This window comes from Paenibacillus sp. JT31N17 (assembly GCF_056269255.1).
The window spans coordinates 1-56,903 of the sequence record NZ_JBWDNP010000022.1; the positions used below are offsets into that span (position 1 = coordinate 1).

Consider the following 56,903-nt stretch of genomic DNA (forward strand, 5'->3'; position numbering starts at 1 on the left):
ACATGCAATCGAATCGCTTCACGCTTCACCGATTCTGGATAGTATTGATACTTTTGTCCTTTAATCGCCATAAAAATGCACCCCTTAGAATTCATCGGAATAACCAGGGGGGGTTTCCAATGTCTATTCTAAGGGGTGCACTTCAGCCTGCGCTGCGGGGGTTTTCGTTATGTTAGCTGCCTGTTCATTAACCAAGCAGTTCCTCCCATGCATCATAGGCTGCCTGAAGCTTTTCTCTTCTGCTGTCCATGTCGGACTGAATGCTCTGAACCTTCACATAATCATTGAATATGGCGGGATCGACAAGCTGCTGCTCCAGCTCTGTGATTTCCCCCTCCAGCCTTGCGATATCCTGCTCCAGCTGCTCCTGCTTTCTTTGTCGGCTCCGCTCCTCGCGTTTGGCTTGTTTGTCGGTTTCGTACGAGGTAGGCGCCGATATTTCGTGAGCTTCAGACGCTTTTCCGACTTTTCCCTGTGAAAATGATAGCGATTCCATGAGCAGTTCACTGGTTTCCTGCTTTTTCTCAATCATTTCGTCGTAATTTCCCAGGAAATGTTGGGTGCCGTCTGGAGTCAGTTCGACAATGCGCTCCGCCATCTTGTTAAGGAAATACCGGTCATGGGAAATGAACAGCAAGGTGCCGTCATAATCGAGCAGCGCAGACTCCAAAACCTCTTTGCTGTACAGGTCAAGATGGTTCGTGGGCTCGTCCAGAATAAGCATATTGGCTCGTGCCAGCATAAGCTTGGACAGCGATACGCGCGCTCTTTCGCCACCACTGAGAGAACCGACGCGTTTCTTGACATCGTCCCCACTAAAAAGGAAATTGCCCAGCACTGTGCGTATGCGGGCTTCCTCAATGCCCGGATATGCGTTCCAAAGCTCCTCCAGCACCGTGTTGGCAGGATTAAGCTCCTTATGCTCCTGATCGTAATAACCGATTTTGATATTGGTGCCCCAGCGGATTGAGCCTCCGGCAATAGGCTGTTGATCGACAAGCGCCTTCAGCAGTGTCGATTTGCCGATACCGTTCGGACCGATCAGCGCGACATTTTCTCCCCGCTCCAAGCGGAATGTGACATGCTGGAAAAGCGGCTGGTCCCGTTCGGTGAAACGTATTGCAAGATCCGTCACATCAAGCACGTCATTGCCGCTATGGCGGTCGATTTCAAAAGAAAAATGAGCCTTCTTCAGGTCTCCGAGCGGCTTGTCGAGACGTTCCATCTTGTCGAGCGCTTTACGCCGGCTTTGCGCCCGTTTGGTTGTCGAAGCACGCACAATATTGCGCTGGACAAAATCCTCAAGACGCGAAATTTCATCCTGCTGCTTGTCGAACTGCTTCATCTGAGCTTCATACTCTGCAGCCTTGATATCAATATAGCGGCTGTAATTGCCTGTATACCGCTTGGCTGTGTGGCGCTCAATTTCCACGATGGTCTGCACCACTGCGTCCAGGAAGTAGCGGTCATGAGAAACAACGAGAATTCCGCCGTCATAACCGCGCAAGTAATCCTCAAGCCATGTCAATGTTTCAATATCAAGGTAATTGGTTGGCTCGTCCAGCATGAGCAGGTCAGGGGCCTGCAATAAAATGCGGGCCAGTGCCAGCCTTGTTTTCTGCCCGCCGCTTAATGTCGAAATAACCGTATCCGGTGGAAACTGGCTGAAGCCCATGCCGTGCAATATGCTGCGGATTCGGGTCTCCATCACAAACCCGCCCTGTTCCCGGAACCAATCCGACAATTTGGAGTAGCGTTCAAGCGTCTGTTCATACAACTTGGGATTCGATTGAAGCTCCGGATCCGCGATCTGCAGCTCCAAGGAACGGAGCTCCCGCTCCGCATCAGTCAAATGGGCAAAAACGGCGCGCATTTCCGCTTCGATGGTACGTTCGGACTTAAGTCCGCTGGATTGGGCGAGATAGCCGATGGTTGTCTCCTTCGCTTTGTAGACGGAGCCGGAATCGGCTGAGATCTCCCCGGCAATGATACGCAGCAGCGTCGACTTGCCTGCGCCATTGACTCCTACCAGCCCAACCCGCTCGCGCGGAAGGACCTGGAAGGTGATTTGGGAGAGGATGCTGGTTACCCCGTAACTTTTGGAAATATCCGATATTTGAAGAAGCATAAATGAATAAACCTCCAGAATCGTAAACTTGCTGTATCTACATTGTTAGTTTACATGAAAATTGCTGCCGACGCGACATATTCGGGTCATGTTGGCTTGAGTAAAAGCAGCTCTTCTGACCATTGGCGAAAACTGGTCAACAGTGGTAAACTAAGAAACAACTATGACATCAAGAAATGGCCTTCGAGCGAAGAAGCTATCTCTGCCGCCTAAGATTGGTGCAGCCGGTTCTTCTTACATAATCAGCTCTTCAGGAACACGCCGTTTCTTCAGAAAGGCAAGGCGGCTGTAATGGCGAAAGGTGAGGACGCAGCAGGGATTTTTGGACAAAAGAAAGCAGTCCGAACGGCGGCGGCCGCAAGCCGCAGCCTTCTTCCAGAGGAGCTTCGGACACAGTGGTCCAGTCAGGCCTGCAGAAGCGCAATTGACTGGTTGAGTCAATTGTCGGACACAACCGCCAGCTTTATGATTTATGTTCCATTCCGTTCCGAGCTTGATACCCGTGAACTGATCGAATGGGGCTGGCAGACCGGGCTGTCCGTTATTGTACCGCGCTGTGAGCCATCTGACCGTTCTATGGAGCTTTATCTGCTCAACAGCTGGGAGGAACTTGCTCCCGGAGCCTATGGTATTCTCGAGCCTGATGTGAGTCAGGCTGAGCGCTGCGGGCCGGATTTCATTCCGGATGCGATATTTGTTCCGGGACTGGCTTTTGACCTGCAGGGCGGCAGACTCGGATATGGCGGAGGTTATTATGACCGCTACCGGGAACAGTTGACGGAGCAGGCGCTGCGGGTTGGCAAGCCTCTTCCGCCCTGGATCGGACTTGGCTTCGAGTCGCAGCTGCAGGAGGAAGTACCGATGGAGGTGCATGATGCCCGAATTGGGGCCATGATCACCGAGCAGGGCATGCGCATCATCAACCGCTGACAAATTCTTGTCCACAAGCAGCTGGAAAGGAGCAAACGATGGATTTGACCCATTTTAACGAACAAGGCAGGGCCCGCATGGTCGATGTATCAGATAAAGACGTTACGGCCCGTGTCGCGGTTGCGCGAACAAGCGTGGCTATGGCGCCTGAGACTCTCTCACGCATTAAGGCTGGAACAATCGGCAAAGGCGACGTGCTGTCCGTTGCACAGGTTGCAGGTATCATGGCAGCCAAGAAAACATCGGATATCATTCCGATGTGCCATCCCCTTCCGTTAACCGGCGTCAACCTCGCGTTTGCCGATAATGGAGTGGATGAGTTATATATAGAAGGAACTGTGAAAACAACGGGCAAAACCGGCGTCGAAATGGAAGCTTTAACGGCAGTGTCGGCTGCTGCCCTTACGGTCTACGACATGTGCAAGGCCCTGCAGAAGGATATGGTCATCGGGGCGACGTATCTGGTCTCCAAAAGCGGAGGGAAGAACGGCGACTACATTCATGCAAAATGATAAAATACAGGTGTTTTCTAATCGGTAGCATCGGATCGATCGGGGGAGAAGCACATGCGGTGGAAAGTGGCGTTGTTAACGGCAAGCGACAAAGGATCGCGCGGCGAGCGGGAGGATACGAGCGCGCAGGTGATCCGGGAACTGGTTGAGGAAGAATTGGGCGGGGAAATTATCGATTACCGCATCGTTCCCGATGAGCAGGATGAAATTATGGCTGCGCTTATCGAAATGACGGATTATTATCAAGCGGATCTGGTCATCACGACCGGCGGAACAGGTCTTGCTCCGAGGGACCTGACACCGGAAGCAACCTTGAAGGTCATTGAGCGTATCGTTCCGGGCCTTGCCGAGGCCATGAGGCTTGGGGCTATGCAGCGCACGAGAAGTGCCATGCTCTCCAGGGGCGTTTGCGGAATCCGCGGCCGTTCATTAATTATCAATTTGCCTGGAAGTCCTAAGGGTGTTCATGAGAATTTGATGGCGATCATGGACCAGCTTCCTCATGCCCTTAGCATTTTATCAGGGCGAACGGGGGACCATAACGAGTGAATTTTCCAATAAACGGCACACAGCTTAAGGAAGTGCCGGTCGAGCAGGCTGTTGGACTGCGCTTGGCGCATGATCTGACGCAGATCATTCCAGGGCAGTTCAAGGGACGATTGTTTAAAAAAGGGCATGTCATCACGGAAGCGGATATTCCTCAGCTTCTCGATATCGGCAAAGAACATATCTATATTTTGGAGCTGGGCGAAGGCGAGCTTCATGAAGATGATGCCGCCCAGCGCATGGCGCTTGCCCTTCAGGGCGATGGAACGGCTTTGTCAGAGCCTCATGAAGGCAAGGTATCCATCAAGTCAAGCCTTACCTCCCCGGCTCTTGCTGTCATTGATGCGTCGCTTGTTCATGCCATTAATGAACTGGGCGAGATTGCGCTTGCTACTCTGAAAACACATTCGGTCGTTATGCCCGGCGGGCAGTTGGCGGCTACCAGGGTGATCCCGCTCACGGTTCCGAAGGCCAAGATTGAACGTGTCGAGGCTCTCGTCGACAATTACCGTACGCTGCATGAGGGCCGCGGGCCGGTTCGCGTCAGGCCGCTTCGCAGCTTCCGGATCGGTATGCTGACAACCGGTGGCGAGGTCTTCTCAGGCCGGATTGAAGATAAATTCGGCCCGGCTGTCCGGCGCATTGTGGAGCGCTTAGGCTCCGAGATCGCGGAGCAGCGCTTTGCCCCTGATGACCGCCATACAATTGTCAAGGAAATACACTATTTGCTGGCACAGGGGTATGATATGATAGTGGTAACAGGCGGAATGTCCGTGGATCCTGATGATCGCACGCCAGCCGCCATTAAAGAAGCGGGAGCAGAAGTCGTCAGCTACGGAACCCCCATGCTTCCGGGTTCCATGCTGCTTGTCGGTTACATCAACGGGGTGCCGATTATGGGTTTGCCCGGCTGTGTCATGCATGATCCGTATACTTCTTTTGATGTCCTGCTGCCGCGCGTTCTTGCGGGCGACATCATAACCAAAGAAGATATTGTGCAGATGGGTTACGGCGGGTTATACAACTGCTGACACGCCGCCAGCGCGAGGCAAGAGACCGAGGACTTGGAAGAAACGACGTTAACTGTTGAAGCAGATTTTATAACAGGCTGCGTGAGGGTGAAACCTGTCAGCTGTACCTCAATTGTGCAGCTCATGCATGCGGAATAAGCATTACTTTGTAAAGCCCGGCAGTTGCGGAGCATGTTTTGCTTGCAAGGTCTGGCTTATGCTTACGGAGTGAGCTTTACTTCGTAAAGCTTGGTTAATGCTTACGGAGTGAGCTTTACTTCGTAAAGCTTGGTTAATGCTTACGGAGTGAGCTTTACTTCGTAAAGCTTGGTTAATGCTTACGGAGTGAGCTTTACTTCGTAAAGCTTTTAGGAGGTTAAGAAAACATGTTTAGCGGAATTGGTGTTACAGGATTTATTCTTCTTGTGCTCGTTGCCCTGCTGCTGTTTGGACCGAACAAACTGCCGGAGCTTGGCCGCGCTTTTGGCCGCACATTGAAGGAATTCAAGGCCGGCGCCAGAGATTTGATGGATGATGACGATAAGGAACGTAAAGAAGTAAGCCGGAGCGACGTCAACCGTAAAGTCGATGATCAAACGGACAATAAGCGACTCCCGGAGTAGGGGCTCGCTTTTTTTGTGAGAATGAATCCCTCCCATTAAGAACGAAGTGAGAAAGAGAGGTGCAGGCGCGGTGACAGAATCCGATAAGAAGCCTTCCCGCGAAGTGCAGCTGATGACGCTGTTTGAACATATCGGCGAGCTTCGACGCAGGCTGATCTATATTATTCTTGTGCTGGTGCTTGGCATGATTATCGGATTGCTGGTGGCCAATCCCGCTTATGATTATCTGATGAGTCAGGAGCCCGTCAATGGAATGACGCTGCATGCGTTTTCCCTGTGGGATGGAATTGGCATGTATATGAAGTTTGCGCTGGTAATCGCGCTTGTTCTTGTGCTTCCGTTTATCTTTTATCAGGCTTGGGCTTTCGTGAAACCCGCTTTGGGAATCAAGGAACAGAAGTCTGCGCTTATGTTTGTCCCCTTTGCGCTCATTATGTTTCTGATCGGGCTTGCGTTCTCCTATTTCGTTGTATTTCCCATGGCGTTTACATTTACAACGAGTGTGGCGGAGCATTTGAATCTGGAGGAGACTTATGGGGTTACACAATATTTTGCGTTTATGTTCAACATTTTACTCCCAATATCGCTGCTTTTTGAACTGCCCCTTGTCATTATGTTTCTGACCAAGCTGCGTATTCTGAATCCCAAGCGTCTGCGCAAAATGCGGCGTCTTGCTTACTTTATTCTCATCTTGATCGGTATTGTCATCACGCCTCCGGACTTCATTTCGGATTCGCTGGTAGCAATTCCCCTGATTCTTCTTTATGAAGCGAGCGTACTGCTCTCGAGCGTCGTTTACCGGAAACAGCTGGAACGCGACCGTCAGTGGGAAGAGGAGTTCGGAGCAACCTGAGAGGCTCTTTCCGCTCACAAGCGGACATGTTGACTTTATCATCAGGATCCAATAACCAAAAGGCAGGTTCAAGCATTCTTGAGCCTGTCTTTTTTTTTACTTTATAGGCGGTGTAAATTTAATCTCTATCCATGGCTATAAGATCTATAGGGGAGAAACCGGCATCTTTGACAGAGGGCGGTGATGACCGTTTTTTCTTTGCTAGGCGAAATCCCTAACCGTATTCAGTTCTACTTCCAGCCGGATGATGGAAAAACCTGCTCTTTTTTAGAGTAAACGGGCGCTTTTCTGCTTATTCATGAGCTTTTGTGAAGAGGACCTGCATCATGAACTGTAAATTTCCCGCAAATTGTCCTTTAGGCACTTGAAATTCAGAAGCAAAATCGGTATTATTAAAAATGGTTGTTAGCACTTAACAGTTGCGAGTGCTAATATGAAATGAGCAACAAAATCAAAAGGAGGCTATTTTCATGATCAGACCTTTGGGTGAGCGCGTATTGGTTGAGCCAATCGCGAAAGAAGAAACAACAGCTAGCGGAATTGTGCTGCCAGACACGGCGAAAGAAAAGCCGCAAGAAGGCAGAGTTATTGCTGTAGGAAGCGGTACGCTTAAAGACGGCGCCCGCATCGCTCTTGAAGTAAAAGAAGGCGATCGCGTGTTGTTCTCCAAGTATGCCGGCACCGAAGTGAAATACGAAGGTAAAGAATTGTTGATTATGAAAGAAAGCGACATCCACGCAATCCTGGGATAAGCCGCGTGCTTTGACTCAAACATACATGGTTTTTACTTCATATTTTTTGGGGCAAGCCTCCCTTGGCTTGTCACAGCATGGAGGGCGGCGTATTGCCGCTTGAACGAACTGGAACGATCATTAATTAGGAGGTAATTTGACAATGGCTAAGGAAATTAAGTTTGGCGAAGACGCTCGTCGCGCAATGCTGCGCGGAGTCGACGCTCTTGCAAATGCGGTTAAAGTTACACTTGGTCCTAAGGGCCGCAACGTGGTTCTGGAGAAAAAATTCGGCAGCCCGCTGATCACCAATGATGGTGTATCCATTGCCAAGGAAATCGAATTGGAAGATGCTTTCGAAAACATGGGTGCACAGCTTGTTAAAGAAGTAGCGACCAAAACCAATGATGTTGCCGGTGACGGAACAACGACTGCTACGGTTCTTGCGCAAGCAATGATCCGCGAAGGTCTCAAAAACGTAACGGCGGGCGCTAACCCGATGGTTATCCGCAAAGGTATCGAAAAAGCGGTTCGCGCAGCTGTTGAAGAACTGAAATCCATCGCGAAACCAATCGAAGGACAACAGTCGATCGCTCAGGTTGCTTCTATCTCGTCCAGTGACGAAGAAGTCGGCCAGCTGATTGCAGAAGCTATGGAAAAAGTCGGCAACGACGGCGTTATCACGGTTGAAGAATCCAAAGGCTTCGTAACGGAGCTTGAAGTGGTTGAAGGTATGCAGTTCGACCGTGGATATGTTTCCGCGTATATGATTACCGATACGGATAAAATGGAAGCTGTACTCGATAACCCATATATCCTGATTACCGATAAAAAAATCACGAACATCCAAGAAATTTTACCGGTTCTGGAGAAAGTGGTTCAATCCGGCAAACAGCTTCTGATCATTGCTGAAGATATCGAAGGCGAAGCAATGGCAACTCTGGTTCTCAACAAGCTGCGCGGTACATTCACTTGCGTAGGCGTAAAAGCTCCAGGCTTCGGCGACCGCCGCAAATCGATGCTGGGTGACATTGCCGCTCTGACAGGTGGTCAAGTGATCACGGAAGAGCTTGGTCTTGATCTGAAATCCACAACGATTGAGCAGCTCGGTTCCGCTCGCCAGATTCGTGTGACGAAAGAAAACACGATCATTGTTGACGGCAGCGGCGAAAAATCGGATATTGATGTTCGCATCAATCAAATCCGCACTCAATTGGAAGAAACAACTTCCGACTTCGACCGTGAGAAGCTGCAAGAGCGTCTTGCCAAGCTGTCCGGCGGCGTAGCCGTAATCAAAGTCGGCGCAGCAACAGAAACCGAATTGAAAGAGCGCAAACTGCGCATCGAAGATGCTCTTAACTCCACCCGCGCAGCGGTTGAAGAAGGTATCGTATCCGGTGGCGGTACTGCACTCGTGAACGTATATAAAGCAGTTGCAGCCGTTAATGCGGTGGGCGACGAAAAAACAGGCGTTAACATCGTTCTGCGCGCTCTGGAAGAGCCTGTACGCACGATTGCAGCGAACGCAGGCCAAGAAGGCTCCGTTATCGTTGAGCGTCTGAAAGGCGAGAAAGTGGGCGTTGGTTATAACGCTGCTACTGGCGAGTGGGTTGATATGTTCTCAGCCGGTATCGTTGACCCTGCGAAAGTAACGCGTTCCGCTCTGCAAAACGCAGCTTCCGTTGCAGCGATGTTCCTGACAACCGAAGCGGTTGTTGCCGACAAACCGGAAAAAGACAAACCAGGCATGCCTGACATGGGCGGCATGGGTGGTATGGGCGGCATGGGCGGCATGATGTAATCATCCGACCAAAAACCCTTATATATCAAGGAAAACGGGACCCTTCGGGGTCCCGTTTTTGTATACAACCCACGAAAACCTCACATTCCTTGCAAAATAGCTCCCTTGAGAAGTTCCGAGATTTCTGAACAAAGGGGTAACCCTTATCGTTTGCAACAGATGAATTTATTATCATGATACTCGGGGTCAAAATCTTAGGCACCATTCGCAGCTTGGCCTGACGCATTATAAGGGCCTTGATCATTTTCATGATGCTCTCATCGAGTTTCAATTGTCCGGATCGATCCTTTCGTTTATGGAGGAATCAGTTCGTATTTGTGATTTCAAAATTTCTTTCTGTTCGGCCCTGTTTGTTTGAGAAAGTAGATCCAGCGATGTATGAGCGATGCATTTTTTTCTATTCTTCCTCAATAATATTTCCGCAAATACGTCTGTCTCTGGAGATAATGAAAAATCCATAGCGTTCCTCCTGATGGGAATGTACGTTCGGTTATTTGTGAAAAAGAAAAGCCATTTCTGGCTTTACCTCATGTTCACATTCATTCGTCTTAATTCTTCTTCAGCTTCCTGTGAACTTTCCACTCATCTAATCTTCGCTCTTTTTGCACTAATCCTCAGTTTGATTCTTAATGGCAAAAGACCCGTAATCCGGGTCTTTTAAGGAGGAGTTTCACATGTCCGGAATGTATAGGCGGATACGCTCCGAAGCTTATTTAATAACCGAATCTGCCACAACTGCAAGCGATAATGACCAGCAGGATAAAGAGTACAAGGATAAATCCGATTCCTGAGCCAGTACCGACACCACCAACTACGCCACCACAACTCATTAAGATCACCTCCTTGAGTTTGGGTACGCTTTAAATTATGCATGCCTAACTCAACATGATTGGATGTTTGTTACAGAATGGTGTTAGCCTATGGTTCGGGTTATAAGCTGGCTATGAAGCAAACTGTGGAATAGAAAAAAAAACCGGCACATTGGGGAACGGTACCCGGGGATTCAAGCGATATAGATATGGCTAAGTCGTTACTTTCAAGGTATAGACGCTTGAAGGGTATTGTTGATGACTTTGAAAGCACTCCTCCTGAAACAGATAAACAGGTGGCTGCTTATGAAAGTGCCCGACAATGCACCCGAAATGTTGAGAGAGCAGTTAATCAAATTGTTGATTATGATGTGAATAGTGTCATCGAATACCGTTTTCTCAGAGGGAACTCACGAGCTGCTACCATTCTACGATTCTCCGGTTGGGATTATTGCAATAAGACCATTGATTGGAAAATTACAGAAGGTATTGATCTGTAGCAAACTCACTGCTTTATCTTTAAATGAAAATGTCCATTTTATGTAAAAGTAGTGTCCACAAGCTGTCTATACCTAAGAGGTACAGTTGATCATAAAGGAGCGAAGCGCTCCGGGTGATACCTACTGTACCTTTATCATATGTAGGACTCGGTCATGCTGTGGGTTTTAGATCATATGACCTTGGAAGCCAGTCGTCAAGAGTGTGGTGAGGTGGGGTTTGATGCCCCAAAGTTTTTTACAAGAGGGCGTGAGTCATTGCACCCTGTTGTAAATCGCTTTATCAAGAGCCGCTCTTGCGGCTTTCTTTGTTGAAAGGGGGCATGCCGGGTGCGGTATTTTAAGGCAATTAAGAAGATTGATCATATAAAGCTGCAGCCGGTTAAATGCATCACATCACGACTCCAAGACAGTCCGAGAGGATGGCAGATTTGGTAGGTCGCTCACATGAGCGGCTTATTTGTTATTAATTTGATCAAAGGAGAAATGAACAAAGATGGCTCCCGCCCGGGATAACGGCTTTGCAGGTACACAAGTAACGAGGAGCTTGTGGGATATAATCCGATCATACACGATTCGACATGTAAATAAGGATAAGGACTCTTATAGCACATGGTAATCTGTGCCATGATCTGGGTAGGCGGTAAAACCAATTAGGGAGGTCCATTTATGAAAATGAAAAAGCTATTGATATCCAGTTTAATCTGGGTTAGCCTGTTGGCGTCGGCGCAATCAGCATTTGCAGCAACGTATTCGTCAGCTATTGAAACGAAAGACATCAGTAATCGGGAAGCTCAAGCGATGAACATTAAGCCTAATCAATATTTTATGGGGTATCTCAGTGGTCCTGATCCGGTAACGAAAGTATCTGATTGGTTGGATACCTTTAAATGGACGAACAGCACCCATCATGATATTGCCATTGAAGTCTGGCTTTTCTCTCCAATGTTTTCCACTCCAAACGGAATTAAAGACAGTTACAATTTAAACGTTCGACCTGATGATAAACGCGACGGCTATCTTGCACAAAAGAATGGTCCATACAGCTACGCAAAATTTTATGGGTATGAACCAGGCGAGCAAATCATAATCAAACCAGGAAGATCTGCGTTTTTCCAAGTTTGGTCTCCTTGGAAAATGAATTTCAGTAAGACAAAGAACTATGTTATTTGGGTGAATGAAGTCCCTATCAAAAAATAGCGTATCGAAAAGATGAGGAAATAAAAAGTATTTCAAAAAATGGAGGGATCATTTATGAAAATGAAAAAGCTATTGATATCCAGTATAATCGGGGTTAGTCTATTGGCGTCAACGCAGTCAGCATTTGCAGCAACGTATTCGTCAGCTATTGAAACGAATGACATCGTTTATAACCATGACGGAGATGGAGCGAGGAACATTGAGCTTAATGAATATTTTATGGGGTATATCAGTGGTCCTAATCCGATAACGAAAGTATCTGATCGTGGGGATTCCTTTAAATGGACGAACACCACCGATCATGATATTGCAATTGAAGTCTGGCTTTTCTCTCCAATGTATTCTAATCCAAGCGGAAGTGATGACGGTTACGATTTAAGAGTTCGTCCTGATGATAAACCCTACGGCTATCAATCACAAGAGAATGGTCCATACAGCTACGCAAAATTTTATGGGTATGAACATGGCGAGCAACTCATAATCAAACCAGGAAGATCTGCGTTTTTCCAAGTTACTTCTGGTTGGAGTAAGAGTTACAGTAAGACAAAGAACTATGTTATTTGGATGAATGAAGTCCCAATCAAAAAATAACGTATATCTTTTCATGAAAGCCACTCACTTGCCGGGTGGCTTTTTGTTTTGTCCGGATAAGGATTTGATTGTCGATGCGTCGATATACGGAAGATTTGAAGGAACGCGCCTTTCTCAACCGGCTGGACCCCCAGGGGGGACAAGATCTTTAAAATCTTTTTTTCTATGGGACCGCATCGGAGTATATTCGCGTAAATATTCGTTTTATAATTTTTTGGGGGAGGTGACCGGAATGGGGCGGAATGCAAAACCAACTGCCCTGCATGTTGCTGAGGGCAATCCCAACCGCTTGACCAGGGAACAATTACAGGCCAGACAAGCAGGTGAAATCAAGCTGGGGAAAAGTGAGCTTGAAAAAATCAAGCCGCCGCCATATGTGAAAGGTGACGAAAAAGCATTCTTGCACTAGAGACAGTGCATGAAAGAATACAAGGCGGCAGCTGCTCAAAAAATTGAGTTGCTGACTTCCTCCGATGTGGACATGCTAGCGATGTACTGCAAAACGTATTCGGAGTATGAACGGCTGCTGATCTCCTATCAGCGAATCGACAGCATCGCGGAGAACTGCTGAGCCGCTGGAACAATATATGGAAGAGAGCGAAGTGTTTGACACCAGGGTTTGGAATTTATTAATATATATCAAGGAAAACGGGACCCTTCGGGGTCCCTTTTTTGCGTGAATGTCGCGAAAAGGTCACATTCCTTGGCAGTAAAGCCTTTTTTAGCGGATCCGAGCCGCTCCATTATTAGGAGATGAGGCATACCAGCCTCAGCAAGCAAGGATATATGTGTTGGAAAGGTAAAAAAAGACCCGCAAGGCGGGTCTTTTTTGGGGAAGTTTTGCAAGTCCGGAACGTGATCGGAGGTTACGTTCCAAAGCTTAGATTAATAACCGAATTTTCCAACTCCACAGCTGCATGCGATTATGACAAGCAGGATAAAGAGTACGAGAATAATGCCAATACCTGTGCCAAATCCACCATAGCCAACGCCGCCAACTACACCGGACATCCAAAGCACCTCCTTGTTTTTCGGTACTCTTTAACTTATGCACACGTACCCTGGTATGAGTGGGCAGTTGTTACGGAGTGGCATTAGCCCAAGATTGAAACCGCGGGGCATCCATACTGGAGGGGCAAGACATTGGAAGATACTTGCTGATCCATACATGTATTTTCGCGAAGTATAAGTACTTGTTATCTTGGAAACCGATTTTGGTACCGTGGGCATCAGGAAATCATCAGTCGCAATATGAATGGGAGCAGCGGTTTCGCTGCCCCATTTTAAAAAAACGACTATTTGCGCTGCAGCAGTAAATATCCGCTGATATTTGAAGTTTTTTTACGGAATACAATCTTGAATCCAATATCATTGTCTAATAAACAGTTCAGAGCATTGATAAGCAATCCATTTGGTACCAGACTTGCTCTGCACGGTACTGCGCTGCCAATAACGCGAGCAGAAATAATGCGGCGGGCTGAACCGGGAACCAGAGGGTTTCTTGTCCAACTGATCAATACTAAATCGGGCTGAGGAACAGCTCTTGTACAAGCCATACAATCACCTCTCTTCTATTAGTTGCTCTATATTAAATGCAAAGTAGACCGATAGTGTGATAGGCCAAGAATTGAATATTGCGAGAATTTAATGAAACACAAAAAGAGGCTTCTTGCACAAGTTCGTTTGAACCTGTGCAAGAAGCCTCAAATGTTTTATATCTGCCTTGATCCAAAAGACGAGCGTCAGCCTGTTCCTCTTGAGTAATCTTATTTCTTCGAAAAGGCGGAGGAATCGTATGATTTTTGCATGATATCCAGATAGTTCGTCAGGTCCAGACCGTCAAATCCTTTGATGTACGCATCCCAGTCCTTATCGAGGCTCTTGCCGCCTGTGATGAACTGCAGGGCGTTTTGATCGATATAGGTGGTGATATTCGTTTGCAGCATGCCGGCCTGATCGGCGGAAGCCGGATCGATCCATACGCCCCAGTACGGGAATATTTCAGCCGGCTGCTTGCCGTCATAGTTGTTTTTGGTGGCGTCGAACAATCTGCGCTCGTAGCCGTCGTCATTATAGATATCCGTTGACTGCACCTGCGAGTTGCGGAATGCGGCATCCAGATCGTATTGACCCAGCGGGCCCCAAGCGTTGTTGCGGGGCTTCTCGCCGCTCTTCTGCGGGAGCGTTACCCATAGCGGCTGAACGGTGCTGTCGAGCGCTTTCTCTCCATCCTGCGGCTTCCTCCAGTCGATGCCTTCGATGCCGGCATTCGCCTGTATTTGTCCGTCGAAGGTGTAGATGGAATCAAGCATTTTAATAGCGGCGATTTGCGCTTCCTCGCTCGCTTTGTTCGTGAGCACAAATGATGCCCCCTGGTTGCCGGTATACTGGATGGTCGCATAGTTTATACCGTTTGGTCCGGTCAGTGGGGGAATCGAATCATAATCCTTGGAGTTGCGATTGCCGTCGGCGATGTCCAGGAAGATTGCGGGATGCATGCCTGCTCCGGCACCGAGAATCTGACCGTCGGCATTCTCGCCGATTTTCTTGAACGCGTCGGCGTTTTGTGTGAACGCGCCCGGGTCGATCAGCCCTTCATCATACAGCGACTTGATGTAGGCAAGGCCTTCTTTCCATTCCGGTTTATTGGCTGCGAGATCCACTTTTCCGTCCTTCATCATCAGGTAGGTGCGGTCGTCATCGTAGATGAAGGCATTCATCAAATAGGGAATGACATGTACGCCAAAGGTTTCTGTCGAACCGCTAAGAGGCACTTCGTCTTTTTTACCGTTGCCGTTCGGATCGTCGTTCTTGAAGGCCTCCAGCATTATCTTGAAATCTTCAGGCGTCTTCGGTGTCTCGATGCCCAGCTTCTTCATCCATGAGGTGTTAACCCACATTTTGTTCGGGAAGGAACAATGGTAGCAGGCACTCAGTCCGTTGATGCCGTAAATTTTGCCGTCCGGTGCTGTATTCATTGCCATGTAGTCCGGATTTTCATCAAGCGTCTTCTTCAGATTCGGAGCATATTGATCGATCAGATCGTTAAGCGGAAGGATAACTCCCTGTTGGCCGTAGCGCAGCAGATCGTTTTGGCTGAAATGGTCGACATAGGCCACCAGCAGGTATAAATCAGGATAATCGCCGCTTGCCAGCGAGATTTGTCTTTTTTCAGGAGCACCGTCAGAAGGAACTGTTGTCCATTCAAATTTAATATTTTGCTGCTTCTCAACAAGCTTCGTAAATGCATTGGTCTCCAGTTTCTGATTGTTAACCGTATCTTCATTCGCAAATACTCTGATCGTGACCGGATTCTCGGCCGTCGGCGCTTCGGCATTGCCTGTAGACGGCGTATTGGCAGCAGCGCCTCCGTTTGTTCCCGTATTGTTATCCTTGGCGCAACCGGCCAGGATAATGCTGAAAGCCAACACGCATGCTGCGGCTATTGTCCACTTCTTTTTCAAAATGCAACCTCTCCCTTTTTTAAGATGAATGGAAACGGAATGATCCGCAAATCTCCAGCTACAATGAGCATTCCCCCTTTCAAAGACGGTCCGGCGGATTGCCTTGGCATCAGCCCTTGACAGAGCCGATCAGCATTCCCTGGACAAAATAGCGCTGTACAAACGGGTACAAAATCAACACCGGCAAGCTGGATACGACGATGATTGAATACTTCATCAAACTGGCCAGCTGCTGCTTCGCGGCAATTTCCCCCGCTCCCAAGGTGCCGGTATTCGCATTCAGAATTAGAATCGACCGGAGGAACAGCTGCAGTGGAAACAGATTGTTGGATTTCAGATAAATCAGGGCGTCGAAATAGGCGTTCCATTGTCCGACAGCGTACATTAACGTCAATACGGCGAGAATCGGCTTGGAAAGCGGCAGAACAATGCTGAATATGAAGCGCAGGTCGCTGCAGCCGTCAATCTCAGCGGCCTCCGCCAGCTCGTCGGGAATGGAGGTGGCGAAGAATGTCCGGGCGATGATAACCTGCCATACCCAGATTGCATTGGGCAGCAGCAGAGCCCAGCGTGTATCGATTAAGCCGACGGCTTTAACCACTAGATAGGTTGGGATAAGGCCGCCATTGAACAGCATGGTGAATACGATGAACATCATCATTCCACTGCGGCCGAAGAATGTTTTTCGCGACAGCGGGTAGGCGATCATGGTCGTCAGCACGACGCTGATCAGCGTGCCGGCAACGGTATAGAACAATGAGTTTGCATAACCCGTCACGATCTGGCTGTTCTGGAACGCCGCCTTGTAGCCGGCAAAGGTCGCTTCTACCGGCCACAGCCATACACGGCCGCCTGATACGGCGGAGGGGCTGCTGATCGATGAACTGATAATAAATATAAGCGGATAGACCGTTGCCACCAATACTAGAATTAAAAACAGATAGATCAGTCCGAGAAACATCCGGTCTCCCAACGACTCGCGGACGGTATGTCTTATGCTCGCCATAGCAATGGCTCCTTTCTGTACGAAGCCTCTACCAAAGGCTGTTGTTGGAGAGTCGTTTGGCAATTGTATTGACCATTATCAGCAGAACCAGATTGATAACGGAGTTGAACAGTCCGACCGCCGTCGCGAAGCTGTAGTTCGCATTGAGCAGTCCGATCTTGTACACATAGGTGGATATAATTTCGGATGTCGTCGTATTCAGCGGATTTTGCAGCAAATAAATTTTCTCAAATCCAATTGCCATCATATTGCCGACATTCAGAATGAGGATGATGACGGCTGCAGGCAAAATACCCGGAACATCCACATTCCAAATTTTCTGGATGCGCGAAGCGCCGTCAACCTTGGCCGCCTCGTAGAGGGAGGGATCGACACCCGCAAGCGCTGCCAAATAAATGACGGCGGAATAGCCCGCGGTTTGCCAGATGTCCGACCAGACATAGATCGAACGGAACATGCCCGAATTGCCAAGAAAATTGATGGATTCGGAACCGGTCGCTTCGAGAATTTTATTGACAAGCCCCGTGCTTGGAGCAAGAAACAGCATAATGATGGATACCATGACGACAGTGGAAATAAAGTAAGGCGCATAGGTAACCAATTGTACGATTCGTCTGAACCTCGCGCTTTTCACCTCATTGAGCGCCAGCGCCAGTATGATCGGTATCGGAAAGCTGATAACCAGCAAATACAAGGACATCAGCAAGGTGTTTTTCAGCAGCGTCATGAACACCGGATTATGAAAGAACTGCTCAAAATATTTGGTCCCGACCCATGGACTGCCCCAAATGCCTTTGAGAACATTGTAATCCTTAAAGGCCAGCACCGCGTTGAACATCGGGATATACTTGAAAATAACAAAATAAAGCAATGGAGGAATGACCAGCAGGTAGAGCTGCCAGTGCTTTCTTAAGCTTCGACCCGCCATGGTTCCCAGGTTAGAGAGCATCCCCCGCGACTTCCTTTTCTCTTGATTTGCTGCTGTTATCGTGCCCAGATGAATCCCCCCTTGATTCGCAGCGGCAATAGAATATGCTCGTGCCGCAGCTCTGTTGTGAACGCTTTCCTCATTTGCCCACCTCAAATGATACCGATTTCATCCATGGCCCGTAAAGGTACAAATTCGTCTAAATCAGCGTACAATTGCGCAGAATATTCGAGCGTACAGTTCCCCGGAAGCGTACATTTTTGCACCGGAAACAAGGGCAAAAGAAGGAACGGCAGTCGCCGTCCTCTGGCGGCAAGCGCCGGTACTTCCATTAGACCTTCAGAATGGATAATTGTGATTCTGCAAGGACAAAGAAAAGCCTGTCCATAGGTTGGACAGGCTTGGACGATCATGCTATTCCGATGTTTGCCGGTAGGCGCTAGGAGCTACACCCTTGACGCGCTTGAACGCTCTCCGGAAGGAATGCGCGCTGTTGTAGCCTACCTGCGCCGAAATTTCATCGATCGTCAGCTCGTTTTGGATCAATAAATCGGAAGCTTTGTTCATCCTAATCCGTTCGAGATAATCGGAGAGGTTCTCTCCGGTTTGCTCCTTGAACAGATGGGAGATGAACCGCTCCGGACGCTGCACCGATTCGGCGATCCGGTACAACGTTAGATCCGGATCCGTATATTGATTTTGGATATGGATCATGATGGCGCGGATCGTTTCATCGACATCGTCGGATTTTTGCTTGGCGATTGCGCTGCATATATTCCTCATCAGCGTATCGAGCCGGCTTCTGAGCTGTTCAACCGCATCAAGAGGTTGAATTTGTGCAATTTCATTTCTTACCGACTCGTTAAACGCCTCATCCTGAAACGACTTCTGATCCATCAGCTTGAGCATCGTTCCCTTGAGCTCGACGATCAGCTGCTGCCTCATATCATAGGAAAGCTCGCGCTCCTCGAAGTTTTTGAGCAGGATCTGATCCAAAATCCGTTTGGCTTCGTCGTATTCGCCAACCTTCAGCGTGTTCAGCAGCCGCTGCTGGGTATCGATCGGGTAATAGTACATCGATGTTTCTCTGGCTGTATCAAGGTACCATACCACTCTTCTTTCACCGCCATACACAGCATATTCCGATGCCTGCTGCGCCTCGTCGAACGAACGGCTTATATCTCTTAGCGTCTGGTAGGGATTGCCGATGCCGATACTCACAGTAAGCCTGTACTGGTTAAATATCTCTTCGGCCAGCTGTGTCATCCGGCTCTCAACCAAATTGTCGGCTTCATCCTGAGGCTCCGCTTTCCGAGGGTACAGAAGGGCGATTTTATCCGAGCCAAGGTCGGTCATGAGCAGCTCTTCATCCTCATCCTGGAGCAGCTTCTTGAGCAGCAGCCGGGCGAGGCTTAATTCATGAATGATTTCCTCGTTGTCGATTTCTCCATAGCCGTTCAGCTTTATAACGCAAACATGACCTTGTGCGGATCCGACACTGATGCCTGCCTGGGATGAAACCGCCTCGATCTCGTCCAGCGAATAAAATTCGCCTACCAGAAGCCGCTTGATGAAGGCGTCGCGCAGCAGGGGCAGCTGCTTGTTCAGCTCCGACTCGAGCAGCTTGTTGTTGTCGATCAGATTCGAAATATTGCCTGACAGAAAATCGTACTCATTCTTGTAGCGGCCGGACCCGGACTCGGCCTGGTCCTTAAAGACGCTAAGCAGCCGGGCGATCGGAGCCGTATTGCGGTACGCGAGCATCAATATAATCAGCAGACCGATTATCAGAGCGCCTGCCGTGAACATCCAGGTGACATACTTGATCTGGTTGGCCTGCTGCATGACCATCTCTTCAGGAATGCCAGCGGTATACAGCCAGCCGGTTGTGGCCGATTGCACGGTAATAAGAAGCATTCCGTTCTCAACGGTATCAAGGTCGCCCGCTTGTCCCGAAGGGATATGAGAGAGCTTCTTAATCGACGCGTCATCGATGCCTTGGGAAATAAGGGTGTTGCCCTTGTTGTCGGTTATGAAGCCCCAGCCTCCATTCTGCCCGAACATGCCGCTTAGCAGCCGGCCGATCTTCTGTTCGTCTATCGTCACGACAACGGTTGCCCGCGGTTTGTTCAAGCTGTTGATTGGCAGCGACTGGATGAATGTAATGACCGAGCTCTGGAACGTGATGTCCGAGTTCTGAGCGCTGCTCTTGATATAGGGGCGGAGAGGGATAATTTCATTTTCGTGGAATTTATCCAATATCGTCGTCTTCCACTGCTCGAAAGTCATATCTTTATAGTGATTCAGCTCGTAGAAATGCTCCGGTCGATAGTACAGGGAATCCGCTGTCAGGACAACATTATAGTTGTCCAGATAGATATAGAAGTTCTGCAGAAAATCATTGGCCCTTGTATAGTTGGCAATGTCCTTTGACATGCCGAGCAGCCCGAATACATTATTGGCATCGTGCTGATTCTTCTCTGTCATGATAAGATTCAGGTCCTTATTGATGGCCAGCTGCTTGGTAAAGGCCTCCACCTCGTTGAGACGGGTTTCGAGAATTTCCTTGCTCTGGTTAAGCAGCGCACGGCTGTTCTCGACAGAACTGGCCCCCGCTACCTTAACGGAAGCTCTGTAGGACATATAGCCGGCTACGTTGGGAAGCAGGAGCACGATTAAATATGAAATCAGAAATCTGCGAAACATCGGAGAAAATGTTGCTCCTCTCATTGTATGTAGCTCCCCCCGAAACAAAAATTAAGCGCTTGCATGACTGTGGTCCGTAGTTCTCTACCCCTATTATAGACGATCATGCGCAACTTATCACGATTCGTTCGCAAGACACAAGCCATGAGGGGGCTCCACGCCCTGTTTTCGAAGAAAAACGGCAGGGAACGCGAAGCTTCTATTGCATGTGCACTCATTACGGTGCTTCCATGAAGATGATGATTGGCGGATCAAGAATGTCGCAAAATGGCGAAAAACCGGTACTATGGTCAGGCAGCAAGCAATATGAGAAAGAAAATAGAGCGCCGCTGAAGGCGCTCTAACAGGAATATAGAGGGGAGCTTAGCCCCAATTGAATCCGGTGTTCATGCCAACTCCATGACCGGCAATATTCCCGCCAGCCTGGACGCCAACTCCATGAGTACCGAGATGACCGCCGGCCTGCACGCCTAATCCTTTATCGCCGCCAATGTGGCCGCCGGCATTAATGCCCAAGCCATATCCGCCGCCAAAATTGCCGGCTGCCTGCGGATCAAGGCTGCCATCCGGAGAGAGAGGGGCCCCATATCCGCTGCCAAGATGACCGCCAGCATGAATGCCGGCGCCGAATGGCCCAAGATGGCCATCCGCGTTAAAGCCGATCCCGTGTCCCCCTATTTGATTCCAAAAGGGTTCGCGCCCGGTAGGATATACCCAGGGATGATACGGGTATGGATGTACGGGGGGGTGTGCATAATAGGGCTGAAAATAAGGCTGTGGATATCGGAAATATGGATATGCATAAGGATTGATCGCCATTGTTCAACCTCCAATACTTTGATGACTTAGCCTATTCACAATGAACGGATCGTGATACCTGCCTGGTTCAAAATGGGCTGTGGCCTAAGCTGGTATGAGGAGTCGAAAAGAAATTGAAGATATCATTTGCTTATTCAGATGATATGGGTTATACTATGATCTCCCGGTAAAACCGGATGAAGCAATGACGCGGGGTGGAGCAGCCCGGTAGCTCGTCGGGCTCATAACCCGAAGGCCGCAGGTTCAAATCCTGCCCCCGCAACCAATTATTAATTGAATGGTCATAACATAATCCCCGTTCAGCTTCTAAGCTGAACGGGGATTTCTTCGTCATTGGATTAAACAATGGATAATCTGAAGCTCTGGCGGTTAGTCATACTCGACGCGGTCAATATGCGCCCAGTTCAGTGAGTCAATGGCAACGCCATCAACTACCGGCAGAATCCAATAAATATGGCAATCCTTTCCCTCATGGTCGACAGCATGCACAGAAAATTCATGATCGTTAGCCTGAAATCTGCCTTCTGTCAGCAGCCGTCCCGTTATATCAGGATCGGCCAGCAATTTGTACGTGTTGCCGTTGAACTCTACCGTTACAGATTTTATGTCGTCCATGATCATCTTCCTTCCGACCTCAAACCAGCCTGATGGACAGCCGGTTTCTTCGTCATGCTTAATGATGTCACAAATGGATGCGGAAAACAAAGGGTTTTCCGCAGTGCGGCTTCTTTGGATAGCGTTTCATTATTTATTCTTTATTAAAATAGTAGAAAGTATAAAATTTGGTCCATACCTTGCTTATCTTTCTGAGGGAAGAAACTAAATATACGCCGCCGGTGGACGGCGAAGCCGTTTCTTCTTGCTAATTATTATGGTAATGTTAAGGGTAGGAAATTTATAATGGCAGATCGTCAAGCAGAGCTTCGGTATACCGCCCGAGGCCAGCAACAGCAAGAAATCCAGGAATGACTAAACGACGTTGATGGGCTGCAAACCTTAGTCGGGGAAGCGGCCTGTTTCTTTTTTTATTGGAATCTGCAGAGCAAATACAGTGACAGAGAGGATTGGACAGGCATGGCTAAAGCGCCAAAAAGGCCAACAAGAGATGAGTTTCAGCTCGAAGAGCTCGGTGAGAGGCTGACAGAAGCCAAGCAGGAGGATTCGGAGCTGTTGTTGACGGTATGGGGTTGGGAGAACAAGGTCCAAGGCAGGATTGTTTTAATGGATGCCCGGACGAGGCTTGTACATATGGAGAATCTTGGTGAAATTACGAAGGTTCCTTTTTTGGACATTATGAATGTGGAGAACGCCAGCTGAATTATAATCCGGTCATATTCGTGAACGAAGCCATTCTCCCTTGTATGGAAATGGCTTCTTTGACTTATGGAAATTAAAAGTTTCACCAGTTTTGATTGCAATAGAAGGTCTGAGGGAAGAAACTGACTGTGTCGCCAAAGAACGGAGACATCCGTTCCTTCCTGCTATAAAAAAAGTGACCCGCATCATATGCGGGTCCAAGTCGTTCTATATTAATAAAGGGGGGTTGTTAGTTCTTATTATAGGCGGCTAATCTTAAAATCAGATGAAGGGGATATGACATTTAGATTAAGAAATATTTCAAGAGAGGGACAAGATGTATTAATTGATTTCCCCAATGTATTGATTTCTTGACGCCCCCATGCCAAATACGGCGATCAGGACACTGGCAGTGACCAGCATCAGCAGGGGAGATGTCCAACTGCCGAGCATATCATGAAGCATGCCGAACAGGACCGGGCCAATTGCAGCGAGCAAATACCCGACAGATTGCGCCATCCCGGACAGGCGGGCTGCTTCTTGGGCATGTCTGGTGCGCAGGCTGAAGAACATCATGGCCAGGCTGAAAGAGATGCCTCCGGCAATGCCCAGAATGACCGCCCAAAGCGGAACCAGGCTAATATTTCGAAAGAAAAGCCCGCCAAAACCGATCAGATATAATAAGGCGCATACGATCACAAGGGGCTGCTGGTTCTTCATCCGCCCGGCCAGAATCGGAACAATGAATGTGCAGGGAAGAAGAGCGAACTGCATAAGCGATAGCATCCAGCCTGCTGTACTTGAGCTCATTCCCCGCTCCACAAGGATTTCCGGCAGCCAGGTTAAGGTGATATAGAAAATAAGCGACTGCAGCCCCATGAATAAGGTTACCTTCCAGGCGAGCGGAGACCGCCATATATTCCCCTGCGGAATGGCGGCACCGGATGCTGCAGGAGATGAAGTCCGGCGGCTGTGCAGCTGAGGCAGCCAGATTAGGATGGCAATCAAGGCAAGAATCCCCCAGAAGCCAAGCACTCCTCTCCAGCCCAGCCAAATATGACTGGCCAAGGGGACGCTGATCCCGGTTGCAATCGCCCCGCATAAGTTCATCGAGACCGAATATATTCCCGTCATCATCCCGATTTTATGCGAATATTCCCGTTTGATCAGACTTGGCAGCAGGACATTGCAAACCGCGATGGCAAGCCCGATCAGAATAGTACCTCCGAACAAGGCGCCAAGTCCATTGGTGGCCGATCTCAAAGCTGTGCCCAGAACAAGCGCAAACAGAGCATACAGGAGCACCCGTTCCATCCCGTAACGACGGGCCAGCGCAGGAGCAAATGGCGATAATAAAGCAAAGGCAAGCAGAGGTAACGTTGTAATGCTGCCGGCAAGGGTGCTGGAGATTCCCAAGGAATCGCGGATTGATCCGATCAGCGGACCAACAGAGGTTAGAGGCGCCCGCATATTTACGGCTATAAAAATAAAACCGAGGATCAATAGACTTCCTTGCGTGCGGCTGGCAGATTCCAATTGCGATGGATGCAGCCTTAGTTCATTGCCTGTGCTCATGGTGATTCCTCCACTCGGCTCTCCAGATCAATTCGGGACTGCTTGATATATAATTGCACCGCTTCGACTGCCTTATCGGCATCCCCGGCTATAATGGCTTCAACCAGCTGCCGATGAAATTCTTCGTGCAAATTCCGGCTCCGCAGCTCAACCAAATAGGTAATGGATTGCTTCAAAGCCCCGTTGATATGGCTGTACAACTCCATCAGTACGTCATTATGGGCTGCTGCTAAGATCGCTTGGTGCAGCAGAATATCCGCAGAGATATAGGCATTCTGGTCCTGGTTCCGAACAGCTCTCTGACAGGCATCCAGATGGGAGCTGATGGTTTTAATATCCATCTCGTTACGGCGGGTGGCTGCAAGGTATGCCGCTTCTCTCTCCAGCGCATGCCGAACCTCCAGCGTTTGCAGCAGATCGGATCGAAGGACCCGCCGCTGAATGAGTGAGCCCAAGGCGCTGGAGGAGCTGACATAGGTTCCGTCACCCTGCCGCGTCTTGAGCAGCCCGGCATGAATCAGCGCACGGATTGCCTCTCTTAATGTATTTCGGCTAACCTGAAGCTGCGCCATTAATTCCGGTTCAGCCGGTATGCGGGTGCCTACAGGCCAATCTCCGGATTCAATTATGGCTTCTATTTGACGGGCTACCTGCTCGACAAGGGTTAGTCGGGTTGGTTGTTGGAGCATCTTTATACCTCCATTCTTAAACGTAGGATGTTTGGTTGTTTATAAATTATCATATCTATCGGCGGATGTAAATCGAGAGTTTCTGGAATGCAGCGCTGTCGATGCCGGTTGTTATGCAGCAGACCGGGAAATCCGGCAAATAAAAACACGCGCAATGGCTCGGCATTCGCGCGTGTGTTAATATCGGAAAATTTTAAGTTTCATGCATTATTGGAGAGGTAAGAAAAAAATTGAGCGCCGCCGTCGAAGTAGCCAGCCAATCCCTTATGCAAAGTAAAAAGAGATCGAGCCTGCCGCTGTTAGTAGAAAAAGCTTTGCATCTCTTCAGGGATGCCGTTGCGCTTCAGCAGCTTCTCAATCGTTTCTCCTTTGACAGGCGGGCTGCCGGCTGTCAGCAGCCGGACGGCAAACTTATTGGCCTGCCGTTCGTATTTTCCGACATTATAGAAGGATTGCTCGTCCAGCAGGAATCGGCTAAGTCCGGGATGGAGACGGTCATGAGCCAGCTCGTGGGCACAGACGAAGCGCTGCCAGTTGTCGTCGAGCTGATCGTTAATGACAATAAAGCGCCTGCGCAGCTTCTTGTAATACAGGCCGCGGGTGCCTTCCGCAAGCTCCAGAAACCGGATATGAATTCCAAGCCCACGCGCAATCTCAAAAGGATCGTTGGTCTGAAACCGGCGGATGAGTTTGGTTATGATTTCATTCATGGCATCACCTTTTATCGTTAGCGGTTATTTCTTCTTCCTCTTGTTCATCTGCTTCGCTTCCCAGAACAACCCGGTCAGTACGTCCATGACGCGCTGCTTCCCGACATCGCTGATCGGCACGCCGTCGAACATGACGACCTCGTCTTCCTCGAGCATCTTCTTGAAATCGCGCTTGTCTCTGGAGGTTGCCCACTCGGGAAGAGGGGTGTGTGATTCAAAGCCTAGCAGAAAATCGGGATTTACGCCATAGAAATTAGCCAATTGATTGAGCATCGCAACACGGGGCTTGGCGATATTATTCTCCCAGGCATTGTAACGGGCCCTCTTGATTCCGAGCTTCGCGGCGACATCGGCCTGCGTTAAGCCCTTTTCCTCCCGAAGGCGAATCAGCATTGCTCCCATACTCATATTTATGACCTCCAACAATATTTCCAAATCGCTTGACGGATAAAATAATTATCTTTTATAATAATCTTACCGATCGAGGATCCGGTCCTGATTTGCTACTTAATGATAAAATAATTATCTTGTTCAATAGTATAGATAATTTTATTTTCGATGTCAACCGGATTTTCTTCTTTTCGAAATGAGCGATTTCACAGGGTTTTAGCGATTGTTCCGAATTCTTTGCGACTCCTCAGTTGACGATACCTGAAGATTGATTTTCTTGATGAAGGAAAGTTCCTTTATCAAGAAATAGCTCATCAATGCTGTCTACAATGATAATTTAATTATCAATTAAAGGAGAAGGAGAGATCAGAATATGACAGAATTTCACTACGGGCAGACAGCTCTTGAGCAGCTGCGCTCCTACAAGCGATTGACTGCCCGGATCAAGGTGCTGGAGAAGCAGCCGGTAGGCAACGGGATCTATATCAGTTCATTTCGTCAGGATGATCAGCTTCAGGAGCTTCACCGTCAGCTGCGCGGGCTTCCTTCCTATATGTATTTGAACAAACGGGAGCAGAAGCTGGAAACGACAGCCCATGCCTACCTTCCCCGATACAGGACGGGAACGCACAGTCAGCTGAGGGAGGTTAGCGATCTCAGTCCTGCAGACGAGGAAGACGAGAAGCTGCTGCGGGAGCTGAAGGGCAAGATTGAGAAGGTCATTGAAGCCAGGTCGGGCGCCCGCGGCGGTTACGATGAAGTGATTGAGCGAATCAGCGAGCTGCAGAGGATCGAGCAGGAGAAGAAGCAGATCGAGTGGGCGATCGAGGTGCTGGGTGAGTATAAACCTGAATATGGGCAGCTGCTGCGGCTGGAATTCATGGAGGATATGCACGCATCGGCGATTATGGACGAGCTGGGAGTTTCCCGTTCGACGCTTTACAGTTGGAGGCGCAAATCCATTGAGGAGTACGGCGCGATCACAGGAGCAGGAGGTTCGCCGGACCATCCGCAAGCTGGGAAATGAGTATTCAGAACCCTTGATCACCGCTTGCGAAAAACGGAATCGGGCAAAAGCAAAAAGACGGACAGTCGCGGACTGTTCGTCTTTTTTCATCCCTTTCGGAGGCAAAGGCTGGACAAAATCTGGACATATATGAGAACATTTGTTCGTAAAATCGTGTTATTATGATAACATGAACAAATGAAGCAAACGAGGCAAGGGCAAGCGGGGAGCCAGTAAACAAGCGGGATTATTCGCCGAAAGGGCCCTGTCGGATGGCGTTAAACTAGGCGGAAGAAGCAAGCATCAGCCATGAAGGGGGACAGGAGGATGATCGGCCGGGACGAGACACACAAACAGCAGTCGGGCAGCAAAGGAGTGAGCGTCAAAGCCAAGGAATCGGGCGGAAGGAAGGAGAATAAGGGATGATTCTGGTTACGATCAACCGGATTTATGAAGGTCTTCTCGCGAATCTCGAAAGTTGGTTTCCGGACATAGAGATTTACGGGGAAGAGAATGAAGACGAGCAGCAGCCGTGCTTTATCGTAAAGCTGGCGAAGGTCGTACAGACCCAAGAGCTGAACAACCGGTACCGGCGGGTACATACCTTCGTTATTGGTTATAAGGCTGTGGGCCAAACACCTGAGATGGTGAGGGAGATAGCCGAGAGCTTGTATGAGCATCTGGCGCTTATCGGCATTGATGGGGCCCATTATCACGGCACGAATATGAAACATGAAACGATAGAGAATATGCTGCATTTTTCAGTCGACTATGCCTTTCCGGTCATTCAGGAGAAGCCGGTTGAACCGCTTATGCAGAGCATGCAGATTAAGGAGGGGAGCAAGTCATGAACGGAAATAAGACCAATGTTCCGCCTGCGGCATTGACCTTTTCGAAAGGCCTCCCCTCGCTCCGTCTAGGGGTGAACCCGGTACCGTGATCACGATTGAAGTCGGCGAGGACAAAGGGTAAGCTCGGATATTCAAATGGACAGCTTTTCGTTACCTAAGAAAAAGTCTAATAGACCATTTAAGCCCCACTGACGTGAGGCTGTTTTTTTATATTTATAGAGGAGGTCACCAGGATGGATCCGGAACAATTGACATCCATTGAAAAGCTTGCGCAGCTGGCGGAAAAGTATGGCCTTTCACTTATTCTGGCTATTGTCCTGCTCATTGTGGTGCTCTATATCGTCCGGATGCTTATCCGTGGTGACTTGGTGCCACGCAGTTTGCTGGACAGGGCGGAAGAGGACCGGGACCGGCTGCAGGAGATTTTAGACAAGGAACGCGAAGGTGTGATGGCGCCGATGATCGAGTGGTTCAAAAATATCAAGAAGGACACCCCTGATAACAGGGGAGGATGACAAGCATGCCTCTAAAATGGTTGGAATGGTTTCTCCCCCGATTTCGGGACAAACGGGATGATCTCAACAACGCCTCCATCAGCGTATCGTTATCCATTCATCGTTACCGTCATTTATCGCAGGAGCTGCAGGACATCGTCAAAAACAACAATTTCGCCAAATATCTTGTTTATGAGAAGGAGGGGGAATGATCATGTCTCTACTCATTGATTGGACCCTATTCCTGCTGTATGCCTTCTCGACCATTTCAGCCTCATTCATTCTGATTTCGCAAATCCCTTATTTCAAGGAGCGGATCAAATCGGGCATTGTCAGTGCGTTTCTGCTGGCGATGCTCTTTTTTCTATCAGCCTACACCCTCTCCATGGGGATTACGCTTTGGATTTCTCTATCGGAACTGCTGGGGTTCATCAGCTTGAAATTGGAGAAAATCCAACGGCTGGCATGGCTGACAGCTCAGTCGGCGGCGGCTTTGGGGTTATTTCTTCTGTCCATACAAACCTATAAGAAACGCTATGACGCTTTTGTTTACTTCAAAAAGAAACCCAAATCGAAAGGATGATCAATCATGACGCAGCTGCAGCCCTATTTGATAATGATTGTACAGGCGCTTGTTGGCCTCCTCGCTGCCTTCCTGCTCGGATGTATCGCAAGATTGCACAAGAAGGTCTCAATCTGGCTGGATATCCACACCACATCCGGGCAGCGGGACATGCTGGACAAGCTGGCGAAGGAAGCGGCAGCACTTGCCGAAGCCACCTATATTGAGAGCGGCGGCCCGCAGAAGCTGGAAGCGGCCTTTGCTTATGTCGCCAATCACATAACGAGGCTTGGAATCGAGGTCTCCGCCGAGACGATCCGTGCCGCTATTGAGAAGGCCGTACTGGACTTCAATAAACCGCCTACCCCTGAAAGCAGGTGAACACTAATGGCAAAAGGATTGGACTGCGCCATCCCCTTAACCGCTTCGAATGCGAAGGTGCTTGCCGGTGCTGGCTTCTTGTTCGCTGCACGTTATCTCGTTCCGGAGCGGCTCTCCTGGAAACGGCTCAACCGCCCCGAGGCAGAGGCGATCACAGCGGTGGGGATGCAGATCGTCTCTATTTATGAAACAAGCGCGAATCGTCCGGCTGGAGGCGAAGCTCATGGCACGACTGATGGTCTGGCAGCCTTGAGAGAAGCCGTGCTGATCGGGCAGTCCCCGGGCAGCGCGATTTATTTTGCAGTCGATTATGATGCAGGCCCGCAGGAGTACGAAGCCATTGCCCAATATTTAAGTGCCGCGGCAGCTCAATTAGCGGGTTACCGCACCGGTGTCTACGGTTCTTACGCTGTTATTGAGGAGATGGCCAGGCGCAAAGTCTGTTCGCATTTCTGGCAGACCTATGCCTGGAGCAGAGGGAAGCTGAGCCGGCATGCGAACATCCATCAGTACCAGAACGATACCAATGTCGCAGGCGTTAAGCTTGATCTCAATGAATCCTTCGGCAATGAAGGCTGGTGGAGCACGAAGGCTGCCGGGCAACCTGCCCTGCCTCCAGTCCCCCAAGAGGGCAGCATGAAAATGAACACCAGGGACGCAGATACGCTCATCCGGTTATTGGCCAGCATCTACGAGATGACCACAGATAAACAAGCCCGCACCGAAATTCACCGCCTGACGGATGAAGTGCGCAAAGCATCTGGCATCGCAATCCGGTGAACACCTACTCCTCCCTCCTGACCAAGGCACTCTCTTCAACCCAAAAAGACGCTTCAAACATGTTGAACATGCCTGAAGCGTCTCTTCTTCTACTATTTTCACCCCAGGCACTATTGCCATTTCTTTTACGAATTCATCCTGCTTTGCTGTCCCGTCATTCCAGACGAAAATCATCCGTTTTCTCTCCGTCTTCCCATATTTCCACGAATAGGGCATCGCAGTTCTCAAAATCCCCGGGCTTCAGGGACAATGCCTTTTCCTCGTCCGTACCTGCATAAACATTTTCCATTCCGTCTTCATTAAACGAAAGAATGATATAAATTTTCACTTCATTAACCCTCCTGCATGGATATTTTAGCAGTATAACATAGAAGAGGGCAGGAGAGGCAAGCCTCTATTTCTCCGGTGAAACGCTGCAGTTTTGGGGGGGGGCATGAGGTCTATGACGCATAATGAGGAGGGAACCGGATCGCCGGATGGGATTTCAAATGACAGGCGGCAGACTGGAGCAGGAGTGGGACAGATGAAGCATACCCGCAGTGCAGCATCACTGCTGCACCTTTCCGATATCCTTGATTTTCACATCTGCGACGACCTTAATATTCGCCTGGGAAAAAAAAGCATGCCAGTCGGTACGCTCCCACTGGGCATAGCTCATCTCATTTCGCGCATATTGACCGATTCCCAGGGAATCCGCGCTTAACTGCTGCATCATCTTAATGATCCGGGTTCCTTCCTTTTCCAGATACGCCCTCATCATCGCCTCCATTTTTTTCTGAATCTCCGCTTCCTGAAGCTTCATAGTGCCGGTATATTCCAGCAGCGAGCCGCGCAGCTTCATATGAACGACCACATTCAGGTCGGAGCCGCTTTTAATAGGCTGGTTGTGGGTGATCGTTATTTTTCGTTTGCTGGACATAAAGCTCATGATGACAATATCGCTCTCTTGCCCATCCTCCGAAGGAACCGGAATCGCCAGCTCTCCTGAATGGACGCGGCCCATCATAGAGGCAATCAGCAGCGAGTCCCGGGGTTCAACCTTTCCCACATACCGGTCTTCCCGAAACAGCGCCAAGCCATCAAGTTTAATACTTTCCTTCGATGCCTTTAGGATCGGAGCGACAGGGTCAATCCCCTTGTCCATGAAATCTCTTGTGAAGGTATACAGATTGGACGAAGGGATTTCATTCGCACGGCTGCCGGAGCGAATCAGAGTTTCAATATATTCCCCTGTCGAAGGATACTGGGAGAAGTCGCTTTCCAGTAAATTGTTGGCATTGCCCTCAACGACGACCACACTTACTGTATTGCCGATGGACGGATCGCGGACAAGGCTGTCCACATGATGCCATAACCCGATTGATGACAATTTCTCGCCAAATAGAGCAGTCCGAATCTGTCCGCTGACTACCTGCCGGTTATTCTCCCGGGTGAAGATGAGCCGGGCTTCCTTGCTCGACCTTGCAGTTGTCGACAGCAGGATTCGGTTACGATGAGGCTGAGCCTGAGGTATGCTGATCGTGATTCGCAGCAAATTGCCGCTGCCATCCGAATTAGCCGTATCGTAAGCAAGGGTGCGCGCAAAACCCATTTGCTCAATAATTTTTTCGTCCCTGCAGCCTGTCAGGAAGAAGCAGAGAGTCAGGCATAAAATGGTTTTTTTCATGGCACTGATCCCTCTCTGCGGAATAAGCTTTGCCAGGCTAACAGCAGCAGTAAAGCCAGAGGGGCTGTGAATGATAACGCAATCTCGACATAATAAGCCAGCATCAGCAGCCGTTCAGATTCCCGGGCGATGCGGGGGATGCATCCGAATCCGAAGGACAATACGGTTATTGCCAGCTCCAGAATGCCGGCTTTGGCTGCGGGGAATATTTGTTTCAAACTCATCAAGGCGGCCCATGTGAACATGACGAGTGAGATCAGATTGGCGAACAGGAATATGGTATAGATCAGGTTTTCCACTCTGTTAATAAAGGGAAGCTCAATAAAGGATAACAGATTAATGACGGGATACATCAGGATCTTCAGCTGCTCGAAGCTGAAGAAGCCGAAGCAGGTGAAAATCAGCAGCAGAACCGTGAACAAATGAATGAAATGACCGGCATAAACTCCTTTGATCAAGCCGCTTTTCTTGTTGGTGAACGGAAAAAGCAGCAGGGCCAGCTCAAATCCGACAAAAATGGTATATACCTCAATCCAACCGACCCAACCATGCCCTCCGGTTGTTCCTTGAAAAAAATACTTCGTAAAACGGACGACCTGCCAGTGGGGAATATAATAAAAGATAAAAAAAATCAAAACGATAGTGAAAAAGAAAAAAATCGTACTCACTTTCCCGATATTATAAATGCCCTTGGTCAGCAAGTAGAACATCAGAAGAACGATTACCCCATACAGCAGCATCGGGTTCGTTGTGGGGAAGGATAGCATTTGAAAGATCAGAACATATTTTTTGCAGATAAAGCTCCCGAGCGCTGTCCAGAACAAGGCAAGCAGAATATAGACCGGATACAGCACGAAGCGGGGAAGCGTATGCCCGGCAATCTCGAACACGGAGCGTCCCCTGCCTATTCGGTAGACAAGCTGGATCAACATGATATTAACGGCGGCTGCAAATGAAAGCAGTATAACACCGAGCCACCCGTTGGTTCCGATGTTTTCCGCAACAAGCCTGGGCATGCTGAACATGGTTACATCAAGCTCGATCATGTAGATTAATAGGGCAATGTGAAATGTACTCAGCTTTTCATTCAAGGCAAGGCACTACTTTCGCATTTTATTTTTGATCTTATTGGATGTCTGCGCCTGGGAAGGACGGCTGCGCAGAGCATAGAAGGGGCCCCGTATAAAGGTATCCAGCCAGTCCTTCTTGGCGATCGGAGCTAGAGGAGTCAAATAAGAGGTTCCCAAATTCGTGATGCCGCTCAGATGGATGACGATAAAGCAAATTCCTGCAGCCAGCCCGAAATTGCCCAATAGCCCGGCAAGCAAAATCAGACCGAAGCGGATAAGCCGGATGGAGGCGCTCATAATGTAGCTCGGAATAACGAAAGATGCGATTGCGGAAGAAGCGACGGCAATGATCAGGATATTGCTGGTGAAGCCTGCCTGGACGGCGGCCTGGCCGATCACAATACCGCCGACGATGCCGATCGTTTGGCCGATTTTGGTTGGCAGTCTGGCGCCTGCTTCACGAAGCAGCTCAATTGTAATCTCCATCAGAAGCGCTTCATAGAGCGGCGGGAAAGGAACGCGGCTGCGCGATTCCGTCAAATTAAGCAGCATCGTATGAGGAACCATTTCATAATGGAACGTCGTTATCGAGACATAGAGGGCCGTAAAGCCGATGGTGACGACAAAACCGATAATCCGCAGCAGCCGCAGAGCGGTCCCCAGTTGCCATCTCTGGTAATAATCGTCCGGCGAAGTGAAAAATTCAAAGAATGAAGTCGGACAGCTGAATGCCGAGGGCGAGCCGTCTACCAGACATATAACCCTTCCTGCTGTGAGCTTGGAGCAGATGGCATCCGGCCGTTCAGTCGTCAGAAATTGCGGGAAGACGGAATTCGGATTGTCGTCGATCATCTGCACAAGCATATTGGTATCGAATACGGCATCGATTTCAATGCCACGGATACGTTCTATGAGTTTGTTTATCAGCTCGTCATTGGCGATGCCTTCAATATAAGCGACAATGACTTGTGTTTTTGTAACTTCCCCCACTTGGAGCGAAATGGTTTTCAGCTGCGCACTGTGGATCCGTCTGCGGATAACGGTCAGATTATCCGTAATATTTTCCACAAATCCGTCATGCGGACCGGCAATTACCGTTTCGGTCTCGGACTGCTCAATCGATCTTCCGAATGAATTCAACAGATCGATCAAATAGACTTTTTCCCGGAAGAAGACCGCCGCTTGTCCGGCCAGAATGCCGTTGACGCAGGTGTGATGATCCTGAGCAGCCACGAAAAGAGAATGCTCCTGCGTCAGAATCGCAGCTATTTGTTCATTGCCGGCAGCACTGGTAAGAGGGGCGACGAGGTCATGATGAAGCCTGTCCATATTCACAAGATTGGAGAAGTAAACGATATGCAGCTCCGGCTTGCCCGGAAACATGCGGTGATAGATATCCATACAGTTATGCAATTCCTGAAGCGTCCTGTCCAGTGAAGGCTTGTCATTGTTGTTGGAAGCAGCGCTCATGGTTGACCCCCTTGGAAGGAAGTGGGTAATGCAACCTCATTTTCCCCTCAACGTCCGTCAATTATTCTTACAGACATTCATGCTTGCCGACTAGCGAATTTATTGAGCGGCCATCTGTTATATACGTAACAATTACGATATAATTCTTTTTAGACAAGTGAGGAAGGATGAACGGCTATGACAATGAACGGGCATCACCATGAGCAAAACAAGATTCCGATCCATCTGATCTCCGGCTTTCTCGGCAGCGGCAAGACAACGCTGTTGAATCGGGTGATCGATTACTATAAAGCAGCTGATATTAAAGCAGCTATTGTTATGAACGAGCTTGGGGACGTGAACCTCGACGGTCAGTTCATTGACGATGATGTGCCCATGGCGGAGATGCTCGGGGGCTGCATCTGCTGTACGATCAGAGGCGATCTGGGTCTTGAGCTGAAGCAGTTGATTGAGGAGCATCAGCCCGATGTGGTGCTGATCGAATCGACGGGGGCAGCCAATCCAATGGAAATCATCGACGCGGTGACGGAAGCGGCTTTGTTCATTCGGGTCGATTTGCAGACAATTGCGACTGTCGTCGACGGGCCTGAACTGCTGGTACGCAGCCGGCGGGGCGGCAGAACCTACAAGCTGATGCAGGATCAGATCCGCTGCGCGACCGATTTGATCGTGAACAAGGCCGACAAGCTGAATCCCGAAGAGCTGATTGAGGTCCAGCAGCTCATCCGCGAGCTTAACGGCTACGCGCCGCTGACCATGACGGTACGCTGCATGACCGAGCTGAACATGTTTGATCTGTCGCCCAAGGACCACACGGATGCGGAGTACAGGCAGCTGCACGGGAAGCATGTCTGCGGGGCAAACTGCAGGCTTGAAGGGCATGATCATGAAGGTGGGCAGCATTCCCATTCGCATGATGACGAGTCCCAAGAGGCTCACGCATCACACGCGCATGTGATGTCCTTCACCCATTATTTTGCGGGACCGGTCGACAGCCACTCCTTTGAAGAGCTTATCTCAAGGCTTCCGCAGGAGGTGTACCGGGCCAAGGGTATTGTTACCTTCTCGGACACGAACAGCCGCTTCTTATTTCAATATGCGTACCGGGAGCTGGAATTTACGCGGATTACGCCGCAGGGCAAAGTGAATGATGTGGCTGTATTTATCGGGGAGCATTTCTCTAGGAGCTTGCTTGAGCAGGAGCTCGCACAGCTGCAGTGAGGAAGAAGCTTGGGTCCATGCCCTGATCTTTGGAAAAAGTTGACTATGGCTCTGTAAAGTTGGACAAACTATCCAGGTGATAGACAACCCAACTTCATAAGGAGCTGACAGAAACGATGATAGCGTGGAACAGCAAATGGATCGCAACAGCAGCGGCCGGCATGATTCTGGCGGCGGCTCTGCCGTCATTCGCCCAGGCTGCGGACTTGACGCCGCCGCTCAGCACTTCCTCTTCTCAGGAGCAAAACGGGAAAAGCGAGCAGTGGAGCAACAACGGTCATGATCACCGGAAATACAGCGAGAGTGACCGCGAGAAGCACCGGATGAGGAGGCTGACCGAAGCCGCCCGGTATTTTGGTATTGAGACCGCAGGCAAGGATGCCGATCAGCTGCGCGAGGAGCTCAAAGCTGCCCGCAAGGCGGACGAAGCCAAGTGGAAACGGTTTGAGACGGAACAGAAGGCGAAGCATCTGGCGAAGCTGCAGGCTTTTGCCAAGAAGCTTGGCATTGACACGGAAGGCAAGGATGCCAGGCAGCTCCGCCAGGAAATCCGCGAGCGCTGCAAGGATAAACGCGGCAAGCAGGAGCACGGCACTAGTTCGGCAGCTCCTGAACCTAACAAGCTTAAGACAGCCGAGTAGGTAACAGTATGAAGCGCCTGGAGCAATCCGGGCGCTTTTATTTACCATATATAAGGTTCAAGCCTGTATATGTCTATATGGTCTTAGGGGAGAGACAAGCTGCGCTGCCAAAAGGACGGCGACAGCCGTTTCTTCCTGGTGGCTGAATGGGGTTCTGGTGCAATCCGGCCTCATCCCGCTTCGTTTTTACCTTCATGCCTGTCACGTAATCTCAGCTGTTCAGAAGGAATACCAAACCCGCTAGGAGAATGAATATAACAGAAGTTTCCAGAATGGAAATTCATATATTGATAACAGGGGCAGGTTTTGGGATGAACAGAAAATGGCTTAATTCTCCTTTTACGTATGCGCTTGGCATGTTTGCTTTGATGATACCAAGCCAGGCTTTCAATTCCTTTTACAGCTATTATTATGTTGAGAAGCTGGGTCTTGGAGTGGGGCTTGCTACGCTGGCCCGTACCATCTACTTAATATGGGATGCGGTAAATCAGCCGATAGCCGGCTATCTGTCGGATCGCACCAGAACGCGTTTCGGCCGGCGCAAGCCCTGGATTTATTCGGCCATTCCTTTTTTTATGGCTTCTTTTGTCATGGTTTTCGCCGTGCCGCAGGGATTGGGGAATATGAATCTCTTCCTTTGGTTCCTCGTTTCGCTTATTCTCTATGAAGGGGTTGCTACGATTCTCTGGGTGAATTACGGCGCTCTCTTCCCGGAGCTGTTCCGGGGCAGCCGATTGCGGGCCAAGGCTTCGGCAATCCAGCAGGGCTTTCAGATTGTGGCAATCCTTATCGGCTCGGCGCTTACGCCTCTCGTATTCGATGCCTTCGGCTTTGGCTATATGGCGCTTATCTATGCCGTGGTGTTCGGGATATTCATGCTTTTGTGCGTGATGAGCGTGCAGGAAGGGAATACGGATGTTTCCGAGCCCAGGCTTGGTTTGATCGAATCCTTCCGCGAGACGTTGAAGAACAAGGAGTTCTGGATATTCAACATTGCCAATTCGTTCGCCCAGACGGTGAACGGGCTGCTCAGCTCGATGATCCCTTTTTACGCCAAATATACGCTCCGCATTCCTGAATCCCAGGTTTCCCTGCTGTTGGCATCGATATTTGTATCGGTTATTCCACTTGTGGTCGTCTGGTACCGGATCGTTAACAAGCTTGGTTCCCATAACGGCTGGCGGGTTTCTCTCGCTGTATATGCCTTGTCCGTCATACCGCTGTGGTTCGGGCAGGGACTTGCCAGCGGAATTGTATTCGGGATTATAGTCGGCTTCGGACTGGCAGGGTTTCTGGTTACTCCGCCTGTGCTGAACAGCCGTATCATCGATCTGGATACAGCCAGAACCGGCCAGCGCAGGGAAGGCGTGTATACGGCCGTCAGCGGATTCATCACCCGCTCCAGCGGTCTGATCTCGGCCTTGGCGTTCTGGACCATCGGCATGCTCTTTGGCTATGTAAGCGGCGACGAACCCGGACCGAATCCTGATTTGACCTTTCGCGTCCTGGTCTGCGTTGTCCCCTTTTGTTTACTGAGCGTTTCCTTGATTCTCTCGTTTTTTCTGAAGCCATTTCCGGAAAGTCAGGATTAAAAAAGTGTTGGAGGTGCGGCAGATGGAGAAATATTTAATTTTGAATGCTGATGATTTTGGGCAGAGCGAGGCCGCCAATCAAGCTATTATGCATTTGCTGGAGGAGCGGAAGGTATCATCGGCAACGATTATGCCGCCTGCCTCGGCCTTTGAGCAGGCGGCAGCGTGGTGCCGTAAGCAGAAGGCAGCGAACATCGGGCTGCATCTGACGCTAACAAGCGAGATTGCCGCTTTGCCCTGGAAAAGCCTGACCGGCGATCCGTCGCTGGAGGGCCCGGACGGGCGCATGCACGCCACCATCGAAGCCTTCGAGCGGCAGTCCGATCCGAAGGCGGTTGTACGGGAAATGCAGGCACAATTCCAGGCGGTGAAGCAGGCGGGTCTGACGGTCTCCCATGCGGATAATCATATGGGAAGTCTCTATGGCCTGGCGACAGGCAGAAGCTATCTGCCGCAGGTGCTGTGGCAGTGCTCCCGGCGCGGTCTGCCATTCCGTCTGTTCCGCTGGATCGATCCCCGGGACAAGTTTCTGGCCTCTATTCCGGGAGCGGAGCAGGCGCTGCGCAAGGTGGTCCATCTTGCGGATACGCTCGGCGTGCCGATACCGGATTATCTGCTGAGCCATACGTATGGCGTGGAAGAAGGAGAAACCTATGAGAGCTTCAAGCAGATGATGCTGTCAAAGCTCTACGATCTTCCCGAGGGAATCTGCGAGACTTATATTCATCCGGCAGCCGGGGACGAGCATATGAGCGCCCTTGTTCCATCCTGGGAGAAGCGGGTATGGGAATACAAGCTGATGCAGGGTGATGATTTCGCTTATGCGCTGCGGGATGCCAAGGTTGCCCTGGCGACTTATGATGATGTGCGGAAGTACAGAAAAAAGCCAAGGCTCAAATCCGCGGCTGTGCTGTTGAGATCGCTTATGGCCAGACAAAAATAACGGGCAGGAAACATAATAGGTCATAAATGAAGATATCCTGCGAAAAAGGTTGATAGGAAGAGGATAGGATCTATGTAAGCGTTTATATCGCTATATAGGGTAATGAGCTTAAATATTTTCCAGTTTCCGTTGCTGTACAAGAAATAAGTGAAGGAGTAATATTCAGTAAGTGAAGCGGCAAGTCGTGGAAAAGAGTTTCAATTTCATAGAAATCCTTAATCGCTGAGTTCTGAAACAGAAACGGGGGAACCATGGAGGCAGATGCAGTTGATCTGGTCTCAGGGGTGAATCACCTGGCGCAAGCCAAGGTGTAGGGCGACTCTCGCGCCCGAATCCGGCAGCTAACCTCGTAAGCGTACGGAAGAGGAATTATCGCGTTTTAACCATGTTCTCTTGTGGATAAAGCCGCGGAAAGCTCCTAACTTTCTGCGGCTTTTTTTATGCTTGAAATTAGTGATAGGATCATTTGCTTCACAACAAAATGCAGCTAAAAGGGGAAGTCACAGTGGTAGGCAGATTCAAACGGTTATTAATCGGACGTCCAATGAAAAGCGCGGAAATTGAAGGGGAAAAGCTGAGCAAACTTAAAGCGCTTGCGGTATTGTCCTCGGATGCGCTCTCTTCAGTCGCTTACGGGACGGAGCAAATTCTGATCGTTCTGATGGCTGCGGGCTTCGCGGCGGTATGGTATTCCATCCCCATCTCGCTTGCTGTGCTGGGTCTTCTCCTGATTCTGATTTTGTCATACAGGCAAACGATCTTCGCTTATCCCGCCGGAGGCGGGGCTTATGTAGTAGCCAAGGACAATCTGGGCGTCCGCACCGGACTGCTGGCCGGAGGCTCGCTGCTTGTCGATTACATTCTTACTGTCGCCGTCAGCACATCCGCCGGGACTGATGCCATTACATCGGCTTTTCCGTCTCTGCATGATCATCGCGTACTGATTGCGCTCATCATGATTTTGTTTTTGACTATTATCAGCCTGCGCGGAATTACGGAATCCGCATCCGTGCTTGCCATGCCCGTTTATTTGTTTGTCTTCGCGATTTTCGCCCTCATTATTTCGGGAATTATCAAGTACGCGCTCGGAGGCGTTGATGCGCATCCTCCGGAAATCGGCGCCGCTGTATCGAATATCAGTCTCTTCCTGCTTCTGAAGGCCTTCAGCTCCGGCTGTTCCGCGCTCACCGGCGTGGAGGCGGTATCCAATGCCATACCGAACTTCAAGCAGCCGGCCAATCGCAATGCCGCCGCCACACTGATCATGATGGGCGCCATTCTGGGCGCCATGTTTGTGGGAATCAGCCTTCTCGCCTACTGGTACGGCATTACGCCGAATCCGAAGGAAACCGTGGTCTCCCAGATCGCCGATTCCACCTTTGGCAGAGGCGTGATTTATTATATCATCCAGGGTGTCACTGCCCTGATTCTGTTTCTGGCAGCCAATACAGCCTACTCGGCCTTTCCTCTTCTGGCGTTCATGCTGGCCAAAGATAAATATATGCCGAATGTGTTTATGGTGCGCGGCGACCGTCTCGGCTTTTCCAATGGCATTATTATTTTGGGCATCTTGTCAGCTTTGCTCGTAGTGCTTTTCCATGGCGATACCGAGAGCCTGATTCCCCTGTATGCGGTAGGCGTCTTTATTCCCTTTACGTTATCCCAGCTGGGGATGATGGTGAGGTGGATTAAGCTGAAGCCAGCCAACTGGATCATAAAATTAGTCATCAATACAATTGGCATGCTCACCACTCTGGTCATTACGCTGATTTTTATCTTCACCAAGTTCGGGCATGTCTGGATGGTCTTTCTATTCCTGCCTGTTGTGATCTGGATCTTCCTGAGCATCAACAAGCATTACCGCAATACGGCGGATCAATTGCGGATCAACATGGAAGCGGACAAACCGGTTATTAAAGGAAGCACCATCGTGGTTCCGGTAGCGGGCATAACGCGCGTTGTCATGCAGTCGCTGAGCTATGCCAAGTCGCTGACGGAGAATGTGGTCGCCGTTTATGTGGGATTTGATGATGAAGATATTGAACGGATGGAGAAAAAATGGGAGGAATGGAATCCCGGCGTCCGTCTTATCGTGCTCCGGTCCAGCTATCGCAGCGTGATCAGGCCGCTCATGAAATTCATTGATACGGTCGAGTGGAAAAGCGCGGAAACCGATCATATTACCATTCTCATTCCCCAGTTCATAACCAGGCACTGGTGGCAGTATATTCTTCACAACCAGACAGGCTTGATGCTGCATGCTTATTTGTTCGCCCAGAAGGACGTAGTTATCACGACAGTCCCCTATCATCTGAATCGGTAGGCTAACCTGCCAAGCGCATTTGTTTTGGAATATCGATGCAGTTAATAGAATAAAGCTCAAGCATCAGGCGGTCTTCATCTCTTGCTTAGCAGTAGATTGGCGCTGGATATAGCGCTCCAGCTCGCCCTGAAATTCCAGCTGCAGAGCTGCCGAATTTTCCAGATCGCCGGGAGTGACCAGCGAGGCCGGCTTGTCGGCAATCGGAAGTCCGCTATGCTCGAACACCTTGGCGACAAACTGGGTGCAGAAGTAAGCATTCTCGCGCTGGAACTCCATATTCAGCATAACGCCGAACAGGCCGATCAGATTGTATTTGTAGTTTTCCTTGTTGGCTTCGATGGCTTGGATATAGGCCTGCATCCGTTCATAAGCGGAGCGGCTGATCGTACAGCTGTAGACGGCACAGACCGCTTTGCCGAACAGCTTGCCCTTCATATCCTCTTTGACGAATCCGCCGGATAGCGGATTAAGCGGCTGCTTGCGGCCAAAGCTGTATACATCCTTCAAGTCGGAGTCAAATGCGATGGAAGCGTGATTGCGGGGCGCCTTCGTGACGAATTTAATCATTCTTGTAAAAAGTGTTCCGGTGTCCGTCATCAGGACATAAATCGTTTTCTGATCATTCATAATCCATTTTCCCCCGTACCCATATATGTTTCATTTCTGTTATCTTAAGAGTACGGGAGAACGCCATATGACGAAACATGCTCGAGGTTGGTTTCTATACTGGACCTGCGGCGGGGATGTTAATAATTGGATGTCCCGTTCAGGCGCTTACTGGAGGTTGAACCGGGTCAATTGTGACAGCGGGTAAAGGGCAGCAGCTGAGAACGGTATCCGTGGATGTTGATCATATTGATATTTTCGACTTGAATCGTCAATCGGTGGCGTAATGAAACAAGAGTAGGCCAACCGCATAAACGAAACGCATGCTTCTTGTGTTTTCTGATCGCTTTTCTTGGGATGAAACCCGCCTCAGCCGCCAAATTGGCGGCCTTTTTCCGTTTTCCTACACTTATTGATTGATCGCGTTTCGTATGGCGTACATTTATTTAAGTTCAGAGGGAGAAGCGCCGCCAAAAGGACGGCGAAGCCGTTTCTTCTTATCAAACCGTCTTCTGTCCGAAGCCGCGCTTGAACAAAAGCCCTGTCGACCCTTTGGCGCAGAGCAGCGAGAAGGCCATAAACAGGAGCGCCCAGACGATTGTCGGGATAAATGTTACGCTGCCGAGGCTGGCTGCATCCCCGGCAGTTCCCCATGCCATAAAAGCGTTTGACAGAATGGTGAAAGGGCTGATGATGGATTCCACCAGCACAATGAAGGCGATGAGCAAATAATAGCCATGGCGCAGCCATGCCGGGGCTATCGCGGCGATGACGAAAGTTGCGGCGGCAAAGACGGCGCACCACGCCATCCCGTAGCCATTGCGGACAAACAGCGTCAAGCCGATAACGGCAAGCGCCGCGGCAATGTTCAGACCGGTCCGCTCTTTGCGGCTGGCATACAGCCGAAATAAGAATAGGGCGAAAAGGGCGGAGCCCATGTAGCCGGCAAGGGCGATTGGAATCGCCACCCACGTATCCGCATAGGAGGAGAAGGTAACGCCGCCGCCATTGGAGAACAAATGAATCGATCTCACCTTGCCTGACAGCACCAGCGTGACCAGAGCGTGAGACAGCTCGTGGACCAGCGTATCCACATTGCGGAAGTAAGCGGAGAACGGAATAAAGCGTGTAAGAAATATCGTAATAAGCATGAAGATTCCCATTTGCAGCCAGGCTTTAATAATGATCCCCCTCTTTCTTTGTATTTACGAGTATAGCCGTTACTGCGCGATGTTTTTATACTAACCTGTACGGTTCTATTTCGCAAAAGGATTCCAATATCAAGTAATTCCGCCAAACCCCGGCGCTGGATGCGAAAGCGGCAACCGGCATTATTTTGCCTGGAGGCATAATTTGGTAGATAATAGAGGGGCATGGGCTTTGATATGAGATTCTATTCTGCAGAATGACAGGAAGGGAGCCGGGGAGCGAATGGGTGATCTGAGCAAGCAGTCGTTTTCCTATTCATTAGGTGAGAATTTATATTTGCGCGGCGATGTGAGAGTGATTGAGGATGGTCGGAGGAAGCCGGTCATCATTGCCGTTCATGGGTTCAAGGGGTTCAAGGATTGGGGCTTCTTCCCGTATCTGTGCGAACAATTGGCAGGGAGGGGATACGCGGTCATCTCCTTCAATTTCTCCTGCAACGGAGTAGGGGAGACGGATTTCGACGAACTGGACAAGTACCCGCTGAACACTTACTCCAGAGAGCAATCCGACCTGAAAGCGCTGCTCGACTATCTGATGAACGGCAAGCTGCCCTTCACCCAGGACTGCGATCTTTCGCGGATCAGTCTGATTGGACACAGCAGAGGCGGAGGCAACAGCATTATTTATGCCGCGCAGGATCGACGGGTCGCGGCAGTTGTTACCTGGAACGGCGTTGCCAAGGCGGATTTGTTCGATGCGGCATTTCGTTCAGAGGTTATGGAGCGGGGTATAGGCTATGTGATCAATGCGAGGACGAAGCAGGAGATGCCGGTCAGCGCTGATTTTTTTCACGATCTGGATGCCAACCGGGAGCGCTTTGATATTCCTTCAGTATTGGCTGGACTCCCGATTCCCGTACTGGTGCTGCAGGGAGATCAGGATGCGGCGCGGCTGCTCACTGGTTTCAGGAAGCTTCAGACAGCCGCGCCTAATCAGCACTATGCCACCGTTGCAGGCGGGACGCATACCTTCGGAGCAGTCCATCCGTTTGCCGGAACGACAGAGGAGCTGGAGCAGGCCATAGCCATAACCGATCATTTTCTTGCCCGGCATCTGCCGGGTGTACGGTCCGAATAATCGGCAGTGCCGCCTGTAAAATAAAGCCGTGAACCTTCAACACCAGTTGAAATTCACGGCTTTTATTTGTTGTCGGTACTGCCTGCGCGCTGCCGAAGAAGGTTCATATCGGTCAACGTTTGCTCCATAGTGGATTTTATTTACGCCTGCTGCTCGAACTTGCTGATTATCGAGGTAATCACCTGAACGGACTTCACCATATTATCCACGGAGATGTATTCATACTTGCTGTGAAAATTTTCGCCGCCGGTAAAAATATTCGGTGTGGGCAGTCCCATGTAAGACAGCTGGGAACCGTCAGTCCCGCCGCGGATCGGTTTGATAATTGGTTCGATATCAAGACCAAGCATAGCCTGGCGGGCGATTTCCACGATCTCCATGACCGGCTCGATCTTGGTTCTCATATTGTAATACTGGTCCTTCAGAGTGAGGGCGATGCTGTCATCCCCGTATATTTCGCGAAGCTCGTTCACGATGTTGATCAGGTTTGTTTTTCTGGCTTCGAACCCGGCGGAGTCGAAGTCGCGGATAATGTAATGAAGCTTTGTCTGCTCGACGCTGCCGCTGATGGAGATCAGATGGTAGAAGCCTTCATAGCCTTCCGTGTATTCCGGCGCTTCCTCCTCCGGAAGCCGGTTTTGAACCGCCATGGCGATTTTGGCGGAGTTGACCATTTTTCCTTTGGCCGTCCCGGGATGAACATTGGTTCCTTTGCAAATAAGGGTGGCTGCGGCGGCGTTGAAGCTTTCGTATTCCAGCTCACCCAGCGGGCCTCCATCCACCGTATAGGCATATTGGGCACCGAAGGCAGCCACATCGAACCGGTGCGGGCCTCTGCCGATCTCCTCATCGGGCGTGAAGGCTACCCGGACGCGTCCATGCTTGATCTCGGGATGCCCGATCAGATAGGCCATCGCCGTCATGATTTCGGTAATGCCCGCCTTGTTGTCCGCGCCAAGCAGCGTCGTTCCATCTGTTGTAATCAGGGTGTGTCCCTTATAAGTGCTGATTTCCGGAAAATCCCTGGTGGTCAGAATGACAGGACCGGCTTCATTCAGTACAATATCGCCGCCTTGATAGGATTCAATGACCTGAGGTTTGACATTCGTTCCCGTAAAGTCCGTGGCTGTGTCCACGTGTGCAAGAAATCCGATGGTCGGTACCTGCTTATCGGTATTGGCAGGCAGTGTTGCCATGACATAACCGTTATCATCGATGGTGACCTCGCTCATGCCGATCCGTTTAAGCTCGGCGACCAGCTGGTTGGCTAATATGAGCTGCCCCGGCGTCGAAGGGCATGTCTCACTGGCGTCGTTCGATTGCGTGTCGACTATGGCGTAAGAGATAAAACGGTCGATTATTTCCTTTTTCACGGTTCTCAAATCCCTTCATCCATCGATATTGTTAAAGATTGTTAAAGACATAACGTATATTTGCTTCCATTATATACTGCCTGGGAGCGTTTTGAAAAATTCCTTAATTGCAAGCCGACTTGAGCGCGACGTATCTTACATATAATGTAAGGTATAAGAGGGCCCTGGTCATGAAAAATGAGCTAACAAATAAAGTGTGTTATCATGGATTGAAGATTGTTAGCTACCTATTTTATATGCGACGGGGTTGAGTGTTGATTATGACCAAAAAAATCACCATGCAGGATATAGCCGATCATGTGGGCGTTTCCAAATTCGCCGTCTCGAAGGCCTTGTCGGGCAAGAGCGGCATCAAGCCGGAGACAAGAGACAGAATCGTTCAGGCGGCTGCCCAGCTGGGTTACCGCTTCATTACGAAGGAAGAGCCGGCAGCGGAGGAGCAGCCCAAGGCGGCTGCATTCGGGGAGACGGACCACCGGCAGGTCATCGTGCTGGTTCCGAACGTACGGTACCAGACCAGGCATTCCTATTATTGGGGACGCATTATTGAAGGCGTCCAGCTGGAGCTGGAGGAGCGCGGCATCGGCATGATTCTGGTAACCGAGCATATACGAAGCCAGTTCGCCAATATGATCAATCCGAGGGGGGTCATGGGCATTATCGGGGTCGGGGTCGTATCGTACCAGATTCTGCTGGAAATCCGCAATCTCGGGATTCCATTCGTGCTCATCGACCACGAGGACCCTTTGATTCCGTCGGATGTGCTGTCCATGAACAATTTCGAATGGATGCGCAGAATTACGCATTATCTGGTCGGAATGGGCCACCGCAATCTGCAGTTTGTGGGCAATCTCCGCTATTCCCGAAGCTTCTACGACCGCTGGTTCGGCTACCGCTCCATGACGGAGGAGCATGGACTTGGGGTCAACCAGCATGAGGGGCTGCTGACCATCAGGGGGGATAACCGCTCGGAGATGACCGAGGCGCTGGAGACGATCCTCCAGGAGCTTTCGCGTGAATCCAGGATGCCGACTGCTTTTGCCTGCGCCAATGATTCTATCGCCATGTGCGTCATGACCATTCTGGCGCGGATGAATATCCGCGTGCCCGATGAGGTATCGGTGACCGGCTTTGACGATATCAAGGATGCGGCATTATCCAGCCCTACGCTGACCACGGTGCATGTGCATAAGCGGGGTATGGGCGTTCGCGCTGTAGAGGCGCTTCTGCGCCGGCTGGAGCATCCGAACAGTCCGAAGGAGAAGATTCTGTTGACCGGGGAACTTGTCGTGCGGCAATCGACTGGGCCCAGAACGGCCAAAGCTTGATATTCATTAAGACAGGAGAGATTACGTTGATGCGAATAGCAGTTATCGATGACGAAGAGCTCATCCGGCTCGGCCTCGCGAAAATCATCGGACGGATCGATCCGTCCTATCAGGTGGTCGGCATCTGGAGCAGCGGACGGGAAGCGCTGGGTCATCTGGAGGAGATGGAGGCGGATCTGATCATCACCGACATCCGTATGCCGCAGATGGACGGACTGGAAATGATCGCAGAGCTGAGAAGGCGCGGCAGTACGGCGCGGATCGCCATTCTCAGCGGCTACAATGATTTCGGCTATGCCCGCGAGGCGCTGCGTCACGGCGTGGAGGATTATTTGCTGAAGCCGGTCAATCAGGATGAGCTGATCCGGCTGCTTGCCCGCGTTGCGGAAAAAGTGGAGGAGGAGCAGAGCCGTCAGCCCTTCGGCCTGGATTCGCTGATCGAGCTGATGCTGGGAGTGGATGCTGCGCATATTGCCAAGCCTGTCTGGCAGGGAGCTTGCGATCAGCTTGACGAGCTGCCGTTGTTCCGGAATCTGTACACCGTTATGCTGGTCCACAGCGAACCGGAATGCGGTGAGGAAAGGCTCAAGGGCATTGTCGCCGATTGGAAGCGGGAGCACCGCATTCTTATCCGCGAAGGGAAGCTGGCGGCGGTCATTCTGGCCATACGACCGGGCGACCATGCCGATACGGCAAGGGAGCTTGCGCTGACCATGCTGGGCAAGCTGCCCATCGCAACGCGTGTGCGCATCGGCACAAGCGGTGTATACGCCGGCGGCGCGCAGCTGGCGCAAGCGTACGGAGAAGCATCGGCTGCCTGCCAGCATGCCTGGTATGAACCGGACGGTCATCCGGTTATGGCTTATTCAACGGACTTTGCACAGCTGCAGCATGAGAAGAAAAGCCTTCACCGTCTGCTGCTGAACGAGCTTGGCCCGGCAATTGCGGGCGGCGATTCCGATCGCGCCGAGGCGGCACTGCAGCGGTGGCTTGGAGAAGCGCAGCAGCTTCGCCTCGGATGGAGTGCCCTGGAATCGGCTGCCGTGGAGCTCGTGCGCGCAGTGGATGAAGGCTTGGAGGATCAGCCGGAGCCGTTTCGCAAAGGAGGTGTTCCCAAGCCGGATCAATTTGGGGACTATCGTACATATGCGGCGGAGCTGTCGCGGACGGTGATGGACCGTCTGCAGCTTGTCAAGGAATCCCGTCACGCCAGCCGTGCGGTGGAACGAATCAAAATGTACCTCCACGAACAATATAAAGAAGAATTGGACCTGCAGCGGCTGGCGGAGCATGTTCATTTGACCCCGAGCTATTTGAGCAAGCTGTTCAAGGGAGAGACGGGAGAGACGATTACCGACTTTGCGATTTCTGTGCGGATTCATCATGCCAAGCGTTTGCTTCGCGAAGAGCATGGGCTGAAGACTTATGAGGTGGGAGAACAGGTCGGATATCCCGATCCCGCTTACTTTACCAAGGTGTTCAAGCGCATGACCGGAAAGACGCCCAAGGAGTACCGCGATTCTGTTAGGTAATCGTTAGCATAATACAGGACAACAAAAAGAAACACGGTCCATTATCCGCTTCCTTGACCGGCGTTATAATGATGGTATTGATAACGGTCCATTCATCAGCAGCGCAGAAAGGGAGGGAGGCCTCTTGCAACGATTTAATTACAAAACGCAGCGTATGATTATTCTCTTCGGTTTCTTGACGATCCCCGTGCTTTTATCCTTGACCTTTTCCTATTATCCGGCCCTGTCTCTGTTCTATTACAGCTTCACGGACTGGTCGGGCCTAGGATGGGATATGAACTGGATCGGCCTTGACAACTACAAGGAGATTTTCACCAAGCCCGATGTCTTTATGTCCCTGAAGAACAATGCTTATTATTTCGTTGGCGGCCTCCTTCAGACGGCATTTTCATTGTGGTTCGCCGTTATTCTCACGAGCCGGCTGAAAGGACGGAATATTTTCCGCTCGGCCTTGTTTCTGCCTTATGTCCTTCACAGCGTCGCGACGGTGATTATGTTCAAGAATGTGTACCATCTGGACTATGGCTCGCTTAATGCGCTCCTGCGTGAAATCGGGCTCGCCTCCTGGCAGCAGAAATGGCTCGGCAATCCGCATCTGGTGAACATCTCGCTTGCCTTCATCTCGATGTGGAAGTACATGGGCCTGAACATGGTTATCTTCATTGGCGCGCTTCAATCCATCCCCGGTGATATATATGAAGCCGCTTCCATTGACGGAGCTACGGCCTGGCAGAAATTCCGCTACATCACCATGCCAAGCATCAAAAGCGTTCTGTCGCTCATGCTCATCCTGACGCTTACGGGAGCGCTGGAGGCATTCGATATTCCGTATGTCATGCTGCTGGGGGCTAACGGAACCTCAACCTTTGTCATTAAAACGGTCGACACCGCATTCAAATACCAGAACTTCGGTCTGGCCTCCGCTATGGCGGTTGTGCTGCTGGTCATTGTGCTGATCTTCATCGTCATACAGCGCAAAGTTCTGTTCCGGGAGGAGAAATAAGCGATGGATAATGAGAAACAGTCACCGCTGTTTACCACCCTGAAATATGTCACCATTGCACTCGCCCTGTTCGTCGTGTTCTTCCCGATCTATTCGGTGGTGATTGGCGCGTTCAAGACGCAGGTTGAATATTATCAGTCCTCCGTCCTCTCGCTGCCAAGCAATTTTCTGAACTTCGACAATTTCAAGAAAGTGTACGACGTCGGAGATTTGGGGCTAGGCTTCCGCAATACGCTGATCATCCTGGTGAGCGCGGTGGCAGGCAATGTGCTGATCGGCACGATGGTTGCCTATGCGCTGGGGCGGTTCGATTTTGCCCTGAAAAAGCCGATTATGGGCATGTACCTGGTCGCCCAGGTCATTCCGATGGTCACAACGCAGGTTGCTACTTTTTCGGTTATCCAGCATTTGGGGCTCTACAACACGATGGGGGCTCCTATCCTGATCTACCTGGGCGCCGATGTGCTGCAAATCGTCATCTATCTGCAGTTCGTCAACAGCATTCCCAAGGATCTGGACGAGAGCGCTATGATGGAGGGGGCATCGCTGTTCCGGATTTACCGCTCCATCATATTCCCGCTGCTGCAGCCGGCGACGGCGACGTTGATAATTCTGAAAACCATCTCCATCTATAATGATTTCTATACGCCTTACCTGTATATGCCGAGCCAGAAGCTGAAGGTCGTGTCCACGGCGATTTATTCCTTCGTCGGACCGAATGCGGCCCAGGTTAACGTTATCTCGGCAGGCATCCTGATTATTTTCATCCCGACCGTTCTCCTGTTCCTGTTCTTGCAGCGGTATATTTTCGCAGGGGTGACGAATGGGGCGGTCAAATAGGATGGCGGCGCAAGCCGCCTTTCTTCTTATCTTCATCATTTCATGTCCGGAGAGGGGCTAGACAAGCGATGAATATCGAGCAGTTCAACAAGGAAACAGTAAATGGCATGACCTGGGGCTGGACAGGCGTGCGGGGCACCTGGGAAGGACCCGATGCGGAATTCTCGATGAAAGCCATGACGGCTCTGAACGTCAATTGGGCTGCTCTGAGCCTGGGAGCGCTGCAGGAGACTGCCCAATCCACGAGGATTTCTTATAAGGAAGAACCGACGGTCACGGACAGCGAGGTGCGGAGCGCCATCCGCCGGGCTAAGGTGCTGGGGCTTAAGGTTTGCCTGAAGCCTGTTGTCAACTGTGCGGACGGAACCTGGCGCGCCCATATTAATTTTTTCGATCATGAGGTTCCCGGAGAGCCAAGCTGGTCCGAGTGGTTTGCGTCCTATGAGGATTTCATCCTGCATTATGCGGTGATTGCCGAAGAGGAAGGCTGCGAGATGCTGTGCATCGGCTGCGAAATGGTGCAGACGGATAAACGCGAAGCGCAGTGGCGTGCGCTTATTGCCAAGGTCCGTGCGGTGTACAGCCGACTGATTACGTACAATTGCGACAAATACCAGGAGGGCAGTGTGGCCTGGTGGGATGCGGTGGACATTATATCTTCCAGCGGCTATTACCCTATTGACGAGTTGGAGCAGCAGCTGGACAGGGTTGAGGCGAGTATAGCGTGCTATAAGAAGCCGTTCTTCTTCATGGAGGCCGGATGTCCGAGCCGTGAGGGTTCACCGCAGCGTCCCAATGACTGGTCGCTGCCTGGCGCTCCCTCGGGAACGGAACAGGATCGTTACTACAAGGCGATGTTCGAGGCTTGCTCCCGCCGCCCGTGGATGCAGGGATTCATGCTGTGGGACTGGCCCGCCCGGCTGTATGCGCCGCAGGATGCCCCGCAGAATGATGATTACTGCATGTACGCCAAGCCTGCTGAAGCCACCGTCCGTGAGTATTATGGCAGAGGAGGCGCCGTATGACACTGACACTATCGCAGTGGAGCGATGAGCTGGAGAGGGAGGTCAAGGATAATATCCTGAGCTTCTGGAAGCGCCATTCGGTTGATGAAGAAAGAGGCGGCTTCGTCGGGCGGATGGACAGCGACGGCAGCATTGACCCGGATGCCGATAAAGGGCTTGTCCTCAACGCGCGGATACTCTGGACCTTCGCGGCGGCCTACCGGATTTATGGGGCAGAGGAAGATCTCATCATGGCGAGGCGTGCGCTGGACGCTCTGGAAACGAGCTTTCTGGACCATGAGCATGGCGGCTTTTATTGGATGATAAAACCCCAGGGAGCTCCCTCACAGGATAAAAAGCAGGTATACGGGCAGGCTTTCGTGATCTATGCGCTGGCGGAATATGTACGGGCTACGGGCGACCATAAACCGCTCAAGCTGGCTGAGCAGGTGTACCGTCTGCTGGAGAAGCATGTGTACGATCCGGTTCACCGCGGTTATGTGGAGGCGCTCGCCCGGGATTGGGGCGAGACAAGCGACATGAGCCTGAGCGGCAAGGATCTGAATGAACGCAAATCCATGAATACCCATCTTCACGTACTTGAGGCCTATACGAATCTGTACCGGGTATGGAAGCAGGACGGGCTTCGCGGAAAGCTGCAGGAGCTCATCGAAGTTCATCTGGAGCGGATTATCGATCCGCAGAGCCATCACTTCCTGCTGTTCTTCAATGATGAATGGGAATCTAAATCCGGCGACGTATCCTACGGTCATGATATTGAAGGCAGCTGGCTGCTGTACGAAGCAGCCGAGGTGCTGGGCAATCATGAGCTTACGGCGCGAGTGAAGGCCGAAGCACTTGAAATGGCCAAGGCGACGCTTGCAGAGGGCGTGGATGCGGATGGCGCGTTATTCAATGAGCTGCATGAAAACGGGCATTTGGATGATGCTAAGGATTGGTGGCCGCAGGCCGAAGCGATGGTTGGTTTTCTGAACGCATATCAGCTCTCCAGCGATGTGGATTATATGGAAGCGGCCAAACGCAGCTGGGCTTTTATCAGTTCCAAGGTAAGCGACCGCAAGGGCGGGGAATGGCATTGGCGGGTATCCCGGGAGGGTGTGCCTGATCCAAGCCAATCCAAGATTAATGCCTGGAAATGTCCTTATCATAACAGCAGAGCCTGCTTCGAAGTGCTGGAGCGGCTGCAATCGCTAACAAAATTGTCTTCGTTAGCATAACTGATGACAACAAAAACAAACGCAGTTCATATTTTTTGACTCCGGCAGACGATAAAATGGTACATGTAAGCGATAACAGGACTGCTTTTCAGGATCATCGATCTGGTACAAAGCAGAAATCAAACAAAAGGGGTAAAGTGAAATATGAAAAAAATGGCGCTTGTTCTCATTACTGTTCTGTTGTCCATTTCGATGCTGGCTGCCTGCGGCAGCAATAACACCGCGAACAACGGGGGCAATACGGGCACGAACACACCGAATGACTCAACCGGCAACACTCCCGATGAAACGGCTGGCAATGCAGGCGGAGATGCGAATCTCAGCGGCACGATCAAGGTTCTGACGCACCGTACCGATTTCATCAGTGACGGCACGATGGATAAATACGTGAAGAAATTCCAGGAGAAATATCCGGATGCCAAGGTGGAGTTTGAAGGCCTGACCAACTATGCCACCGACATTCTGACCCGTTTGACAACAGGCGAAACAGGAGATGTGCTGATGATACCAACCAGCATTGCATCCTCCGATTACAGCAAATATTTCGAGCCGCTTCCTGATACGATGTTTGACAATGTATACTTTCCGGACCAGGCCGCTTTCGAAGGCAAACGCTATGGAATTTCCAGCGGTGTGAACACAGCCGGTCTGGTATACAATAAAGCGGCCTTCAAGAAAGCCGGCATCGACAAAGCCCCAACTACGCTTGATGAGCTGTATGCCGATGCGCAGAAGCTGAAAGACGCCGGAATTATTCCGCTTTACATGAACTATGGCGCACAATGGCCTATGGGCAACTGGGGAGACGGTTCGGCCTTCTACGTAGCCGGGCAAGCGGATCTGACAACCAAAATGGCTGCCGATGAAGCTCCGTTCCAAATGGATAACGCCTGGGGCACACTGCTGACCATCGCCCGTACCTTCGTGGAGAAGGGCTGGGTCGAGAATGACCTGAACACGAACAACTGGGAAATGTCCAAAGGCGAAGTAGCAGCAGGCAAAGCCGGCATGTATTTCCTGGGCAACTGGGTTATCCCGCAGCTGGTGACAGCGGGCGCAGCTCCGGAAGATATCGGATTCGTTCCGTTTCCTTATGACAACAGCGGCAAATACAACGCTCCGCTGGGCTCCGACTACATGGTGGCTGTAAGCAAAAACAGCAAAAACAAAGAATTGGCGACGGCATGGGTGGATTTCTTCGTCAAAGAATCCGGTTATATAGCCGATTCCGGCTTTATGCCCATCGACAAATCGGAGAAAGCGGACTCGCCGCAGCTGTCCGAGTTCCAGGCGACCAATCCTACCTTTATCGAAGGTCTGCCAACGGACACCAAGTTCAGTGAAATTGCCAATAAAGCTCAAATCGGCATCGGATCAGGCAATTATATTCAGGAGCTCGTTACCGCCAAAGATCTGAAAACCGCATTGGACGGACTGAACAAAAAATGGGCGGAAGCCAAAAAAGCATTGGGCTACTAATTATTGAAGTAACGAATATCTGACCTGTAAAAGAGACAGTCAAGAAAAGGAACGGACGCCTCAACGGCGTCCGTTCCTTTTTGGCAGTTGCACTTCCTTTAGTCAGCAGCTTTTTCCGCTGTCCTTGCCGGGCTTCATCGGCTTCGTTCCTTCATTCTCCGTCAGCCTCTCGCCGAACTGATCGAGCCGCGAAGGGGACGAGGCAGGTCCGTCGTTCTTCGGGTTGTTGTTTCTTCCTGTCATGACGTTCACCTCCCAGTCATAACATGAACTCCCGGCCTGATTTTCATGCACAATAAGCGTATATAACTTGGAGTTCAATATTCACATAATCTAAATCTTCCGTTGATACTGAGTTGATGCGCGAATGTTAACTTGGTAAGGATCAATAACGGCAGGAAGAGGTGACGGGAATGCTCCAGGTGATCGGGTTGAAAGCGGATTCCTCCAGCCAAAGTATTTCATTCAATGCGGAAGAGAGCACGCTGGTGGGGATCAAGGGAAGCAGCGGAGCCTTGCAGCTGCTGAATTGTTTGTACCGGACCGTCATTCCCGAAGCGGGTCAAATATGGTATAAATCCTCCCTGCTCGGAAGATTGGACTTGATAAAGGCCACAGTTAGTGAAATCGTGAAATTACGCGTACATGAGATGGGATTATTGAATCCCTTGACGGCAATGATTCCCAAATACAGCCTATCCGTAACCGACATTATAGCTGAGCGCTTACTGCAGCAAGGATGTTCGGTCCGGCAGGCAAGAACCGACTCGCAGAACTTGCTGGAGCGGCTTCGAGTTGATGAGAAGCTGTGGTATACCTCGCCTGCGGTATGCAGCAGTGAGCAGCGGCAGTGCGTCGATTGGGCAAGGGCATTAGTTGCCCGTCCCCGGCTTTTTATCCTGAATGAGTCCGCCGCCGATCTGTTGGATGGAATAACAAAGCAGGAGATTTTGTCCGTTTTGAAGGAAATGGCATGGAATGGGACGACAGTAATCGGGATATTCGAGGAGCATGGCTTGTGGGAGAGAGAAGCCGACCAACTGCTTGACATCAGCTGCGGGCCGGCATTGTCAGCTAAGAGGGACAAGCTCGCATACACGTTCTAGCCCCCGCGCACCGTGAATGATCTTCGTTTTAAACGGTTTGAGCTGATCCGGATTCCTGAGGCTGACCGATTCTGATGATGTCGACCGTGCCCTCGTATCCGTGAGGAAGATGAACGGCAGCCTCAACATCATACGGCAGCCACACCTGTAACTTCATATGACCCCCCGCATCCAGTGACCAGCTTACATCAATCCGGCCCCGTTCCGGCAGCGGTACGCTGCCTCTGGCCCAGGAAAGACCGCAGGGCTGCGGTTCAATGATGACAGCACTCCATCCCGGAGCTGCTTCCTTCACGCCCAGCACCCCGATGCCAAGAAAATATGCGGGAGCTGCCGACCAGGCGTGGCAGTGACTGCGCGTCAGCTCCGTCGGGATCGCCCGCCCGTCCTTCTGCTTGGGATACATCTCCCAACAGGTCGTTGCCCCGTATTCGATCATCTGGCCGTATTGCTGTTTCATATCCTCCAGCATAGGGGAGAACTGTCCCATCCCGGCCAGCGCCTCATAATAGAAAAAAGACATGAATGGACTGCCGATCTGCACAAAATGAGGCGGAGGCGACAGGAGATAGCTCTTGAGCTGTGATTTTCGGTCATGAGCTGCGATGTCGCACAGAAAGGCAACAACCTGAGTCTGCATGCTTATAATGTCCGACTTGCGGCCATCGGCATGAATGCAATCCATATACGCCTGCCGTTCCCCGGACCACAAATAGGAATTGATAGCCTCGGATAGCGCTTTCGCTTCCGCTCTGTATGATAAAGCCTCTTGGAAGGCTCCCGCCAACTCTGCCAATTCCGCCGCACTCCGAAGCGCTTTGACAAGAAACATGTTCTGATGCGTAACCGCACCCTCCCGGGGCTGATCTATAGGCGCCCAATCCAGCAGATTCCACCCATCCATATAGAGCAGTCCGCGCTCATCGATAAGATCCAGATAACGGTCCAGTGTGAATGCGACGTGCGGCCATACCGACTCAGCGAAAGCCTTGTCTCCCGTGCGGGCATAATATTCCCGGCAAGCGATGACCCAAAAGAAGGTCCAGTTCGGAATAACACTGTTCCAGCCGCTGGGCACCTGGTCTGCGTACAGCGGGGTTTGCCCTTTCGAACCGGGTACGAGCTCAAGGGAGCGTTTGACCATCTCCTCGCTGCCGAACAGATAGTAGGCGATCAATGCTTCGTTGCGGGCATCCCCTACCCAAAACACCTGTTCATAAGCGGGGCAATCCACGAAGGTATCCTCCATGCACAGCCTTGTGGTCGTCTGGCTGATCCGCCAAATATCGTTGATAAGAGAATCGGAGCACTGGAATTGTCCGATCTCGGCAACGGGGTAGTGGCTCTGCTGCAGCTGTACGCCGTACAGCTTGACCGGCTTGATAGCCCCGCGGACGGTTACGGCCAGATAGCGGAATCCGCGCCTAACATACGAGGTAAACCGCTGTCTTCCCTGACGGCAAATATACCGCAGTGAATTGTCGAGATAGTTCATATGCTGGATCCAGCCGTCCCGCATATGCTCGAAGCCGTAGAAATCGATAACAGTGCCGGCATCCGCATCAAGCTCGAATGAAATATAGCCTACGGCCTGAGTCCCGAAGTCCACAATAATCTCGGTATCGGCTTGCTCATAAATCGGGACAACGCCAGGTACGGAATTGGCTGTAACCACCTGCTGCAAAGCAGCGGGGACCGGTTCAGGGAAGGAGCCCTTCTTCCATACCGATAACGCGAGTATGGATTCCTTGCTGACCAGCCGATCGGGCACAGGTCGTATCCAGGTGTTCCACTGAGCCAGCTGTTCCGCTGAAGCTGCCGACCCTGCTTCCCGGAACGCGGATACTTTGCGGGCCGCTTGCTCATCCAGGGCAGCGCTAGCCTGCTCGTTTGAGCATCCTCCGCAGGCATCGATTGTCCGCTGCCTGCTCCGATCCTCCTGGCTGTATCGATGGTCGATATATTCATAGCATTCGAAAGGACCAATGGTTATAAAAGGGGAATTATCCGCAAGAGAAGTTGTCCCTGAACTTGAATCGATATCGATCAGAGCGCTATTATCGAAATCCGCAGCATCCGCCACAATAGGCGGATGCAGCTCGAATGCGCTATCGCAATCGATTCCCATGAATAAACCGCGGCCGTGATCCTTGCCGGCCAACTCGATGAGCAGCAGATTATCGCCTTCGCGTAATTTGATTTCCAGATACCTTTCCGACTTGAATGCGATAAACTCCTGCTTGGCGTACCGTTCTCCGTTGATGATCAAGCCGTTGAAGTGGGGAGGAGCATAA

General features: G+C 50.7%; 57 protein-coding genes, 1 tRNA gene and 1 riboswitch (1 of these 59 running past the window's edge). Of the genes, 36 read left to right on the top strand and 22 right to left on the bottom strand.

What is annotated here, in order from left to right:
• Positions 1–187: 187 nt before the first annotated feature.
• On the bottom strand, positions 188–2,128 hold the full coding sequence (locus tag AC0YOB_RS35035; RefSeq protein ID WP_475796728.1) for an ATP-binding cassette domain-containing protein: 1,941 nt from the start codon (positions 2,126–2,128) through the stop codon (positions 188–190).
• A gap of 291 nt (positions 2,129–2,419) precedes the next feature.
• Here AC0YOB_RS35035 and AC0YOB_RS35040 point away from each other — a divergent pair, with 291 nt between their 5' ends.
• The 13 genes from AC0YOB_RS35040 (at position 2,420) to AC0YOB_RS35100 (ending at position 12,802) form a co-directional block, all read left to right on the top strand.
• Positions 2,420–3,058 (top strand): 5-formyltetrahydrofolate cyclo-ligase, encoded by a 639-nt coding sequence (locus tag AC0YOB_RS35040; RefSeq protein ID WP_475796729.1) that lies wholly within the window; start codon positions 2,420–2,422, stop codon positions 3,056–3,058.
• A gap of 38 nt (positions 3,059–3,096) precedes the next feature.
• Positions 3,097–3,570 carry a cyclic pyranopterin monophosphate synthase MoaC gene (moaC, locus tag AC0YOB_RS35045; protein WP_210045168.1) on the top strand — a complete coding sequence of 158 codons (474 nt, stop codon included), beginning with the start codon at positions 3,097–3,099 and terminating at the stop codon, positions 3,568–3,570.
• A 54-nt stretch (positions 3,571–3,624) separates the two neighbouring features.
• Positions 3,625–4,119, top strand: coding sequence for a MogA/MoaB family molybdenum cofactor biosynthesis protein (locus AC0YOB_RS35050; protein WP_210045167.1), 495 nt, complete (start codon positions 3,625–3,627; stop codon positions 4,117–4,119).
• Positions 4,116–5,147, top strand: coding sequence for a molybdopterin-binding protein (locus AC0YOB_RS35055; RefSeq protein ID WP_475796730.1), 1,032 nt, complete (start codon positions 4,116–4,118; stop codon positions 5,145–5,147). The genes AC0YOB_RS35050 and AC0YOB_RS35055 overlap by 4 nt, the downstream gene beginning before the upstream one ends.
• Positions 5,148–5,512: 365 nt before the next feature.
• Positions 5,513–5,749, top strand: coding sequence for a twin-arginine translocase TatA/TatE family subunit (locus tag AC0YOB_RS35060; protein WP_475796731.1), 237 nt, complete (start codon positions 5,513–5,515; stop codon positions 5,747–5,749).
• Positions 5,750–5,861: 112 nt separating this feature from the next.
• Positions 5,862–6,602, top strand: a complete 741-nt coding sequence (gene tatC, locus AC0YOB_RS35065; RefSeq protein ID WP_475796800.1) for a twin-arginine translocase subunit TatC — start codon at positions 5,862–5,864, stop codon at positions 6,600–6,602.
• 470 nt (positions 6,603–7,072) lie between these two features.
• The gene (groES, locus tag AC0YOB_RS35070; RefSeq protein WP_210045165.1) at positions 7,073–7,354 is read left to right on the top strand and encodes a co-chaperone GroES; all 282 of its coding nucleotides are present in this window, start codon (positions 7,073–7,075) and stop codon (positions 7,352–7,354) included.
• Positions 7,355–7,496: 142 nt separating this feature from the next.
• Positions 7,497–9,134: a chaperonin GroEL gene (groL, locus tag AC0YOB_RS35075; RefSeq protein ID WP_210045164.1), complete on the top strand. Its 1,638-nt coding sequence runs from the start codon at positions 7,497–7,499 to the stop codon at positions 9,132–9,134.
• Between the two features lie 1,018 nt (positions 9,135–10,152).
• On the top strand, positions 10,153–10,443 hold the full coding sequence (locus AC0YOB_RS35080) for a hypothetical protein (protein ID WP_475796732.1): 291 nt from the start codon (positions 10,153–10,155) through the stop codon (positions 10,441–10,443).
• A 666-nt stretch (positions 10,444–11,109) separates the two neighbouring features.
• Positions 11,110–11,640, top strand: a complete 531-nt coding sequence (locus AC0YOB_RS35085; RefSeq protein ID WP_475796733.1) for a hypothetical protein — start codon at positions 11,110–11,112, stop codon at positions 11,638–11,640.
• 54 nt (positions 11,641–11,694) lie between these two features.
• Entirely contained in the window at positions 11,695–12,231 is a 537-nt protein-coding gene (locus tag AC0YOB_RS35090) for a hypothetical protein (protein ID WP_475796734.1), read from the top strand.
• Positions 12,232–12,463: 232 nt separating this feature from the next.
• On the top strand, positions 12,464–12,640 hold the full coding sequence (locus tag AC0YOB_RS35095) for a hypothetical protein (RefSeq protein WP_475796735.1): 177 nt from the start codon (positions 12,464–12,466) through the stop codon (positions 12,638–12,640).
• Positions 12,641–12,649: 9 nt separating this feature from the next.
• Positions 12,650–12,802: a hypothetical protein gene (locus tag AC0YOB_RS35100; RefSeq protein ID WP_475796736.1), complete on the top strand. Its 153-nt coding sequence runs from the start codon at positions 12,650–12,652 to the stop codon at positions 12,800–12,802.
• A gap of 314 nt (positions 12,803–13,116) precedes the next feature.
• Here the strand turns inward: AC0YOB_RS35100 and AC0YOB_RS35105 are convergent, their stop codons facing one another.
• The 7 genes from AC0YOB_RS35105 to AC0YOB_RS35135 all read right to left on the bottom strand — a co-directional run bounded on the left by AC0YOB_RS35105 (position 13,117) and on the right by AC0YOB_RS35135 (position 21,154).
• The gene (locus AC0YOB_RS35105; RefSeq protein WP_210046044.1) at positions 13,117–13,242 is read right to left on the bottom strand and encodes a sporulation protein YjcZ; all 126 of its coding nucleotides are present in this window, start codon (positions 13,240–13,242) and stop codon (positions 13,117–13,119) included.
• 284 nt (positions 13,243–13,526) lie between these two features.
• On the bottom strand, positions 13,527–13,787 hold the full coding sequence (locus AC0YOB_RS35110) for a hypothetical protein (protein WP_475796737.1): 261 nt from the start codon (positions 13,785–13,787) through the stop codon (positions 13,527–13,529).
• 210 nt (positions 13,788–13,997) lie between these two features.
• Positions 13,998–15,695: an extracellular solute-binding protein gene (locus tag AC0YOB_RS35115; RefSeq protein WP_475796738.1), complete on the bottom strand. Its 1,698-nt coding sequence runs from the start codon at positions 15,693–15,695 to the stop codon at positions 13,998–14,000.
• A gap of 109 nt (positions 15,696–15,804) precedes the next feature.
• Positions 15,805–16,701 carry a carbohydrate ABC transporter permease gene (locus AC0YOB_RS35120; RefSeq protein ID WP_475796739.1) on the bottom strand — a complete coding sequence of 299 codons (897 nt, stop codon included), beginning with the start codon at positions 16,699–16,701 and terminating at the stop codon, positions 15,805–15,807.
• A gap of 28 nt (positions 16,702–16,729) precedes the next feature.
• Positions 16,730–17,650, bottom strand: coding sequence for an ABC transporter permease (locus tag AC0YOB_RS35125; protein ID WP_475796740.1), 921 nt, complete (start codon positions 17,648–17,650; stop codon positions 16,730–16,732).
• Positions 17,651–18,043: 393 nt separating this feature from the next.
• Positions 18,044–20,359 carry a helix-turn-helix domain-containing protein gene (locus AC0YOB_RS35130; RefSeq protein WP_475796741.1) on the bottom strand — a complete coding sequence of 772 codons (2,316 nt, stop codon included), beginning with the start codon at positions 20,357–20,359 and terminating at the stop codon, positions 18,044–18,046.
• Between the two features lie 339 nt (positions 20,360–20,698).
• The gene (locus AC0YOB_RS35135; protein ID WP_475796742.1) at positions 20,699–21,154 is read right to left on the bottom strand and encodes a hypothetical protein; all 456 of its coding nucleotides are present in this window, start codon (positions 21,152–21,154) and stop codon (positions 20,699–20,701) included.
• A 188-nt stretch (positions 21,155–21,342) separates the two neighbouring features.
• Between AC0YOB_RS35135 and AC0YOB_RS35140 the strand changes: the two genes are divergently transcribed.
• Positions 21,343–21,419, top strand: a tRNA-Met gene (locus tag AC0YOB_RS35140).
• A gap of 104 nt (positions 21,420–21,523) precedes the next feature.
• Here AC0YOB_RS35140 and AC0YOB_RS35145 read toward each other — a convergent pair.
• On the bottom strand, positions 21,524–21,769 hold the full coding sequence (locus AC0YOB_RS35145) for a hypothetical protein (protein ID WP_475796743.1): 246 nt from the start codon (positions 21,767–21,769) through the stop codon (positions 21,524–21,526).
• 459 nt (positions 21,770–22,228) lie between these two features.
• On the opposite strand from AC0YOB_RS35145, the gene AC0YOB_RS35150 reads away from it, so the two are divergent.
• Positions 22,229–22,471: a YolD-like family protein gene (locus AC0YOB_RS35150; RefSeq protein WP_210046050.1), complete on the top strand. Its 243-nt coding sequence runs from the start codon at positions 22,229–22,231 to the stop codon at positions 22,469–22,471.
• Between the two features lie 321 nt (positions 22,472–22,792).
• Here AC0YOB_RS35150 and AC0YOB_RS35155 read toward each other — a convergent pair whose 3' ends face one another.
• The 4 genes from AC0YOB_RS35155 to AC0YOB_RS35170 form a co-directional block, all read right to left on the bottom strand.
• The gene (locus AC0YOB_RS35155) at positions 22,793–24,025 is read right to left on the bottom strand and encodes a CynX/NimT family MFS transporter (protein ID WP_475796744.1); all 1,233 of its coding nucleotides are present in this window, start codon (positions 24,023–24,025) and stop codon (positions 22,793–22,795) included.
• Complete coding sequence (locus AC0YOB_RS35160; RefSeq protein ID WP_475796745.1) at positions 24,022–24,714, bottom strand: FadR/GntR family transcriptional regulator; 693 nt, start codon at positions 24,712–24,714, stop codon at positions 24,022–24,024. Before AC0YOB_RS35160 ends, AC0YOB_RS35155 begins: the two co-directional genes overlap by 4 nt.
• A 299-nt stretch (positions 24,715–25,013) precedes the next feature.
• Positions 25,014–25,424, bottom strand: coding sequence for an ImmA/IrrE family metallo-endopeptidase (locus tag AC0YOB_RS35165; protein WP_475790564.1), 411 nt, complete (start codon positions 25,422–25,424; stop codon positions 25,014–25,016).
• A 24-nt stretch (positions 25,425–25,448) separates the two neighbouring features.
• Positions 25,449–25,832 carry a helix-turn-helix domain-containing protein gene (locus AC0YOB_RS35170; RefSeq protein WP_210046054.1) on the bottom strand — a complete coding sequence of 128 codons (384 nt, stop codon included), beginning with the start codon at positions 25,830–25,832 and terminating at the stop codon, positions 25,449–25,451.
• Positions 25,833–26,187: 355 nt separating this feature from the next.
• Between AC0YOB_RS35170 and AC0YOB_RS35175 the strand changes: the two genes are divergently transcribed.
• The 7 genes from AC0YOB_RS35175 (at position 26,188) to AC0YOB_RS35205 (ending at position 29,888) form a co-directional block, all read left to right on the top strand.
• Positions 26,188–26,841 carry a DUF1492 domain-containing protein gene (locus AC0YOB_RS35175; protein ID WP_475796746.1) on the top strand — a complete coding sequence of 218 codons (654 nt, stop codon included), beginning with the start codon at positions 26,188–26,190 and terminating at the stop codon, positions 26,839–26,841.
• A gap of 401 nt (positions 26,842–27,242) precedes the next feature.
• The gene (locus AC0YOB_RS35180; RefSeq protein WP_475796747.1) at positions 27,243–27,671 is read left to right on the top strand and encodes a phage tail terminator family protein; all 429 of its coding nucleotides are present in this window, start codon (positions 27,243–27,245) and stop codon (positions 27,669–27,671) included.
• A gap of 233 nt (positions 27,672–27,904) precedes the next feature.
• The gene (locus AC0YOB_RS35185; protein WP_210046070.1) at positions 27,905–28,186 is read left to right on the top strand and encodes a hypothetical protein; all 282 of its coding nucleotides are present in this window, start codon (positions 27,905–27,907) and stop codon (positions 28,184–28,186) included.
• 5 nt (positions 28,187–28,191) lie between these two features.
• A complete protein-coding gene (locus AC0YOB_RS35190; RefSeq protein ID WP_210046071.1) occupies positions 28,192–28,377 on the top strand; it encodes a hypothetical protein in 186 nt (61 codons plus the stop codon).
• Between the two features lie 2 nt (positions 28,378–28,379).
• The gene (locus AC0YOB_RS35195) at positions 28,380–28,748 is read left to right on the top strand and encodes a hypothetical protein (RefSeq protein ID WP_475796748.1); all 369 of its coding nucleotides are present in this window, start codon (positions 28,380–28,382) and stop codon (positions 28,746–28,748) included.
• Positions 28,749–28,754: 6 nt separating this feature from the next.
• A complete protein-coding gene (locus AC0YOB_RS35200; RefSeq protein WP_475796749.1) occupies positions 28,755–29,108 on the top strand; it encodes a phage holin in 354 nt (117 codons plus the stop codon).
• A 6-nt stretch (positions 29,109–29,114) separates the two neighbouring features.
• Positions 29,115–29,888: a DUF1906 domain-containing protein gene (locus AC0YOB_RS35205; protein WP_475796750.1), complete on the top strand. Its 774-nt coding sequence runs from the start codon at positions 29,115–29,117 to the stop codon at positions 29,886–29,888.
• 154 nt (positions 29,889–30,042) lie between these two features.
• Here the strand turns inward: AC0YOB_RS35205 and AC0YOB_RS35210 are convergent, their stop codons facing one another.
• The 4 genes from AC0YOB_RS35210 to AC0YOB_RS35225 all read right to left on the bottom strand — a co-directional run bounded on the left by AC0YOB_RS35210 (position 30,043) and on the right by AC0YOB_RS35225 (position 34,094).
• Positions 30,043–30,216 (bottom strand): hypothetical protein, encoded by a 174-nt coding sequence (locus tag AC0YOB_RS35210; RefSeq protein WP_475771047.1) that lies wholly within the window; start codon positions 30,214–30,216, stop codon positions 30,043–30,045.
• A gap of 219 nt (positions 30,217–30,435) precedes the next feature.
• On the bottom strand, positions 30,436–31,554 hold the full coding sequence (locus AC0YOB_RS35215) for a Ger(x)C family spore germination protein (protein WP_475796751.1): 1,119 nt from the start codon (positions 31,552–31,554) through the stop codon (positions 30,436–30,438).
• Complete coding sequence (locus tag AC0YOB_RS35220; protein WP_475796752.1) at positions 31,551–32,645, bottom strand: GerAB/ArcD/ProY family transporter; 1,095 nt, start codon at positions 32,643–32,645, stop codon at positions 31,551–31,553. The genes AC0YOB_RS35215 and AC0YOB_RS35220 overlap by 4 nt, the downstream gene beginning before the upstream one ends.
• A gap of 9 nt (positions 32,646–32,654) precedes the next feature.
• Positions 32,655–34,094 carry a spore germination protein gene (locus AC0YOB_RS35225; RefSeq protein WP_475796753.1) on the bottom strand — a complete coding sequence of 480 codons (1,440 nt, stop codon included), beginning with the start codon at positions 34,092–34,094 and terminating at the stop codon, positions 32,655–32,657.
• A gap of 177 nt (positions 34,095–34,271) precedes the next feature.
• On the opposite strand from AC0YOB_RS35225, the gene AC0YOB_RS35230 reads away from it, so the two are divergent.
• From AC0YOB_RS35230 to AC0YOB_RS35250, 5 genes are all read left to right on the top strand, one after another.
• Positions 34,272–35,315: a CobW family GTP-binding protein gene (locus tag AC0YOB_RS35230; RefSeq protein WP_475796754.1), complete on the top strand. Its 1,044-nt coding sequence runs from the start codon at positions 34,272–34,274 to the stop codon at positions 35,313–35,315.
• Between the two features lie 116 nt (positions 35,316–35,431).
• On the top strand, positions 35,432–35,956 hold the full coding sequence (locus AC0YOB_RS35235) for a hypothetical protein (protein ID WP_475796755.1): 525 nt from the start codon (positions 35,432–35,434) through the stop codon (positions 35,954–35,956).
• 311 nt (positions 35,957–36,267) lie between these two features.
• Positions 36,268–37,548, top strand: a complete 1,281-nt coding sequence (locus AC0YOB_RS35240; protein WP_475796756.1) for an MFS transporter — start codon at positions 36,268–36,270, stop codon at positions 37,546–37,548.
• 22 nt (positions 37,549–37,570) lie between these two features.
• The gene (locus AC0YOB_RS35245) at positions 37,571–38,491 is read left to right on the top strand and encodes a polysaccharide deacetylase family protein (protein WP_475796757.1); all 921 of its coding nucleotides are present in this window, start codon (positions 37,571–37,573) and stop codon (positions 38,489–38,491) included.
• 210 nt (positions 38,492–38,701) lie between these two features.
• Positions 38,702–38,862, top strand: a riboswitch (cyclic di-AMP (ydaO/yuaA leader).
• A 134-nt stretch (positions 38,863–38,996) separates the two neighbouring features.
• Positions 38,997–40,814, top strand: coding sequence for an APC family permease (locus AC0YOB_RS35250; RefSeq protein WP_475796758.1), 1,818 nt, complete (start codon positions 38,997–38,999; stop codon positions 40,812–40,814).
• 63 nt (positions 40,815–40,877) lie between these two features.
• On the opposite strand, the gene AC0YOB_RS35255 is transcribed toward AC0YOB_RS35250, so the two are convergent.
• Entirely contained in the window at positions 40,878–41,441 is a 564-nt protein-coding gene (locus AC0YOB_RS35255) for a hypothetical protein (protein WP_210046082.1), read from the bottom strand.
• Positions 41,442–41,920: 479 nt separating this feature from the next.
• Positions 41,921–42,571, bottom strand: coding sequence for a M50 family metallopeptidase (locus AC0YOB_RS35260; RefSeq protein WP_475796759.1), 651 nt, complete (start codon positions 42,569–42,571; stop codon positions 41,921–41,923).
• A 280-nt stretch (positions 42,572–42,851) separates the two neighbouring features.
• Between AC0YOB_RS35260 and AC0YOB_RS35265 the strand changes: the two genes are divergently transcribed.
• Positions 42,852–43,706, top strand: coding sequence for an alpha/beta hydrolase family protein (locus AC0YOB_RS35265; protein ID WP_475796760.1), 855 nt, complete (start codon positions 42,852–42,854; stop codon positions 43,704–43,706).
• 140 nt (positions 43,707–43,846) lie between these two features.
• Here the strand turns inward: AC0YOB_RS35265 and pepT are convergent, their stop codons facing one another.
• Complete coding sequence (gene pepT / locus AC0YOB_RS35270) at positions 43,847–45,079, bottom strand: peptidase T (RefSeq protein WP_475796761.1); 1,233 nt, start codon at positions 45,077–45,079, stop codon at positions 43,847–43,849.
• 260 nt (positions 45,080–45,339) lie between these two features.
• On the opposite strand from pepT, the gene AC0YOB_RS35275 reads away from it, so the two are divergent.
• The 7 genes from AC0YOB_RS35275 to AC0YOB_RS35305 all read left to right on the top strand — a co-directional run bounded on the left by AC0YOB_RS35275 (position 45,340) and on the right by AC0YOB_RS35305 (position 53,503).
• The gene (locus AC0YOB_RS35275) at positions 45,340–46,407 is read left to right on the top strand and encodes a LacI family DNA-binding transcriptional regulator (protein WP_475796762.1); all 1,068 of its coding nucleotides are present in this window, start codon (positions 45,340–45,342) and stop codon (positions 46,405–46,407) included.
• A 29-nt stretch (positions 46,408–46,436) separates the two neighbouring features.
• The gene (locus tag AC0YOB_RS35280; protein WP_475796801.1) at positions 46,437–47,939 is read left to right on the top strand and encodes a response regulator; all 1,503 of its coding nucleotides are present in this window, start codon (positions 46,437–46,439) and stop codon (positions 47,937–47,939) included.
• A gap of 124 nt (positions 47,940–48,063) precedes the next feature.
• Positions 48,064–48,942, top strand: a complete 879-nt coding sequence (locus tag AC0YOB_RS35285; RefSeq protein ID WP_210046088.1) for a carbohydrate ABC transporter permease — start codon at positions 48,064–48,066, stop codon at positions 48,940–48,942.
• Between the two features lie 3 nt (positions 48,943–48,945).
• A complete protein-coding gene (locus AC0YOB_RS35290) occupies positions 48,946–49,782 on the top strand; it encodes a carbohydrate ABC transporter permease (RefSeq protein ID WP_210046089.1) in 837 nt (278 codons plus the stop codon).
• 68 nt (positions 49,783–49,850) lie between these two features.
• Positions 49,851–50,807, top strand: a complete 957-nt coding sequence (locus tag AC0YOB_RS35295; RefSeq protein ID WP_475796763.1) for a glycoside hydrolase family 113 — start codon at positions 49,851–49,853, stop codon at positions 50,805–50,807.
• Positions 50,804–52,024, top strand: a complete 1,221-nt coding sequence (locus AC0YOB_RS35300) for an AGE family epimerase/isomerase (protein ID WP_475796764.1) — start codon at positions 50,804–50,806, stop codon at positions 52,022–52,024. Before AC0YOB_RS35295 ends, AC0YOB_RS35300 begins: the two co-directional genes overlap by 4 nt.
• Before the next feature lie 144 nt (positions 52,025–52,168).
• On the top strand, positions 52,169–53,503 hold the full coding sequence (locus AC0YOB_RS35305) for an ABC transporter substrate-binding protein (RefSeq protein WP_475796765.1): 1,335 nt from the start codon (positions 52,169–52,171) through the stop codon (positions 53,501–53,503).
• Between the two features lie 102 nt (positions 53,504–53,605).
• Here AC0YOB_RS35305 and AC0YOB_RS35310 read toward each other — a convergent pair whose 3' ends face one another.
• Complete coding sequence (locus tag AC0YOB_RS35310; RefSeq protein ID WP_210046093.1) at positions 53,606–53,746, bottom strand: hypothetical protein; 141 nt, start codon at positions 53,744–53,746, stop codon at positions 53,606–53,608.
• A 170-nt stretch (positions 53,747–53,916) separates the two neighbouring features.
• Between AC0YOB_RS35310 and AC0YOB_RS35315 the strand changes: the two genes are divergently transcribed.
• The gene (locus AC0YOB_RS35315; RefSeq protein WP_475796766.1) at positions 53,917–54,609 is read left to right on the top strand and encodes an ATP-binding cassette domain-containing protein; all 693 of its coding nucleotides are present in this window, start codon (positions 53,917–53,919) and stop codon (positions 54,607–54,609) included.
• Positions 54,610–54,637: 28 nt separating this feature from the next.
• Here AC0YOB_RS35315 and AC0YOB_RS35320 read toward each other — a convergent pair whose 3' ends face one another.
• Positions 54,638–56,903, bottom strand: partial view of a family 78 glycoside hydrolase catalytic domain gene (locus AC0YOB_RS35320; protein ID WP_475796767.1) — the 3' portion only. Its footprint extends 806 nt past the window's final position; 2,266 of the gene's 3,072 nt are visible here — the last part of the coding sequence; its start codon lies off the right edge, out of view; the stop codon is at positions 54,638–54,640.

Excerpts from the sequence above, each read along its gene's own strand:
- AC0YOB_RS35135 (WP_475796742.1), bottom strand. The coding sequence starts at position 21,154 with ATGGCGATCAATCCTTATGCATATCCATATTTCCGATATCCACAGCCT.
- AC0YOB_RS35275 (WP_475796762.1), top strand. The coding sequence starts at position 45,340 with ATGACCAAAAAAATCACCATGCAGGATATAGCCGATCATGTGGGCGTT.
- AC0YOB_RS35290 (WP_210046089.1), top strand. The coding sequence starts at position 48,946 with ATGGATAATGAGAAACAGTCACCGCTGTTTACCACCCTGAAATATGTC.
- AC0YOB_RS35190 (WP_210046071.1), top strand. The coding sequence starts at position 28,192 with ATGCCTCTAAAATGGTTGGAATGGTTTCTCCCCCGATTTCGGGACAAA.
- AC0YOB_RS35215 (WP_475796751.1), bottom strand. The coding sequence starts at position 31,554 with ATGAAAAAAACCATTTTATGCCTGACTCTCTGCTTCTTCCTGACAGGC.
- AC0YOB_RS35235 (WP_475796755.1), top strand. The coding sequence starts at position 35,432 with ATGATAGCGTGGAACAGCAAATGGATCGCAACAGCAGCGGCCGGCATG.
- AC0YOB_RS35305 (WP_475796765.1), top strand. The coding sequence starts at position 52,169 with ATGAAAAAAATGGCGCTTGTTCTCATTACTGTTCTGTTGTCCATTTCG.
- AC0YOB_RS35080 (WP_475796732.1), top strand. The coding sequence starts at position 10,153 with ATGGCTAAGTCGTTACTTTCAAGGTATAGACGCTTGAAGGGTATTGTT.
- AC0YOB_RS35245 (WP_475796757.1), top strand. The coding sequence starts at position 37,571 with ATGGAGAAATATTTAATTTTGAATGCTGATGATTTTGGGCAGAGCGAG.
- AC0YOB_RS35085 (WP_475796733.1), top strand. The coding sequence starts at position 11,110 with ATGAAAATGAAAAAGCTATTGATATCCAGTTTAATCTGGGTTAGCCTG.
- AC0YOB_RS35160 (WP_475796745.1), bottom strand. The coding sequence starts at position 24,714 with ATGCTCCAACAACCAACCCGACTAACCCTTGTCGAGCAGGTAGCCCGT.
- AC0YOB_RS35230 (WP_475796754.1), top strand. The coding sequence starts at position 34,272 with ATGACAATGAACGGGCATCACCATGAGCAAAACAAGATTCCGATCCAT.
- AC0YOB_RS35150 (WP_210046050.1), top strand. The coding sequence starts at position 22,229 with ATGGCTAAAGCGCCAAAAAGGCCAACAAGAGATGAGTTTCAGCTCGAA.
- AC0YOB_RS35040 (WP_475796729.1), top strand. The coding sequence starts at position 2,420 with ATGGCGAAAGGTGAGGACGCAGCAGGGATTTTTGGACAAAAGAAAGCA.
- AC0YOB_RS35225 (WP_475796753.1), bottom strand. The coding sequence starts at position 34,094 with ATGAGCGCTGCTTCCAACAACAATGACAAGCCTTCACTGGACAGGACG.
- AC0YOB_RS35125 (WP_475796740.1), bottom strand. The coding sequence starts at position 17,650 with ATGCTCTCTAACCTGGGAACCATGGCGGGTCGAAGCTTAAGAAAGCAC.
- AC0YOB_RS35295 (WP_475796763.1), top strand. The coding sequence starts at position 49,851 with ATGAATATCGAGCAGTTCAACAAGGAAACAGTAAATGGCATGACCTGG.
- AC0YOB_RS35145 (WP_475796743.1), bottom strand. The coding sequence starts at position 21,769 with ATGGACGACATAAAATCTGTAACGGTAGAGTTCAACGGCAACACGTAC.
- AC0YOB_RS35265 (WP_475796760.1), top strand. The coding sequence starts at position 42,852 with ATGGGTGATCTGAGCAAGCAGTCGTTTTCCTATTCATTAGGTGAGAAT.
- AC0YOB_RS35280 (WP_475796801.1), top strand. The coding sequence starts at position 46,437 with ATGCGAATAGCAGTTATCGATGACGAAGAGCTCATCCGGCTCGGCCTC.
- AC0YOB_RS35175 (WP_475796746.1), top strand. The coding sequence starts at position 26,188 with ATGACAGAATTTCACTACGGGCAGACAGCTCTTGAGCAGCTGCGCTCC.
- AC0YOB_RS35050 (WP_210045167.1), top strand. The coding sequence starts at position 3,625 with ATGCGGTGGAAAGTGGCGTTGTTAACGGCAAGCGACAAAGGATCGCGC.
- tatC (WP_475796800.1), top strand. The coding sequence starts at position 5,862 with ATGACGCTGTTTGAACATATCGGCGAGCTTCGACGCAGGCTGATCTAT.
- AC0YOB_RS35200 (WP_475796749.1), top strand. The coding sequence starts at position 28,755 with ATGACGCAGCTGCAGCCCTATTTGATAATGATTGTACAGGCGCTTGTT.
- AC0YOB_RS35090 (WP_475796734.1), top strand. The coding sequence starts at position 11,695 with ATGAAAATGAAAAAGCTATTGATATCCAGTATAATCGGGGTTAGTCTA.
- groL (WP_210045164.1), top strand. The coding sequence starts at position 7,497 with ATGGCTAAGGAAATTAAGTTTGGCGAAGACGCTCGTCGCGCAATGCTG.
- AC0YOB_RS35310 (WP_210046093.1), bottom strand. The coding sequence starts at position 53,746 with ATGACAGGAAGAAACAACAACCCGAAGAACGACGGACCTGCCTCGTCC.
- AC0YOB_RS35035 (WP_475796728.1), bottom strand. The coding sequence starts at position 2,128 with ATGCTTCTTCAAATATCGGATATTTCCAAAAGTTACGGGGTAACCAGC.
- AC0YOB_RS35205 (WP_475796750.1), top strand. The coding sequence starts at position 29,115 with ATGGCAAAAGGATTGGACTGCGCCATCCCCTTAACCGCTTCGAATGCG.
- AC0YOB_RS35300 (WP_475796764.1), top strand. The coding sequence starts at position 50,804 with ATGACACTGACACTATCGCAGTGGAGCGATGAGCTGGAGAGGGAGGTC.
- AC0YOB_RS35095 (WP_475796735.1), top strand. The coding sequence starts at position 12,464 with ATGGGGCGGAATGCAAAACCAACTGCCCTGCATGTTGCTGAGGGCAAT.
- AC0YOB_RS35120 (WP_475796739.1), bottom strand. The coding sequence starts at position 16,701 with ATGGCGAGCATAAGACATACCGTCCGCGAGTCGTTGGGAGACCGGATG.
- AC0YOB_RS35165 (WP_475790564.1), bottom strand. The coding sequence starts at position 25,424 with ATGAATGAAATCATAACCAAACTCATCCGCCGGTTTCAGACCAACGAT.
- moaC (WP_210045168.1), top strand. The coding sequence starts at position 3,097 with ATGGATTTGACCCATTTTAACGAACAAGGCAGGGCCCGCATGGTCGAT.
- AC0YOB_RS35195 (WP_475796748.1), top strand. The coding sequence starts at position 28,380 with ATGTCTCTACTCATTGATTGGACCCTATTCCTGCTGTATGCCTTCTCG.
- AC0YOB_RS35260 (WP_475796759.1), bottom strand. The coding sequence starts at position 42,571 with ATGCTTATTACGATATTTCTTACACGCTTTATTCCGTTCTCCGCTTAC.
- AC0YOB_RS35110 (WP_475796737.1), bottom strand. The coding sequence starts at position 13,787 with ATGGCTTGTACAAGAGCTGTTCCTCAGCCCGATTTAGTATTGATCAGT.
- AC0YOB_RS35240 (WP_475796756.1), top strand. The coding sequence starts at position 36,268 with ATGAACAGAAAATGGCTTAATTCTCCTTTTACGTATGCGCTTGGCATG.
- AC0YOB_RS35315 (WP_475796766.1), top strand. The coding sequence starts at position 53,917 with ATGCTCCAGGTGATCGGGTTGAAAGCGGATTCCTCCAGCCAAAGTATT.
- groES (WP_210045165.1), top strand. The coding sequence starts at position 7,073 with ATGATCAGACCTTTGGGTGAGCGCGTATTGGTTGAGCCAATCGCGAAA.
- AC0YOB_RS35100 (WP_475796736.1), top strand. The coding sequence starts at position 12,650 with ATGAAAGAATACAAGGCGGCAGCTGCTCAAAAAATTGAGTTGCTGACT.
- AC0YOB_RS35155 (WP_475796744.1), bottom strand. The coding sequence starts at position 24,025 with ATGAGCACAGGCAATGAACTAAGGCTGCATCCATCGCAATTGGAATCT.
- AC0YOB_RS35255 (WP_210046082.1), bottom strand. The coding sequence starts at position 41,441 with ATGAATGATCAGAAAACGATTTATGTCCTGATGACGGACACCGGAACA.
- AC0YOB_RS35105 (WP_210046044.1), bottom strand. The coding sequence starts at position 13,242 with ATGTCCGGTGTAGTTGGCGGCGTTGGCTATGGTGGATTTGGCACAGGT.
- AC0YOB_RS35180 (WP_475796747.1), top strand. The coding sequence starts at position 27,243 with ATGATTCTGGTTACGATCAACCGGATTTATGAAGGTCTTCTCGCGAAT.
- AC0YOB_RS35185 (WP_210046070.1), top strand. The coding sequence starts at position 27,905 with ATGGATCCGGAACAATTGACATCCATTGAAAAGCTTGCGCAGCTGGCG.
- AC0YOB_RS35170 (WP_210046054.1), bottom strand. The coding sequence starts at position 25,832 with ATGAGTATGGGAGCAATGCTGATTCGCCTTCGGGAGGAAAAGGGCTTA.
- AC0YOB_RS35060 (WP_475796731.1), top strand. The coding sequence starts at position 5,513 with ATGTTTAGCGGAATTGGTGTTACAGGATTTATTCTTCTTGTGCTCGTT.
- AC0YOB_RS35130 (WP_475796741.1), bottom strand. The coding sequence starts at position 20,359 with ATGAGAGGAGCAACATTTTCTCCGATGTTTCGCAGATTTCTGATTTCA.